General features: G+C 65.5%; 42 protein-coding genes and 1 pseudogene. 28 read left to right on the plus strand and 15 right to left on the minus strand.

Features of this window, described 5'->3' with window-relative positions:
• Window positions 1–167: 167 nt before the first annotated feature.
• The 10 genes from VGR99_RS27285 to VGR99_RS27330 all read left to right on the plus strand — a co-directional run bounded on the left by VGR99_RS27285 (window position 168) and on the right by VGR99_RS27330 (window position 8,959).
• Window positions 168–953, plus strand: coding sequence for an alpha/beta hydrolase (locus tag VGR99_RS27285; RefSeq protein WP_326902931.1), 786 nt, complete (start codon window positions 168–170; stop codon window positions 951–953).
• A 97-nt stretch (window positions 954–1,050) separates the two neighbouring features.
• Window positions 1,051–1,917, plus strand: coding sequence for an MBL fold metallo-hydrolase (locus VGR99_RS27290; protein WP_326902932.1), 867 nt, complete (start codon window positions 1,051–1,053; stop codon window positions 1,915–1,917).
• A complete protein-coding gene (gene mdcA, locus VGR99_RS27295) occupies window positions 1,914–3,560 on the plus strand; it encodes a malonate decarboxylase subunit alpha (RefSeq protein WP_326902933.1) in 1,647 nt (548 codons plus the stop codon). Before VGR99_RS27290 ends, mdcA begins: the two co-directional genes overlap by 4 nt.
• A gap of 9 nt (window positions 3,561–3,569) precedes the next feature.
• Window positions 3,570–3,887 carry a malonate decarboxylase acyl carrier protein gene (mdcC, locus tag VGR99_RS27300; RefSeq protein ID WP_326902934.1) on the plus strand — a complete coding sequence of 106 codons (318 nt, stop codon included), beginning with the start codon at window positions 3,570–3,572 and terminating at the stop codon, window positions 3,885–3,887.
• Window positions 3,884–4,822: a biotin-independent malonate decarboxylase subunit beta gene (locus VGR99_RS27305; RefSeq protein ID WP_326902936.1), complete on the plus strand. Its 939-nt coding sequence runs from the start codon at window positions 3,884–3,886 to the stop codon at window positions 4,820–4,822. Before mdcC ends, VGR99_RS27305 begins: the two co-directional genes overlap by 4 nt.
• Window positions 4,809–5,531 carry a biotin-independent malonate decarboxylase subunit gamma gene (gene mdcE, locus VGR99_RS27310; protein ID WP_326902937.1) on the plus strand — a complete coding sequence of 241 codons (723 nt, stop codon included), beginning with the start codon at window positions 4,809–4,811 and terminating at the stop codon, window positions 5,529–5,531. The genes VGR99_RS27305 and mdcE overlap by 14 nt, the downstream gene beginning before the upstream one ends.
• Entirely contained in the window at window positions 5,506–6,186 is a 681-nt protein-coding gene (gene mdcG / locus VGR99_RS27315) for a malonate decarboxylase holo-[acyl-carrier-protein] synthase (RefSeq protein ID WP_326902939.1), read from the plus strand. Before mdcE ends, mdcG begins: the two co-directional genes overlap by 26 nt.
• Window positions 6,183–7,064: a triphosphoribosyl-dephospho-CoA synthase MdcB gene (gene mdcB, locus VGR99_RS27320; protein ID WP_326902940.1), complete on the plus strand. Its 882-nt coding sequence runs from the start codon at window positions 6,183–6,185 to the stop codon at window positions 7,062–7,064. The genes mdcG and mdcB overlap by 4 nt, the downstream gene beginning before the upstream one ends.
• Complete coding sequence (locus tag VGR99_RS27325; RefSeq protein WP_326902941.1) at window positions 7,061–8,011, plus strand: AEC family transporter; 951 nt, start codon at window positions 7,061–7,063, stop codon at window positions 8,009–8,011. The genes mdcB and VGR99_RS27325 overlap by 4 nt, the downstream gene beginning before the upstream one ends.
• A 9-nt stretch (window positions 8,012–8,020) precedes the next feature.
• A complete protein-coding gene (locus VGR99_RS27330; RefSeq protein ID WP_326902942.1) occupies window positions 8,021–8,959 on the plus strand; it encodes an acyltransferase domain-containing protein in 939 nt (312 codons plus the stop codon).
• 234 nt (window positions 8,960–9,193) lie between these two features.
• Here the strand turns inward: VGR99_RS27330 and VGR99_RS27335 are convergent, their stop codons facing one another.
• The 7 genes and pseudogenes from VGR99_RS27335 to VGR99_RS27365 form a co-directional block, all read right to left on the minus strand.
• Window positions 9,194–10,204, minus strand: a complete 1,011-nt coding sequence (locus tag VGR99_RS27335) for an AraC family transcriptional regulator (RefSeq protein ID WP_326902944.1) — start codon at window positions 10,202–10,204, stop codon at window positions 9,194–9,196.
• 238 nt (window positions 10,205–10,442) lie between these two features.
• A pseudogene (locus tag VGR99_RS27340) lies at window positions 10,443–11,717 on the minus strand (biotin/lipoyl-binding protein).
• An 11-nt stretch (window positions 11,718–11,728) separates the two neighbouring features.
• Window positions 11,729–11,932: a DUF1656 domain-containing protein gene (locus tag VGR99_RS27345; protein WP_326902945.1), complete on the minus strand. Its 204-nt coding sequence runs from the start codon at window positions 11,930–11,932 to the stop codon at window positions 11,729–11,731.
• On the minus strand, window positions 11,929–13,806 hold the full coding sequence (locus VGR99_RS27350) for an FUSC family protein (protein ID WP_326902947.1): 1,878 nt from the start codon (window positions 13,804–13,806) through the stop codon (window positions 11,929–11,931). The genes VGR99_RS27345 and VGR99_RS27350 overlap by 4 nt, the downstream gene beginning before the upstream one ends.
• Before the next feature lie 153 nt (window positions 13,807–13,959).
• Window positions 13,960–14,337 carry a response regulator transcription factor gene (locus VGR99_RS27355; protein ID WP_326902948.1) on the minus strand — a complete coding sequence of 126 codons (378 nt, stop codon included), beginning with the start codon at window positions 14,335–14,337 and terminating at the stop codon, window positions 13,960–13,962.
• 100 nt (window positions 14,338–14,437) lie between these two features.
• Window positions 14,438–15,109 carry a response regulator transcription factor gene (locus VGR99_RS27360; RefSeq protein WP_326902949.1) on the minus strand — a complete coding sequence of 224 codons (672 nt, stop codon included), beginning with the start codon at window positions 15,107–15,109 and terminating at the stop codon, window positions 14,438–14,440.
• On the minus strand, window positions 15,106–17,016 hold the full coding sequence (locus VGR99_RS27365; protein WP_414645185.1) for a PAS domain-containing sensor histidine kinase: 1,911 nt from the start codon (window positions 17,014–17,016) through the stop codon (window positions 15,106–15,108). The genes VGR99_RS27360 and VGR99_RS27365 overlap by 4 nt, the downstream gene beginning before the upstream one ends.
• A 452-nt stretch (window positions 17,017–17,468) precedes the next feature.
• Between VGR99_RS27365 and VGR99_RS27370 the strand changes: the two genes are divergently transcribed.
• Window positions 17,469–18,329, plus strand: a complete 861-nt coding sequence (locus VGR99_RS27370; RefSeq protein WP_326902952.1) for an AraC family transcriptional regulator — start codon at window positions 17,469–17,471, stop codon at window positions 18,327–18,329.
• Window positions 18,326–18,535 carry a hypothetical protein gene (locus VGR99_RS27375; protein ID WP_326902953.1) on the plus strand — a complete coding sequence of 70 codons (210 nt, stop codon included), beginning with the start codon at window positions 18,326–18,328 and terminating at the stop codon, window positions 18,533–18,535. Before VGR99_RS27370 ends, VGR99_RS27375 begins: the two co-directional genes overlap by 4 nt.
• Before the next feature lie 4 nt (window positions 18,536–18,539).
• Here the strand turns inward: VGR99_RS27375 and VGR99_RS27380 are convergent, their stop codons facing one another.
• On the minus strand, window positions 18,540–20,327 hold the full coding sequence (locus tag VGR99_RS27380; RefSeq protein WP_326902954.1) for a peptide ABC transporter substrate-binding protein: 1,788 nt from the start codon (window positions 20,325–20,327) through the stop codon (window positions 18,540–18,542).
• A gap of 180 nt (window positions 20,328–20,507) precedes the next feature.
• Between VGR99_RS27380 and VGR99_RS27385 the strand changes: the two genes are divergently transcribed.
• The gene (locus VGR99_RS27385) at window positions 20,508–20,735 is read left to right on the plus strand and encodes a hypothetical protein (RefSeq protein WP_326902955.1); all 228 of its coding nucleotides are present in this window, start codon (window positions 20,508–20,510) and stop codon (window positions 20,733–20,735) included.
• Window positions 20,736–21,095: 360 nt separating this feature from the next.
• Window positions 21,096–22,163, plus strand: a complete 1,068-nt coding sequence (locus VGR99_RS27390; RefSeq protein ID WP_326902956.1) for an alpha/beta hydrolase — start codon at window positions 21,096–21,098, stop codon at window positions 22,161–22,163.
• Between the two features lie 16 nt (window positions 22,164–22,179).
• On the opposite strand, the gene VGR99_RS27395 is transcribed toward VGR99_RS27390, so the two are convergent.
• Window positions 22,180–22,659 carry a MarR family winged helix-turn-helix transcriptional regulator gene (locus tag VGR99_RS27395; RefSeq protein ID WP_326902957.1) on the minus strand — a complete coding sequence of 160 codons (480 nt, stop codon included), beginning with the start codon at window positions 22,657–22,659 and terminating at the stop codon, window positions 22,180–22,182.
• A gap of 514 nt (window positions 22,660–23,173) precedes the next feature.
• On the opposite strand from VGR99_RS27395, the gene VGR99_RS27400 reads away from it, so the two are divergent.
• Window positions 23,174–24,766, plus strand: a complete 1,593-nt coding sequence (locus VGR99_RS27400) for a porin (protein ID WP_326902959.1) — start codon at window positions 23,174–23,176, stop codon at window positions 24,764–24,766.
• A gap of 133 nt (window positions 24,767–24,899) precedes the next feature.
• On the opposite strand, the gene VGR99_RS27405 is transcribed toward VGR99_RS27400, so the two are convergent.
• A complete protein-coding gene (locus VGR99_RS27405; protein ID WP_326902960.1) occupies window positions 24,900–25,784 on the minus strand; it encodes a hypothetical protein in 885 nt (294 codons plus the stop codon).
• 184 nt (window positions 25,785–25,968) lie between these two features.
• Here VGR99_RS27405 and VGR99_RS27410 point away from each other — a divergent pair, with 184 nt between their 5' ends.
• Window positions 25,969–27,156 carry a CoA transferase gene (locus tag VGR99_RS27410; protein ID WP_326902962.1) on the plus strand — a complete coding sequence of 396 codons (1,188 nt, stop codon included), beginning with the start codon at window positions 25,969–25,971 and terminating at the stop codon, window positions 27,154–27,156.
• A 227-nt stretch (window positions 27,157–27,383) separates the two neighbouring features.
• Here VGR99_RS27410 and VGR99_RS27415 read toward each other — a convergent pair whose 3' ends face one another.
• Window positions 27,384–27,962: a TetR family transcriptional regulator gene (locus VGR99_RS27415; RefSeq protein WP_326902963.1), complete on the minus strand. Its 579-nt coding sequence runs from the start codon at window positions 27,960–27,962 to the stop codon at window positions 27,384–27,386.
• Between the two features lie 142 nt (window positions 27,963–28,104).
• Here VGR99_RS27415 and VGR99_RS27420 point away from each other — a divergent pair, with 142 nt between their 5' ends.
• Entirely contained in the window at window positions 28,105–29,550 is a 1,446-nt protein-coding gene (locus tag VGR99_RS27420) for an MATE family efflux transporter (protein ID WP_326902964.1), read from the plus strand.
• A gap of 6 nt (window positions 29,551–29,556) precedes the next feature.
• Here VGR99_RS27420 and VGR99_RS27425 read toward each other — a convergent pair whose 3' ends face one another.
• On the minus strand, window positions 29,557–29,943 hold the full coding sequence (locus tag VGR99_RS27425) for a hypothetical protein (protein WP_326902966.1): 387 nt from the start codon (window positions 29,941–29,943) through the stop codon (window positions 29,557–29,559).
• Between VGR99_RS27425 and VGR99_RS27430 the strand changes: the two genes are divergently transcribed.
• From VGR99_RS27430 to VGR99_RS27475, 10 genes are all read left to right on the plus strand, one after another.
• Window positions 29,942–30,118, plus strand: coding sequence for a hypothetical protein (locus tag VGR99_RS27430; protein WP_326902968.1), 177 nt, complete (start codon window positions 29,942–29,944; stop codon window positions 30,116–30,118). The two genes, VGR99_RS27425 and VGR99_RS27430, sit on opposite strands and share 2 nt — an antisense overlap.
• Window positions 30,119–30,180: 62 nt before the next feature.
• The gene (locus VGR99_RS27435) at window positions 30,181–30,963 is read left to right on the plus strand and encodes a MetQ/NlpA family ABC transporter substrate-binding protein (protein WP_326902969.1); all 783 of its coding nucleotides are present in this window, start codon (window positions 30,181–30,183) and stop codon (window positions 30,961–30,963) included.
• A gap of 122 nt (window positions 30,964–31,085) precedes the next feature.
• Complete coding sequence (locus VGR99_RS27440) at window positions 31,086–32,120, plus strand: putative FMN-dependent luciferase-like monooxygenase (RefSeq protein WP_326902970.1); 1,035 nt, start codon at window positions 31,086–31,088, stop codon at window positions 32,118–32,120.
• 28 nt (window positions 32,121–32,148) lie between these two features.
• Window positions 32,149–32,748 (plus strand): CMD domain protein, encoded by a 600-nt coding sequence (locus VGR99_RS27445; protein ID WP_414645189.1) that lies wholly within the window; start codon window positions 32,149–32,151, stop codon window positions 32,746–32,748.
• 14 nt (window positions 32,749–32,762) lie between these two features.
• The gene (locus VGR99_RS27450) at window positions 32,763–33,341 is read left to right on the plus strand and encodes an alkylhydroperoxidase domain protein (protein ID WP_326902973.1); all 579 of its coding nucleotides are present in this window, start codon (window positions 32,763–32,765) and stop codon (window positions 33,339–33,341) included.
• Window positions 33,342–33,399: 58 nt separating this feature from the next.
• Entirely contained in the window at window positions 33,400–34,557 is a 1,158-nt protein-coding gene (locus tag VGR99_RS27455) for an ABC transporter substrate-binding protein (protein WP_326902974.1), read from the plus strand.
• 140 nt (window positions 34,558–34,697) lie between these two features.
• Window positions 34,698–36,521, plus strand: a complete 1,824-nt coding sequence (locus VGR99_RS27460) for an ABC transporter permease (protein WP_326902975.1) — start codon at window positions 34,698–34,700, stop codon at window positions 36,519–36,521.
• Window positions 36,521–37,366 (plus strand): ABC transporter ATP-binding protein, encoded by an 846-nt coding sequence (locus tag VGR99_RS27465; RefSeq protein ID WP_326902976.1) that lies wholly within the window; start codon window positions 36,521–36,523, stop codon window positions 37,364–37,366. The genes VGR99_RS27460 and VGR99_RS27465 overlap by 1 nt, the downstream gene beginning before the upstream one ends.
• Window positions 37,363–38,103, plus strand: a complete 741-nt coding sequence (locus tag VGR99_RS27470; protein ID WP_326902977.1) for an ABC transporter ATP-binding protein — start codon at window positions 37,363–37,365, stop codon at window positions 38,101–38,103. Before VGR99_RS27465 ends, VGR99_RS27470 begins: the two co-directional genes overlap by 4 nt.
• A gap of 104 nt (window positions 38,104–38,207) precedes the next feature.
• Window positions 38,208–39,278: a HoxN/HupN/NixA family nickel/cobalt transporter gene (locus VGR99_RS27475; protein ID WP_326902979.1), complete on the plus strand. Its 1,071-nt coding sequence runs from the start codon at window positions 38,208–38,210 to the stop codon at window positions 39,276–39,278.
• A 10-nt stretch (window positions 39,279–39,288) separates the two neighbouring features.
• Here the strand turns inward: VGR99_RS27475 and VGR99_RS27480 are convergent, their stop codons facing one another.
• Together VGR99_RS27480 and VGR99_RS27485 are read right to left on the minus strand one after the other, a co-directional pair.
• Complete coding sequence (locus VGR99_RS27480; protein ID WP_326902980.1) at window positions 39,289–40,803, minus strand: ATP-binding protein; 1,515 nt, start codon at window positions 40,801–40,803, stop codon at window positions 39,289–39,291.
• 104 nt (window positions 40,804–40,907) lie between these two features.
• On the minus strand, window positions 40,908–41,726 hold the full coding sequence (locus VGR99_RS27485) for a YkgJ family cysteine cluster protein (RefSeq protein WP_326902981.1): 819 nt from the start codon (window positions 41,724–41,726) through the stop codon (window positions 40,908–40,910).
• 530 nt (window positions 41,727–42,256) lie between these two features.
• Between VGR99_RS27485 and VGR99_RS27490 the strand changes: the two genes are divergently transcribed.
• Entirely contained in the window at window positions 42,257–42,586 is a 330-nt protein-coding gene (locus VGR99_RS27490) for a hypothetical protein (protein ID WP_326902982.1), read from the plus strand.
• Window positions 42,587–42,714: 128 nt separating this feature from the next.
• Here VGR99_RS27490 and VGR99_RS27495 read toward each other — a convergent pair whose 3' ends face one another.
• On the minus strand, window positions 42,715–43,779 hold the full coding sequence (locus VGR99_RS27495; protein WP_326902984.1) for a hypothetical protein: 1,065 nt from the start codon (window positions 43,777–43,779) through the stop codon (window positions 42,715–42,717).
• Between the last annotated feature and the right edge of the window lie 420 nt (window positions 43,780–44,199).

Consider the following 44,199-nt stretch of genomic DNA (forward strand, 5'->3'; position numbering starts at 1 on the left):
TGTTTGAATGCATCTCTCAACTACGTCGCGTCCGGACGCAGCGTGCGTAGCGATTATCGCAGGTCACGTGTCCCGGCGTGCGAAGTGGCAAGGACAGTTGTTTGCCGAAATACGCGAGCAAGCCGAAAAACTACTGTCGCGTCATTCCAACCCGGAGTGATCCCGACATGAAACCCCTGAATGCTGGCCTCGCCTTTGCCGCCGCTCTCTCGTTGCTCTCGACCGTCGCCCCGGCGCGTGCCGAACCCCTGAAGAACATCGTCCTGGTGCACGGCGCCTGGGTGGATGCATCCGGCTGGAAGCCGGTCTACGAGATCCTCACCAAGGAAGGTTTCCGCGTCACCATGGTGCAGGAGCCCGAGACGTCGTTCGCCGACGACGTCACGGCGGCGAAGCGCATTCTCGATCTCCAGGAAGGCCCGACGCTTCTCGTCGGCCACAGCTATGGCGGATCGATCATCACCGAGGCCGGTGTTCATCCGAACGTCGTCGGTCTCGTCTACGTCGCCGCGCACGCCCCCGATGTCGGCGAGGATGAATCGGCGCTCGGCAAGAAGACGCCGAGCGTGCTCGGCAAGACCGAAGGCGTCATCAAGGTGACGCCCGACAAGTTCACCTATCTCGATCCCGTGCAATTCCCAAAACTGTTCGCGCCAGACCTGTCGCGTGAGCGTGCCGAATTCGTTGCGCGCTCGCAGGTCCTGGCTGCGACGCAGGTGTTCAGCACGCCGCTGACGGCGGCCGCGTGGAAGACCAAGCCGAGCTGGGGCATCGTCGCCGGCAGCGACCAGATCATCAATCCGGATCTCGAGCGCTGGTATTACGAGCGCGCCAAGAGCCAGACCACGGTGATCCCGGGCGCCAGCCACTCGGTCTACGAATCGCATCCGAAGGAAGTCGCGGCCATCATCACCCGCGCCGCACGCAGCATCGATCAGCCGGCCACCCGCTGACGAGACGTTTTGCCGGTCCTGACGCACGGCCGGCGGAAGGAAGGACGGCGGGAGCGACAGCACTCCCGCCGCCTGACTGTGAGATCAGGAGGATTTCATGAGCGCGATCGAGACGAGCAGCACCGTTCTGAACTGGAGCGTGACGACGGTGAAGCGAGCCGGCCTGAGCCGAGACTTGCCCTCCGGCAATCCGGACCTGATGTGGGTCGCCAACTCTTCGACGCTGATCTACGGCGAGCGGGACGCGATCCTGGTCGACACGTTCCTCACCGCCGGGCAATCGAAGACGTTGCTGGACTGGGTCGTCTCGCGCGGGCGAAATCTGACCACGATCTATGTCACGCACGGCCACGGGGATCATTTCTTCGGTCTGGAGCCGCTGCTCGACCGCTTTCCGCAGGCGAAAGCCGTTGCCGTTCCTGAAGTCGTCGAGGAGATGAAGGCGCAGGTCTCGCCGGCATCGCTGGACGGTTTCTGGCGCAAGCGCTTTCCGGGCGAGATCGCCGAACGCCTGCGTGTGGCCGAGACGCTGGAGGGCAAGCTCACGCTCGAGGGACACAGGCTCGACGTTATCGACATGGGACGAACCGATACCGCGCGCTCGACCGCGCTTCACGTTCCATCGCTCGACCTGATCGTCGCCGGCGATACCGTTTACAACGGCATTCATCCCTATCTCGCCGAAACCGATACGCTGAGCCGGCTGGAATGGATCGCGGCCCTCGATCGGCTGGATGCGCTGAAACCGCGCTTCGTCGTGGCCGGTCACAAGAAGCCCGAGAACGACGACGACCCGCGCAACATCGCGGACACGCGGCAATATCTGTTCGATTTCAACCGCCTCGACGCAGCGACGACATCGGCGCGCGAACTCTACGAGGCGATGCTGGAGCTCTATCCCGATCGCGCCAATCCGGGATCGCTCTGGAGCGGAGCCAACGCCGCAAAGGGTCGAAGGTCATGACGAACTGGCAGAACAACCGCGCCGCGCGTGATGCCCGCATCGTGGCCGGAGCCGGTCTTGCCCGCGGCAGGGTGGTCGAAGCGCAGGACGCCACGGCCCTGCTGGAAGCCGTGATCCGGCCGGGCGACCGGGTCTGTCTCGAAGGCGACAACCAGAAGCAGGCCGATCTCCTGAGCCGCGCGCTGCTGGCGGTCGATCTGGCCAAAGTCAACGATCTGCACATGGTGCAGTCGGGTGTGGTTCTGCCCGAACATCTCGACCTGTTCGACCGTGGCGTCGCGAAGCGGCTCGACTATGCCTATTCCGGGCCGCAATCGGCACGCATCGCGCGCATGCTGTTCGGCGGCAAGATCGAGCTGGGCGCGGTCCATACCTATCTCGAGCTGTTCGCCCGCTACTTCATCGATCTCACCCCGCATGTCGCGCTGATTGCCGCGGTCAGCGCCGATCGCGAAGGGAATCTCTATACAGGCCCGAACACCGAGGACGCTCCGACCGTGGTCGAGGCGACGGCGTTCAAGGACGGTGTCGTGATCGCCCAGGTCAACGAGATCGTCGAGACCGTGCCGCGGGTCGACATCCCCGCCGACCGCGTCCATTTCATCGTCAAATCCGACAAGCCGTTCTTCGTCGAGCCGCTGTTCACGCGCGATCCCGCCGCGATCACGGAAGGCCAGATCCTGACGGCGATGCTCGCGATCAAGGGTGTTTATGCGCCCTATGGCGTGCAGCGGCTCAATCACGGCATCGGCTTCAGCACCGCCGCGATCGAGCTTCTGCTGCCAACATTCGGCGAGCGACTTGGGCTGAAGGGCAGGATCGCGACGCACTTCGCGCTGAACCCGCATCCCGCGCTGATTCCCGCGATCGAGTCCGGCTGGGTCCGGCAGATCCACTCGTTCGGCTCGGAGGTCGGTATGGATGACTACATCCGCGCCAGATCCGACGTCTACTTCACCGGTCCCGACGGTTCGCTGCGCTCCAACCGCGCCTTCTGTCAGACGGCCGGGCTCTATGCCTGCGACATGTTCATCGGCTCCACGCTGCAGATCGACCTGCAGGGGAATTCGTCGACCGTCACCGCCTCGCGCATTGCCGGCTTCGGCGGCGCGCCGAACATGGGGGCGGATGCCCGCGGCCGGCGTCATCCGAGCGAGCCCTGGCTGAAGGCCGGGGCGGAAGCTGATCCTGACGGCGCGGCACTGATGCGCCGCGGCCGCAAGCTGGTCGTGCAGATCGGCGAGACCTTCGGCGACAAGAACGTTCCGCTGTTCGTCGAGAAGCTCGATGCGATTGAGCTCGCGGAAAAGCTGAAGCTCGATCTCGCGCCGGTCATGATCTATGGCGACGACGTCACGCATATCGTCACCGAGGAGGGCGTGGCCAATCTCCTGCGGTGCCGCACCGCACAGGAGCGCGAGCAGGCGATCCGCGGCGTCGCCGGCTACACCGATGTCGGCCGTCGGCGCGACCACGGCATGGTCGCGCGGCTGCGCGAGCGCGGCGTGATCCGCCGGCCGGAAGACCTCGGCATCAACCCGCTGGATGCGGATCGTAGCCTCTTGGCGGCGCGCTCGATCAAGGACCTCGTGCGCTGGTCGGGCGGCCTGTACGCACCTCCGTCGAAATTCAGGAACTGGTGAGGACGCGCCATGGAAGATCTCGGCTTTCGACATCAGGTTCGCGCCCGCGCTGGCGGGGCCAGGCGCAGCGCGATCGTCGGCGTGGTCGCCTCGGGCAATCTGGAAGTGCTGGTGGAGCGTGTGCTGCCGGATGCGGAATGCGCGGTCGACATCAAGACCGCGGCCGTCGGTTTCGGCGAGGTCTGGAGTGCCGTGATCGGCGATTTCGTCGAACGCTATTCACCCGGCGGGCTGAAGTTCTCGATCAATGACGGAGGTGCGCGTCCGGATACGGTCTCGCTGCGGCTGGCGCAGGCGGTGCGATTGATCGCGGAGGAGGGCCAATGACCGCGCCGCTCAAGGACATCACCCCGGCCGAACGGGCCCGCAGCACGAGCTTCTACGAGGCGTCGGCCCGCATGCGGCTGGAGCTGCTGCTCGATGCCGGCAGCCTCATTGAGTTCATCGGGCCGGAGCAGCGCGAGGTCAGTCCGCACTTGAAGATATTCGACCTTCCCGAGCAGTTCGATGACGGCATCGTCGTCGGTCACGGCCGTCTCGACGGCTCGCCCGTGTTCGTTGCCGCGCAGGAGGGCCGCTTCATGGGCGGGGCCTTCGGCGAGGTGCACGGCGCCAAGCTGACGGGGCTGCTCCGCGCCGCGCGCGAGGTCGGCACCATCCCCGTCCTGATCCTGTTCGATACCGGCGGCGTCCGGTTGCAGGAGGCCAATGCCGGCGAGCTCGCCATCGCCGAGATCATGCGCGCCGTGATGGAGGCGCGCGCCGCCGGCGTGAAGGTCATCGGCCTGATCGGCGGCAGGTCCGGATGCTATGGCGGCGGCGGCCTGATCGCCGGCTGCTGCTCCGCGCTCGCCGTCTCGGAGCAGGGGCGCATCGCGGTGTCCGGCCCCGAAGTCATCGAGACCAACCGCGGCGTCGAGGAGTTCGACTCGCGCGACCGCGCACTGGTCTGGCGCACCATGGGCGGCAAGCATCGCCGCCTGCTCGGCGCCGCCGATGTCTTCGCCGACGACAATGTGCAGGATTTTCGCGAAGCCGCGCTCGCGCTGCTCGGCCTGGTCGGACCTTTTGGTCTGGACAGGCTGAAGGCCGAACAGGAGCGGCTTGCCGACCGGCTGCGCCGCTTCGGCGCGTGCGCAGATGCCGTCGACATCTGGACCGCCGAAGGCATCGCCGACGCTCAAACCGTTCCAGAGCTGCCGGCCGATCAGTTCATTGCCCTTGCCAACCGGATCGGGAGGACCAGCCGTGACGCTCGATGACATCATCGCCTCGCTCTTTCCCGACGGTCATGAGGTGAGAAAGGACAAGGGCGTCATTCTCGGTTCCGCGACGCTGCGATCCGGCGAGCGCATCCTCGTCCTTGGCGTCGCCGATCGCACCGCGCTCGGCGTCGACGAGGCGATCAGGCTGTCCGGCCATTTGCTGGGGTCGATCGGCCGGGACTCCGGGCCGATCCTTGTGCTCGTCGACAGCGACAGCCAGCGCATGAGCAAGCGCGACGAGCTGCTCGGGCTGAACGAGTTTCTCGCGCATCTGGCGAAAGTGTTGATCCACGCGGACATCAATGGCCGCCCGACCATCGGCCTCCTGTACGGCCATTCGGCGGCCGGCGCCCTGCTGGCGACGGGCCTCGCCACGCGCGTGCTGGTCGGACTGCCCGGGGCCGATCCCGCGGTGATGGACCTGCCGTCGATGGCGAAGGTCACCAAGCTGTCGATGCAGGCGCTCGAGGAGAAGGCGAAATCGACGCCGGTGTTCGCGCCGGGCCTGTCCAATCTCGCGCAGATGGGCGCGGTTCACATGACATGGAGCAATGCCGTCTCGCTGGCCGACCAGTTGGAGGCGTTGCTTGCCGACATGCCGGCCGTGCAGGACCGGCGGGATGCGCTCGGCAAGGAGCGTGGCGGCCGGTTGAAGGCCAACGAGATCGCGGAGCGCGTTCGTGACCTGGCCCTGCAAGCACGCTGAGCGTCCACCAGGTCGCCACGACCTCGTCTTCGTCAGCCCGGCAGGCTGGCGTGCGATGCTGGATGCGCGCGGCGATCTCGCAACCGAGTCCCTTCTGGCGCGCTGGCCCAAAATGCGATGGCCGACGATCCGGCGGCGCACTATGCCAGGCGAGGCAAACGGTCTCGCTTTGGGCCTGCCCTTGCCGCCCTCGGCCGGCAAGAAACGGATCTCCTTCCTGGTTGATATCGACCACGTCGCCTCTGTTGCGAGGCCGCCGTCGCTGCGGCAAGCGCGGGCCTACGCACCGCGCAACTGGTGGCCGACGCTCGACCGGCTCGATGCGCTGGCGCTGCGCCACTCGGTGGACGCGCGCGTGTTCGGCAGCCTGGCCTGGCAATCGCTGACCGGGCTCGACTACGTGACAACAAGCTCCGACCTCGATGTCCTGTTCGAGTTTCAAAGCGAGACCGACATCGATCGTTTCGTCGCCGATGTCGCCGCGATCGAGGCCGATGCGCCGATGCGGCTCGATGGCGAGCTGATGGACAGCGACGGGGCTGCGGTGAACTGGCGCGAATTTCACGGCGGCGCGAGCGAGCTTCTGGTCAAGCGCATCGAGAGCGTGGTTCTGCTCGGCAGGTATCAATTCATGGCGGGAGCGATGGGATCATGATCGCCGCGGCCGCAAGAGGCCTGGAACGGTCGCCACTGCGCCAGGCGCAGGTGACGCCCGATGTCTCTGCCATCGGCGCTGTTGCCGCCAACTGTCTCGTCAGGGAGCTCGAAACCTGGCCGAAGCCGGGATTGGTGAGCCATGTCGACAATGGCAGTCACCACGACATGGATGCAGGCACGTTTCGCCGCAGTGCTGCGGCCATCATGCCCCATCTGCAACGCCTGGCCGATGCGGGCGCGCTTGGCTGCGGCATGGGACGGCTGCGGATCATTGGCCTTGAGGCGGAACGCGCGATGTTTGCCGCGACCGCGGGCATCAACACGCATCGTGGCGCGATCTTCGGGCTTGGCCTGCTGTGTGCGGCGGCCGGCGCGAGAGCCGGCGGCCTGGTCGATCCGCGGCTGTCGCTCGGCGATGTCGTCGCGCGCCTGTGGGGCGACAGCATCCTCGATGGTCCGGTGCTGCTGCACAGCCATGGCAGCGCGGCCCGACGCCGTTTTCGCGCTGGTGGTGCGCGCATCGAAGCCGCGACGGGATTTCCTAGCGTCTACGGAATCGGCTTGCCGGCCTTGCACCGAGCGAGGGCTGTCGTGCCGGAAGATATGGAATCCGCCCGGGTCGAGGCGTGCTTTTCCCTGATCGCCTCCGTTGAAGACACCAACCTCCTGCATCGCGGTGGGCTCGACGGCCTCCGCTTTGCCCATGACACCGCACGTGGCTTCATCGCCTCAGGCGGGGTCGGCGCGCCTGGCTGGCGCGCGCGGGCGCAATCGATCCACGAAGGTTTCGTCGCCCGTCGTCTCAGCCCGGGCGGATCAGCCGACCTGCTGGCCATGACGCTGTTCGTCGACGCGCATGAGAGACTGAACTCATGACGTCCAACGTCATCCTGATGGCATTGGTGCCGGTCTTCTTCGTCCTGCTGCTCGGGTTCGTTGCAGGCAAGGCTCGCGCCGTCGACAACCGTCACGTCGAAGGTCTCAACGCGCTCGTGATGAATTTCGCCCTGCCGGCCTCGCTGTTCGCCGCGACCGCATCGGCCCCGCGCGACCGGATCACCGACCAGAATCCGGTCTTCCTGGTGTTCGGCCTGACGATGTTGATCGTCTATCTCGCCTGGTACTGGTTCGAGCGGACCTTCTTTGTGGTGACGAGGTCCGATGCAGCGGTGCAGGCGCTGACGGTCGGCTTCCCGAATCTGGCCGGCGTCGGGCTGCCGATCCTGTCGACCGTGCTGGGGCCGGCAGGCGTCGTCCCGGTTGCGGTTGCGCTCGCTACCGGCTCGATCCTCGTCAGCCCGCTGACCCTCGTCATCGTGGAGATGAGCATCCGCAAGACCAGCGGCGCCGACGCGTCGGCGCATCCGGTCTTGACGGCCGTCCGGCGTGCGCTGGTCAAGCCGGTCGTGTGGGCGCCCGCGCTCGGCGTCGTGCTCGCGTTATCAGGTCTCGATCTCGGCGCACTCGTCCATGCCTGTCTCACCCTGATCGGGAACGCGGCTGCAGGCGTTGCGCTGTTCCTGACCGGTCTCGTTCTGTCGGCCCAGACGCTGCGTATCGATTGGCGGGTCGTCGCCGCAACGGGCGCTGCGGATATCCTGCGGCCGCTGCTGGCCGTCGCGATCTCTTACGGCTTTCATCTCGCGCCGGATGCCGCGAAGACGGCGATTCTGCTCGCGTCATTGCCCTCGGGCTTCTTCGGCATCCTGTTTGCGGTCAACTACCGGCTGGATTCCGCAACGATCGGCTCCATGGTCATCGCCAGCACCGGATTCAGCGTCGTGACGCTGGCGATAGCGATCGCCACACTCTTTCCCCACTAGGACGTAGCCATGACGCTCGCGATCCTGTGCTCGGGACAAGGCAGGCAGCATCGGGACATGTTCGCTCTCACCGGCGATGCGCCGGAAGCCGCTCCCCTGTTTGCGCGCGCAGCGGCATTGCTCGGCAGCAGGGACCCGCGCGAATTCGTGCGCAGCGAACCCGATGAAGTCTTGCATCGCAATCATGCCGGCCAGGTTCTCTGCACCCTGCAGGCGCTTGCTGCGGCGGCGGTGCTCGCAGATGCCATTCCGCGCGACGTCATCATTGCCGGCTACAGCGTCGGCGAGGTCGCCGCCTGGGGCGTTGGCGGCCTGTTCGACGCGGCCGTTACGCTCGATCTCGTGGCGCGCCGTGCGGAGGCCATGGATGGAGCCACGCATCCCGGCGACGGGCTGGTTTTCGTCCGCGGTCTTTCGCGAGATGAGGTCGACCGCCTTTGCCAGCGCCATAGCGCGGCGGTCGCCATCGTCAATCCCGGCGATGCCTTCGTCATCGGCGGCGGCCGTGAGGCGCTGGACGGGATCGCCGCCGACGCGCGGGCGATGCACGCCGCAAGGATCGTCGCGTTGCCGGTTGAGGTCGCCTCGCACACCCAGCGGCTCGCCGAAGCATCCGCAGTATTTCGTGAAGTCTTACGCCGCGTGCCGGTGCTGTTCCCGCCCAAGGCCAGCGCGCGCATCCTGAGCGGAATCGATGCCGCTCCCGTCGTCGCGCGCGAAAGCGGTCTCGACAAGCTTGCCGCGCAGATCTCGCACACCGTGCAATGGGCGGATTGCCTGCAGGCCTGTGTCGAAGCCGGCGCGACGGCATTTCTCGAGCTCGGGCCAGGGCACGCGCTGAGCCGCATGGTTGCGGGCATCGACACCGGACTGCCGGCGCGTGCACTGGATGATTTCAGGAGCCTGCAGGGCGTGCGCGCCTGGATCGCGCGTCACCTCGACGTCTAGTGCCGGCCAGTTCCGGACCGGCGACGCTATCGATGAAGCTAAATTGTCGAAAAGGAGGGGCCGTCCTTTGGAGGAGGACGGCCCCTGAAATGCTCGGATGCCCAGGGAGGAGGAGGCTCGAGCGGTGACTTGGGGGCAATGACTTGGGGGTCTCAGTCACCTAACACGCACAGCATCGCCGATCCCGCAGCAGAAGTATTTCACGATCCCCGGCTGTTTCTCATTTCGCATGATTCACATGAAGTCCGCGGGCAGCACGCGCGACATCGTCTTCGACGTCGAAGCCGGATCGGAGAGCCTGGACGAAACCGACGCGTTCCGGCTGGTGCATCGCCAGCGCGCGGGCGTCTCGCCCGTGATCCGTTTGAACACGGTCGAGAAATGCGCCTGCGTGCAGAAGCCGACGGTCAGCGCCACCTCGGCCAGCGTCGTGTCGGTGTTCGACAGCAGCGATTTCGCACGCTCGATGCGCTGATGCAGCAGATACTCCCGCGGCCGGTATCCCGTCGCGGCGCGGAACTGGGCCGCGAAGTGCATCCGCGACAGTCCCGCGACCTTGGCGAGTTGGGACAGGCTGATGCAGTGGTCGAAGTGCAGCCCGACATATTCCTCGACGCGCCGCAGTCGCCATTTCGGCAGCGCATTGACCTTCGCGTGCGGCAGCTCGCGCCTGGCGAGGTGCATGGCCAGCGTCTGGCCGATGCAGCGCGCGAATTCCCGGTCGGCCGAATGGCCACGCTCGGTCAGCGCCTTCGCGAGTTGCTCGGCGAAGGGGTCGCGGAGCAGGATGAGGTCGTTGAGGCCCTCGGTCGAGGCGGTTCCTGCGCCGGGCCGGAGCGGTTGAAAATAGCTGCCGGCCGAGACATGGAAGTGCAGGAAATCGCACGGTGCGTTGAACTGCGCGCTGAGTTGCTGCGACGGTGCGCCGATATACAGCGTGCCCGCCGGCATGACGCCGTCGAAGACGGTGTGACGGCCTCTGGTCAGCTTGACGCGGGTGGTCTTCAGGGCGATGGCGAAGAAGTAGCGGTCGGGAGGCGTCGTCGCCTCTTCGTGCCTGATGCCTGTTTGCAAACTGGTCCATCGCGAGATCGTGATGTCCTCGGACGTAGAGCTCGTCCGTCCGTCGGGCTGGCGCCACTTGCGTTCGTGGGGAAATGCCCGGGTCTCCCGCGGGGAGAGAGGGTTGCGACGGGTGGGTTGATACGTCAACCGAGCGCCGGCCGCTTGCATATCGGTGAGCATGGTTTGTCCCGTCTTGTTGATTCCGCTGCCGTCGTGACGGCTGCCGAATGCAATGGTCCATGCTCGAACGATAGGTGGGGTCTCGTCGCAAGGCTCGTTAAGGATGCTTAAGCGGTATTAGATTTTGCAAATGCGAGGGGTGCGACCGGGTGTCGCAAAAAGTTTAATTGAACCAAAGGGATCAAGCACATGTGCGGGAGGTGTGATGTTAGCGCGATGAGGAGGCGCAACGCCTGCTTCAGGGCAGGCGTGGCGAGGCGTTGATGCCGGGCGTGATGCCGGGCGCGATGGTCTCTGCCGGCGGAACCGCGGACTCGCGCGTATAGGGAACCGCTTCCACCTCAGGACGCTGCTGCGATGTCGCTTGCAGACAGTTCGGACGCGGCGGCTGTCCTGCGCCGAACAGGTCGGTGACGGGATCGACGAAATTTTCGCGGAATTGGCCGAACCAGGTCTGGCGATGGTCCGCGGAAGGCTGACGGATCGTCACCGTCGCCGTCATGCCGGAGACCAGCGGAACATCCGGCGGCACGGTATCGATGGCGATGCGCACCGGCACGCGCTGCGCAAGCCGCACCCAGGTGTAGATTGGATCGACATTGGGCAGGCCCTGCGTGCCCGTGGCGGCGTTCGACACGCTGACACCGCGTGTCACGGTCTTTACATGTCCCAGGATCGGCTTGGCATAACCGACCAGCTGCGCTTCGGCGCGATCGCCGACGCAGACGCGCGCCATCTTGGTCTCCTCGAAATAGCCGTCGATCCAGAAGCTGCCGGAATCGATCACCGAGATGTTGCTGATTCCGGTGACGGCATAGTCGCCCGCGCGCAGCAGGAGGTTGGTGACGTAGCCGTCGACGGGACTCGTCACGCTGGTCCGTTTCAGGTTCAGCTCGGCCTGGGCAAGCTGGTGTGTCGCGGCCTCGTAGGCGGCTTTCGCCTGCGCCGCGTTGCCCGCGAAGATCTGCTGCTCTTCGGGGGTCGTCGCAAGATCGGACAGGTGCTGCCGCCGGTTGAATTCAGCCTGCTTGACCTCCAGATCCGCGGCCCGCTGCTGGACGAGCGCCTTGTCGACGCTGACGGCCACCTCGAAGTCGAAAGGGTCGATGACGTAGAGCACGTCGCCCTTGTGGACGAACTAGTTGTCGGCCACCCGCAGCTCCACGATCTTGCCCGCCACCTGCGGCGCGACGTTGGCGACCTGGACGCGCACGCTGCCGTTCCGCGTCCATGGCGCGGTGACGTAGTGCTGCCATGTCGCAACCGAGATCACGACGGCGACCAGTGCGATGCCGAGGGTCGCAAGATGCTTGCCGGCACTGAGCATGAAACGGCCGAAAGCCTTGCGCAGCGGCGCGGAGGGAGTCGTCCCTGCCGGAGGTCTGACGCCGTCCGCCGCGCGGTCGCTGGTGTCGCGTGCCACGGTTTCCGGCGTGTCCACGGCATCGACCGGCGTTTCGGTCGGCGGTTCATCGTGAAGCTGGGTCGCGTCCCGGGGCAGGGTGGCTTCCATGACTCGTCTCCCTAGAAGAACAGTGCGAGCATGCCGAACATCGCCACGTAGAGGCAGAGCTCGGCCAGCGACGGGCTGCTGAAGATTCTTGTAAATCCGACGTAGCGCAGCAGCGGGCGGAGCATCAGGAACGCGAGCAGTGCGATGGCCGCATAGGAGACGATGGGTGCGATGAGAACGCCGCCGATGACGAGCTCACGATAGGTGTTCGTCATGGCTGTTTCCCTTGGCTGAAGCCGGTTGACGATCGTGATGGTGCGAACGCCACGCTTGCCGCCATCAGCGCGGCAATGGCCGCACTGGCAGACAGGTTGTTTTGTGCTGCCGCCTGGCGCAGCGCCGCTGCCGCGACACGGATCGCGCTGCCGTTTCGCCCGGCGAGCGCGTCGCGCGCGGCTTGCGCCGCTGTTGCGAGCGACCCCTGTTCCAACAGATCCAGTTCGGCGCAGCAGCGCCGCAGGGCTTGGGCCTGGTCGAAATCGCGCATCACTTCGCCGGCGATCTGATCGTCGATTGCGGAGGGACCGTTCGCAGTCAAAATCTGTTCGATCCGCGCCGCATCGCGAAAGGCGGCTTCCTCCGGCGCGAGGCCTCGGGTGCGCCTGCCGCCGAGGCGGCTCAGCTCGCGCCGGACCTCTCCCAGCAGCAGCCGAACCCGCCGCTCGCCCGACAAGGGAGGCAGCAGCATCTGGGCGGCGAAGACGAGGACCGACGCGAGGCAGGCAAACAGGCTCGTGACGAGAAACACCTCGGGATCGTAGCTCTGCGGATTGGTCGGCGTGAGCACCGCCAGCGTGAACACCAGCACGAGGCGGCCGAGAGACGACAACATCGGGTTCGGCAGCGAGATCAGCAGCGCAAGACCAATGACGACAGGCGCAAGACCGATCGCCAGCAGCTGGAATTCGGACACGCCGTTGAAGACGAGGTATTTCAGGATGCCGGCCAGCACGCAGGCGATCGGCGTCGCCATCACCGCGACCATCGTGAAACTGCGTGGCGCCGGCGACATCGTGCTAAGGCCGATGATGACCGCGACGAGCGAGAGGCAGAGCTCGGTGGTCGGCCATCCCGTCAGCACGAACAGGATTGCAATCAGCGTGAACGAGATTGCAGCCCGCACGCCGGTGTCAGCCGCGATGCGACGCGAGCGATAGAGCGGCGCGCGCCATGCTCGATATCGCGGCCTTCCTTCACGCAGTGCATCGAGGCAATCGCGCACCCGTGTGTCCTCTTGGCTGATTTCGGTCTGGAGCCAGGATCGCGAGATCGCCGTCAGCCCGGTTGCATCCGGGGCGGACGCGGCGGGGAGAGCTGCGAGCATGCGGCTGAGAGAGAACAAGTTGACGAGATCGACCAGCGCGGAACGCGCGGCGGCGGCCCTCGCCGTGCCGATGCTCGATTCCGTCGTGAGGCTGGCGATCTCCGGACGCACCGCCGCGATATCATGCAGCAGGCTTGCAGCAGCGGCAGCAGATGCGGCCTCGCCGCGCCCGGCACCTTGCGCGAGCTCGGCGACCCGGCGGTGCAGCGCCTCGATGCGGCCTGCGAGAACCGGATGATAGTTCGGCGTACCCAGCACTTCGTTCACCAGCGCCACCGCAAGGACCCCGATGCCGATGGCCGCGCCACGCGCGACGCCGGTGGTGAACACCTGGAGCGGCGTGTCGATCTGCTGGACCGCGATCAGGGCGACCGTGATGCAGCCGATCGCCGCCGCGTAGGCGCGATTGCCATCCAGCATGCCGGCCGCAAAGGCGCAAAGCCCGACCCAGATGCCCAGCACCGCAAGCAGGAGGCCGTCAGTCTGGGAAAACATGCCGGCGATCGCGATCGAGGCAATCACGCCAATCACGGTCGCGAGCAGCCGGTAGCCGGCCTTCTCCATCCCCTGACCGCGTGTCGGGAGCGCGAGCACGGCGACGGTCAAGGCCGCCGATGACGGGGATTCGAGCTCGAGCCAGAAGCTCACATACAGCGCGAGCAACATCGCCAGCCATGTCCGCAGCGCGAATGTCCAGGCGCTCGCCGGAAAACCGGCGAAGACGAGCGGACGCGGTGCGGCAGCACTGGTGGGGTTCCCTGGCATCGTGCCTCTTCCGTTTCCGGCAGGGCGTGCGGTCCTGTCGATCTCGCGAAATCGGCGCTGAATATGAGGTTTGCCGGGCCTGCCGGTATTTCCGGTCCGCTCACCGCGTTTCCGGATTGCACGCTGGCTTCGGGACGAGGGACGCTGAGTGGACTACGGCGCGTGGCCGGCCAGCGCCTCTTCGAGGCGGCGGATGATCTCGTCACCGCTGGAGGGCTTGCCGAGATAGCAATGCGCGCCGGCGGCCATCACGCGCTGGCGCACGATTTCGCTCGGAAAGGCCGTCATGAAGATGATCGGGAAATGGCGGCCGGCGGCAATCAGCCGTGCCTGCAATTCGTCGCCGGTGATGACGGGCATCTGGACGTCGGCGATCATGCATGCCGGATCGTCTCCCGGCGCCCGCCGCAGAAAATCCACGCCGGATTCATAGGCCCGGGCCTCGTAGCCGATCGAGCGGACGAGGCTCGCAAGCGACGCGCGAACGCCTTCGTCGTCGTCCACGATCGCAATCACCGGGGTTTTGGCCATTGGCACACAATCCTGGCCGCGGTGTTCCGCAAGGAGAGCATCTCCCTTTGCGCGGCCGATGCCGTCTTATGCACCCGGGGCAGCCCCTCCGGAATTATACTCAGGTTTGGTCCGTAGTCCTTCGGGTTTGGGATACCCCGAGCGCCTCGGCCTTGCGGACGAGGTCGGCCAGCGACCGGACCCCCATCTTCCGCATGACATTCCCGCGGTGGATCTTGACCGTGATCTCGCTGAGGCCGATCAGGGCGGCGACCTGCTTGTTCATCAAACCGGCGGTCACGTGTCCCATCACCTCGCGCTCGCGCGCCGTCAGGGTCTCGTACTGGGCGCGGATATCGCCCCTGGTCGCGGCCTCGGCGCGGTGCTGCGCGTCGCGCTCCAGCGCCGCCGTCACGGCGTCGAGCATGTCCTGGTCGCGAAACGGTTTGGCGAGGAAATCGACCGCCCCGGCCTTCATGGCTCGCACCGACATTGGAATGTCGCCGTGGCCGGTCATGAAGATGATCGGATAGCTGATGCCCTGCCGGACGAGCTGGCCCTGCAGATCGAGCCCGCTCACGCCGGGAAGGCGGACGTCCAGTACGATACAGCCGGGGCCGTCGGGCAGCGCGGCGCCGAGCAGTTCGGCCGGCGAGGCGAACAGGCGCGTCTCGAGGCCGACGGACCGGAACAGGCTGTCGAGCGAGGCGCGGATGCCCGCGTCGTCGTCGACGATCATGACGACCGAGTTGGGGGATTGGGCTGGCGGTCGCGCTTGGTCTGGTCGTGTCATGGTTGGGCGTGTTCTTGGCTGTATGGCAGTGTCAGGCGGAATGTCGCGCCTGCACCGGGCGTGCTCTCGGCCGACAACTGTCCGCCATGAGCTTCCACCGTGGTTCGGCAGATCGCAAGTCCCATGCCCATCCCGCCGCCCTTCGTCGTGAAGAACGGATCGAACAGGCGCGGCATGTCTTCGGGCCGGATGCCGGGGCCGCTGTCCTGCACCGTAATGGCAAGATGCTCGCCGTCGACGGCACCGGCGCGCAGCTTGACGGTGCGGGAACCGGGCTGACCCGCCATGGCCTGGCCGGCATTGACCAGCAGATTGACAAGTACCTGCTGAAGCTGGATCCGGTCGCCACGGATTGGCTTCAGGCCATGCTCGACCTCGAAGGTGAGGACGACGTCGTCATTGGCAAGCTCGCGCGCGACCAGAAGGGCCGCTTCCTCGATGATCTCGGCGATGTCGAGATTCTCCTGCTGGGCAGGCGCCTTCTTCAGGAAGGTCCGGATGCGCGCGACGATCTCGCTGGCACGGCGGCCTTGCGCGACGACCTGGACGATCGTGGCTCCGACCTCGTCCAGATCGGGCACCTCGCGCCGCAGCCATCGCAGGCCGGCTTCGCCGCTGGTGACGATCGCCGCCAGCGGCTGATTGACCTCGTGGGCAATGGAAGCGGTGAGCTCGCCGAGTGTGGCGACGCGCGTGGCATGGGCGAGCTCCGCTTGCGCCGCCAGCAAGGCATCCTGCGCCTGCTTGCGCTCGGTGATGTCGACGACGAAAGCGAGCACGTTGCGATCGCCGTCGGGTCCGGCGGGAAAGGTGATCGTGAACAGCACGGGAACCTTCTGTCCGTCGAGCCCGACGAGCTCGGTCTCGCCTTCATGGAATGGCTCGCCTTCCGCGAACGCGATCAATGCGCCGAGGAAACTCCGGTCGCTCTCGCTGAGCAGCCGCTCCACATTCTCGATGAAGATCGGGGCGCCGCGAGCTCCCGCCATCGCCTGCAGGGCCGGATTGACGTCGGTGATTTTGGCGAGCCGCCGGGCCTGCCGGACGAAGTCCGGATGTTGGGCCAGATAGTCGCGCAAGTCCGCTCCTGCGGTGTCCAGCGATTGCAGCGCGGCGCGGAGATCGCTCCAGTCCTCTTCGACGACGCCGATCCGGCTCGCATCGAACATCCGGCGGTATCGCTGCTCGCTCTGCACCAGCGCGTTGTGTGCGGCGACGCGGTCGGTGACATCAGTATGCGTTTCGAGGACCCCGACGGGTTTGCCGAGCCGGTCGTGCTGCAGGGCCCATCGGGCATCGACGGTGAGCACGGCGCCGTCCTTCGTCCGCTGCTGCACGCGGCCTTCCCACCGGCCGGTGTCGAGCAGGCCGGCCTCGATGGTTTCGCGCCGATCGGGATATGTGGTTCGCAGAAGACTGTCGGCGAGCTGACCGAGTGCCTCGTCGGCCGACCAGCCATAGGCCTGCTCGGCGGTCTTGTTCCAGAAGGTGATCACGCCGCCGCGATCCCTGGTGAAGATCATGTCATGCGAGAGGTTGAGCAGGCGCGCCTGCGCCGCGAGGCGCTTCGTTGCGCCGTGATTTTGCAGGGCCAGCAGGGTCGTGATCCCGATCGCGGCGAGGCTCACGAGCACGCGAAGGGCGGGCGAGGCGATGCTCACCAGATCGTGCGATAGCAGATAGGCGGTGATCGTCAGCACGACGCAGCCAACCGCGGCGACGATGGTGTCGTCGCGCCGGTTGGTCTTTGCCGCGAGCAGGATCGCCACGACATAGAGAACCGCGACCGCGCCTTCGAGCGGCGTCAGCACGTCAACCAGGAAAACCGCGAAGGCGAGGGCGGCGGACCAGAACCGCAAGCCGGCGCGGCTCATGGTTGAACCTGTGGTCCGATCATGAGGCGTCATCGTCGCTGGCAGTCGTTCTTCTCATACCGGGAGCGTTGATGCCGCGATTTGATCGCGTCCACAACATCCCACGGCGTGATTTTCGTGCTCTCATGGAAGACCTGTCGCCATGCATGATCCGGCGCGAGCGCCGGTGTGCGGAATACGGCGAAAAATCGGGAAGAATCGCGTGATTCCGCCGGTGGATGACGCGCGGCAAGCGCGTCAACTTACCGCATGCGTGCCATGCCGCGAGCAGCGCCGGTTCCGCGATGCCGGCGAGACGCGGCACCGCTGCGCTCTCGGGCGGACACGCCCGCGATCATACCTAGGTATGACGCGGTTAACCCGAGAACCTAACGATGCACCCGCGCGTAGAATGGATCGCGCGGACCGCCGAACTACTCTGCCCATGACATTCGGACAAGCCAGCCAGGCGATGCCGGATCGAAAACGGACAAGGAGGTTCGACGATGTCGCTGCAGATGTCACGCTCACAGACGGTTAGGGACCATGACGTACGCGCGATCGATATCTCGACGATCGATCGCCAACGGCTCGGCCTGTCGAAGCTCCCCGAGCGATTCGATGCGGACGGAACGATGCTGTCCTTCGTCCATCTGGACGTGGCTCTGGCGGTCGAGACGCAAGCGGCCGACGCCGAACGATCTGCCGCCCGCGGGACTGTACGCGGGCCCGGCTTCAGGCTCTCCGCGAAACTCCTTGCGGAGCCGCATGCCGAGGGCGAGCGGATCTCCGCGACGGAAGGCTCCACCGATCCGGTGATGCGGCGCCTGTCGGATGCGCTCGCGGCGACCGAAGCCGCGCACGATGCCCATTCCGCCATCATGGCCGATGCGCTGCGGCTTGCGATCCTCACCCGGACGTTCAGCCGGCAGGCCACTCCGGCCGGAATCGACCCGGCCGACGGCGCTCAAGCGGAAGATGCCGGCCGCACCGTACGGTCGCTGCAGAACTGGCGCCTCAAGCGTGTCCTGCAATTTGTCGACAAGAACCTGACCGCAAAGATCTCGCTGCAGGACATGGCCGCCGTCGCCGGCCTCAGCAGGATGCATTTCGCGGCGCAGTTCCGCGCAGCCACCGGCGTTCGGCCGCACGAATATCTGCTGAGGCGTCGCATCGAGCGCGCCCAGGAGCTGCTCAAGCAGGCCGAAGTCACGCTCGTCGACATCGCCCTGACGGTCGGCTTCCAGACCCAGGCGCATTTCACCACGGTGTTCAAGCGCTTTGTCGGCGATACGCCGTATCAATGGCGCAGCGCCTATCTCGCGCAGTTCATGCCGCTGCCGCGCGCAGGTGTGGGGTCGTCATGAGCAATATCGGCATTCAAGCCCTGCTGCTGCCGCTCGCGAGCCTGCATCTGATGCTGACGCACCACGAACTCATGGAGACGATCGACCTCGCTCGCGCGCTCGGCAGCTCGTATCGCGTCGCGGCGTCGGATCTGGGAAGCGGCCTTCTCTATGGACGCTTCGCTTTCAACTTCTGCCGAAGCGCAATGGCGTGGGCTGCGCGGTGATCGATCAGCTTCGATACCAGCTTCCCAGATTCCAGGTCGTGACGTCCCATCCCGAGATGTCCGCCATGAGGTTGTTGACGGAGCCGCCGACGATGTTGCGCGACAGCAGCGGCACCAGGATGTTGGCCTCGCAGAAGATCTCGTTGACCTTGATCAGCAGCGCGGCGCGCTTGACCGGATCGAGCTCTTTCTGCGCGGCCTTGTAGGCCTTGTCGGCCTCGGGATCGGACCAGCGCGAGACGTTGCGGCCGAGCCATTTGTTGTCCTTGTTGGCGATCTCCCAGGACACGCACTGGTTCAGGAAGCGCTCCGGATCGGGCTGCGGCTGCGTCGCGTTGTACATCTCCATGTCGGCATAGAGCTTCGAGTAGGTGTCGGGATTGCCGACGTCCGACGAGAAGAACACCGACGCGGTGACCGACTTGAGCTCGATATCGATGCCGGCCTTCTGGCAGGCCTGCTTGATGATGGCCTGGGTCTTCTGACGCGGCGCGTTGATCGAGGTCTGGAAGACGTATTTGAGCTTCTTGCCGTCCTTCTCGCGGATGCCGTCCGCGCCCATCTTCCAGCCGGCCTCGTCGAGGATCTTGTTCGCCTTGTCGATGTCGAACGCGTAGGCCAGCTTGCCCGACTTGAACTGGCTGGGCTGGTTGACGAAGCTCGCCGTTGCGACGGCGGCGCGGCCGTAGATGAATTTCTGGATCGCGTCGCGATCGACCAGCAGGTTGAACGCCCGGCGCACCGCCGGATCGGACAGCGTCGGGTGTTTGGTCTTGACGCTGGACCTCTCGCCGTCGACCTCGCTCCACGGATCCGTCGTGTTGAGGATGATGAATTCGAGGCCGCCGGAGAGCGTGAATTCCACCTTGCCTTTGCCGCCGGCTTCCATGCGCTTGAGGACCTCGTCCTCCACCAGCAGATTCCAGGCATAGTCGTATTCGCCGGTCTGCAGCACGGCGCGCGCCGCGGAGACCGCATCGCCGCCGCCCTTGACCTCGAGCGTGTCGAAATGCGGCTGGTTCTTGACGTGGTAATCGGGGTTGCGTTCGGCCCTGATCAGATCGCCCGGCTTGAACTCGATGAACTTGTAGGGGCCGGTGCCGACCGGCTTGAGATTGCCCGGTGCGTCGCGCGACTTCGCGCCGCTGTAGTCGCCGAAATGATGCTTGGGCAGGATCTGGCCGACCGAGCCGACGAACGGGTCGGCCCAGAACGGGGTCGGGGCCTTGAAGACCACCTTGACGGTGTGGTCGTCGATCTTCTCGACCGTGATGTTCTGATAGGAGCCCGTGGTGTAGGCCGCGGTGGCGAGATCGGCGGCGTATTGCCAGGTGAACACGACGTCGTCGGCGGCGAAGGGCTTGCCGTCATGCCACCTCACGCCCTGCTTCAGCTTCCAGATCACGCTGGTGCCATCGGGCGAGAGGCCGCCATTCGCCTTGGTCGGGACCTCGGCGGCGAGGCAGGGGACGAGGTTGCCTTCCTTGTCCCAGCCGGCGAGCGGCTCGAAGAAGATGCGCGAGGCGACCTGATCCTTGGTGCCGAGCGCGAAATGCGGATTGAGCAGCGTGGGGGCCTGCCAGACCAGGATCTTGAGCGGGCCGCCGCCGCCGGCCTTGGTCGGCTTGTAGGCAAGCGTCGAATCCGCCATCGCAACGTCATTCCAGAGCAGGATCTGGCTCGCGACCGGTGCTGCGATTCCGACCGCAGCCATGGTCTGGATGAACGAGCGCCGCGACAGCGTGCCTTGCTTCACCTCCGCGACGGCCTTGCGGATCTCGTTCTCGTTCATCGGATGACCTCCACATTCGCGAAGAGATAAAGTCGCCACCTTCATGCAAGCCGCATGCACTTTAATAAGCTCAGCATGTCGGGCGTCGTGGAGTCAAAGCTGAGGGTGTCGAGTCGCGTGCGGATGGGCGCCGATGAATAGTTCTCTGCCGCATTTCGCCGACGATTGTGGAGAAGGCCGTTGCAACCGGCGAAATCCGTCGACCGACGGAGCGACAATCTGCCGCATGTCGCCGCATTTGGGGATGCATCGGATGTTACCATGACACCGTACGAAACGATCGATCCGGATATGCCTGCGCATTCATCAGATGAGACCCACAATTTAGTCGCCCAGTGCAACAAAAAACTACAAAGCAAACGCGATAAAAATGGCAGAGTGCAGTGCGAAAAAGGGCAATGGAGCTGAGACGTGACGATCGAGTTGAGCCGGCGCAGGTTGTGTCCTGCGACCGGCTTGTTTGAACGACGGGTTATCTCGTCGACTGCCTTCGGCGCACGAACTACGGAGCGACCATCAGGTTGGCTCTGGTCACGTCAAACACTGGATCGAATGCAGAAAGTGAAGAGCTGCCGCGGCGCGATTTCCGAATCGCGGCCAAGGCAACCGCCGCGGCGCGCAACGCCGGCAGGCGAAAGCGCAACGTCGCTCGCCTGCAATCGCACCATGCTCGCATGCAGGCTGTCGTGACAGCGATCCCATCACGTCCGGACAGACGTCCGGGCAATTGCTGACGGCGCGCTCGGAATCAAAATGGAAAGTGATTGCTTGTCTAACGACTCGTGCGAAGGCACCGGGGAACGCCTGGCGCGCCTGCGGGGCCGCGCGTCCCGGTTCTTCGAAAGCCTGTCGGTGGCAGAGCTTGCACGCCCGGCGCACAGGCATCAGTGGGTTACGGACTGGTTGAGGGTCGCAGCCGACTACGGCAGATCCGCTCGGGCCGCGCGCGCCGAGGGGGCGGCCCGGACCATGCTGGAAGCGTGGGTGTGCTCGCTGACGGCGCTCGAGGTCGCCAGAAACTTGTCGTGTCCGGGCGATCCCGTGGCCGGCGATCTCGCAGGCAAGATCGGCGACAGCCTGAGGGATTTTGAGGATGACGCCGGCCCGGTGATCGAGCGCGTGAAGCTCGATGGCTTTGATCACGCGGCGCTGACGGGCTTCTTCCTGCCGGCGCTCCGTCATGGGCGTCCCGCACCTGTGGTCATCTGCGTCGCCGACGACCACACCGCGATGGACTCGATGATGAGCAGGATATTGTCGGCCTCGTGCGGCCGGACCATGTCGATCCTGCTCGTCGATGCCGGCACTTCGCCCCTCGGTCGCAGTTTCAAGCCGGAGCATCTTCTTCAGTGCTGGCTGCAATATCTGGAGGCTCGCCCGGACGTCGATTCGCGGCGGATCGCGGTCTATGGCGAAGGCGCGGGCGCCAGTCATGCGTCCCGCCTCGCCCTCTTGGATCGCAGGATTGCCGCTGCCGTGTGCGATGGCGGGATTGCGACGCCGGTGATGCGCCGCGCCTCGTTGCGCTGGATGATCGGCGCCGAGCAGGCCGCCGGCGACGGGATGGCGACGGAGCCGTTGCTGCCGTCGCGTCGAATCCCTTGCCCGCTGCTGGTGGTCGTGGGCAGCCGGTCGATGGTTTGGGAAGAGGATGCCCTCGAGCTGAATTCCGGCTATCGGCGGGCCGGAGCCGATTGCGCGACTGTCGTGCCGAATCGCATCCCGCATCCTCTGGGCGAGGTCGAGGATTTCGTCGCGGTCGACGATTTCATCTTCCAATGGCTCGACAGCAAGCTTGGCGAGGCCCGTCAGCTCGCGCCCGTGACCTATCTCTAACCGCGAATCGGTGCGGTCACGAGGCGTCGATTGCCAGCAATCGGGCCGCCAGCCGTGCGTTCCTGGCGATCGTGGCGAGCGCCGCGTTCAGGTCGGTCAGTGTATTCTCGTCGAGCTCGTTGAACATGGTCGAGTTCAGGGCGAGCTTTCTCTTGGAGAGCTTTTCGATCTCCGTCGTCGCCTTCGTCGTGAGCGACATCAGGACGAAGCGCGCATCGTCCGCTCCGGGACGCCGCGACAGGAAGCCGCTCTTTTCGAGTGTCTTGGTCTGGTTGGTGACGAAGGCCGGGTGAACGCGCAGCTTGTTCGCAATGTCGATTCCCGCGACGCCAGGCCCCTGGTCCAGCTCGGTGATGGCCATCAGGATCAACCACTGCGGCTCGGTAATGCCGAGCAGTCCGGCCCAGCTGGTATGGATGTCCTCCAGCTGAGAGTGGATCTCCACCACGTTCCAGATGAAATCCGTAATCGCCCTGTCGAGTTTTCTCTCGATCATCTGGCTTCCCCCCTTTGTCTTATGACTATTCTTTTACTGGCATATTGGGGGCTAGTCTCGCCTCACGCGCATCGACGTTAGTGCTAGACGCCAAATCCTGGAAACCGATCGGCGAATAAGTGCTTGCAAAAAACAATTAATTAAATTACGTCTTGCCGCACTCAATCATGCTGCTCTTGACCCGTGTCGATGGACAGCGATGTGAGACCTCCAAGAAAGCCCTCGGGATGCCCCCTGAGGGCTTTTTCTTTTTTATTTTCAATTGCTTATTTCGGCTTCGCTGCCTGCCTGTTGCTCTGCGGCAACATCGTCCCCGGAACTTGCGATTCATCAAATCAATAAATTGAGGCAGTTGTTTTTATAAACTATATGTGAAGCCACGACGGAGGGGGGGCACCTCGCTGTCGTTTCGGTTCGGACCTTCGGTGCGGACCTGAATTGAGCGGAAATTGATGAGGGTAAAGCGGCCTCCACCGAGGAGGCGAGCCCCCTGAACCGACCTGGAGGTTTACTGATGAAGTTGACTAAGACACTCTTTCTCGGCACGGCTGCCGGCCTGATGGCCGCGTCCAGCGCGTTCGCAGCCGATCTTCCCGTGAAGGCCAAGGCGGTCGAATACGTGAAGATCTGCTCGCTGTACGGCGCCGGCTTCTACTACATCCCGGGCACCGACACCTGCATCAAGCTCGGCGGCTACCTGCGCGCTGACTTGAACCTCGGTACCAACTCGGACTTCAATCCGAACCAGAGCGGTACCGCCGGTGCTCGCAACCGCATGATGAACTACTACACCATGCGCGCTCGTGAAGACCTGAACATCGACACCCGCACCGCGACCGAATACGGCGTGGTCCGCACCTATTTCGATGCGGTCTTCACCTGGACGACCGGCAACTACACCCCGACCGGCTCGGGCACGGGCGGCACCCAGTACAGCGGTACGCTCGGCCTCAACGCTGCGGGCACCGCCCTCGTCGGTTCGAACGGCTCCGGCTCGGTGAACAGCACCGACGGCAACACCTCGGGCGGTGCGCTCGGCGTGTACTACGCTTTCATCCAGTTCGCCGGCTTCACGATGGGTAAGGCCGTGTCGCAGTTCGACGCGCCCTGGACCAACTATCCCGGCAACATCACCGACAACCTCGTCGGCGGCAGCGGCACGGTCACTGGTGTCAACCAGTTCACCTACACCGCCGACTTCGGTCAGGGCGTGACGGCATCGTTCTCGGCTGAAGATGCGACCCAGTACTATCAGGCCGGCAACATCAACCTGGCCGGCGCGACCGCGGGCGGCATGATCGGCGGTTCGTACGGCACCAACGCCATTGGCGGCTCGCGTTCGCCGAACCTCGTCGGTACGGTCCGTGTCGACCAGGCCTGGGGCCTGTTCCAGGCGTCGGTTGCCGCGCATGACAACCACGTCGGCTATTACGGCGCGACCGAGACCACCGGCCACCCCGACGACAAGTGGGGCTGGGCTGTGCAGCTCGCTCTGTCGATCAAGAACATCCCGACCGGCGCGGGTGACACGATCAACATCCAGGGCGTCTACACCGACGGTGCGACCCGCTACAACTTCCAGAACCTGTCGGGCAGCACCTACGCGCTGTACGGCAACTCGGGCATTGCTGGCGCTTACGGCAGCATCGGCTTCGCCTCGGCTCCGGACACCGTCTTCACTTCCGCCGGTGGCGGCACCTCGCAAGAGACCGTCAAGACCTGGGGCTTCCGTGGCGCTTACACCCACAACTGGGATCCCTACTGGAACTCGGCGCTCTACGGCGCTTACGCCCAGGCCCAGTTCGGCACCCTCGCCAAGACCGCGCTTTGCGGCGCGGGCGGCACCGGTGGCGTGTTCGGCGGTCTGGCTGGCGTGACCGGCTGTAACCCCGACTTCGCGATCGGCCAGCTCGGTATCGTCACCCGCTGGACCCCGGTCAAGAACCTGACGTTCTCGGCCGACCTGTCCTGGACCCACCTCGACCAGAAGTACTCCGGTACGGTTGGTCTCGTCCCGAACGTCACGACTGCCAAGCCGGCCGCTGTGTATGAGCTGAAGGATCAGGACTCGATCGCGATGATCCTCCGCGCTCAGCGCAACTGGTAAGATCGGTCTAACGATCTGACTTAAGCCCCGGCGGGAAACCGCCGGGGCTTTTTCTTTGTGCCTCTTTTGGTTTTTGTTCTGGCGATCCGTTGGCGCGAAAGTCGTCCGAATCAGAAGAACAGCGCCGCCACTATCAGTCGTAGGTGTCCGGCCCCATCGCCCATGACGTCTGGTCGTGGCCGAACGCGTAATTGCGGTTGGTGACGACAGGGTTGCGATTGACCATCGGCCGCATGAACATCGGGTGGGTGGCGCTGCGCACCTCGTGCTCGACGGTGAACAACGCCTTGCCGCTGTCGAGATCGACGATGTCGCAGAATCGGTATTGATACTGATTGTCCTCGCGCGAGATCAGGTTGCGCGCGAGCAGCTTGCGGTAGGGGCCGGAGAAGTCGGTGATGTACATCTGCACGTGGTGCCCGTCATAGTCGCCCGGCGGCCGGTCGGTCTCGCGAAACAGCAGGTGCTGGTCGCGGCCGGTCTTCACCGCCGCAACGGCGCCGCCGTCATTCCGCAACGCCGCGGGCATGCCCATGACCTCCGGATAGAAGGCGCAGATCGCGGGCGCCGTTCCGACCGGCACGTCGAACTCGACATAGGGAATGCCGAGCGTGATGCGGCCGAATCGCGCCGCGTCCGGCTCATGGATGCGCATGCGGTTGCCCCACGGACAGGTCGCCTCGACATGGTCATTGCGCTCGGCGAACGCGAACGCCGTGCCTTCGAGTTTCTTCGCGACCGACGCCAGCCGTTGCAGCAGCGCCTCGCGTCCCTCGATGACGAGGCCGGTATGGCCGCGCAGCACCTGCGGCCTGCCGCTCGGCAGGTGAAACTGGCTCCGTCCGGCGTTGATCCACATGTTGGTGTCGGACACCATCAGATAGGGATCGCGGGTGAGCCCAAGTCCCGTGACGTAGAACAGGGTCGCCAGGCGCTGATCCGGCACCTGGATGTTGACGTGCTCGAAATGGATGGCGTTGCCGAGATCTTCTGCGGATCGATCGAATTGTTGCGGCATGGGTGCGCTTCTCGCTTGGGCGGACGGAGCGGTCATACTAGGCCTGAATTTCCGCACGCCGAAACGGGGCGCCGATCACATCGCGGTGGCGGGGCATCGCGTCCGTCGCCGCCTTGCCGTGCCAGCCAGTCCCTGTAATCTGGCGAAAATCCAACAATAAGATCAAAGAACAAGGAAGGGATCGATGGGAGGAGTTTTGGCGGGCGTACGCGTCCTCGATTTCGGACGCTATATCGCCGGGCCCTATTGCGCGACCTTGCTGGCCGAATTCGGCGCCGAGGTCATCCGGGTGGAAAAGCGCGACGGCAGCGAGGACCGTTTCGTGGCGCCGGTCGGCGAGGGCGGTGAAGGCGCGCTGTTCCTCCAGGTCAATCGCAACAAGAAGTGCATCACGCTCGATCCGATGAAGCCGGAAGGGCAGGAGGTGATGCGCCGTTTGATTGCGACCGCGGACGTCGTCGTCGCCAATCTGCCGCCGCAGACCCTGCGCGCGATGAAGCTCGACTATGAGTCACTGAAGGCGATCAAGCCCGACATCATCCTGACGACGGCGACCGCGTTCGGCGGGCCGGGACCCTGGTCCGATCGCGTCGGCTTCGACGGTGTCGGGCAGGTGATGTCGGGCTCGGTCTACATGACCGGCGCCGGCGATCCGCCCTACCGCGCTGCGGTGAACTGGGTCGATTTCGGAACGGCGCTGCACTGCGCGTTCGGGACGCTCGCCGCGCTGATGGAGCGTGCGAAATCCGGGCGCGGGCAGATCGTCGAGGGCGCGCTATTGGCGACCGCGCTGTCCTTCACCAATGCGACGCTGATCGAACAGGCGGTCATCAACGTCAACCGCGTTCCGACCGGCAATCTCGGCCAGACCGCCGCGCCGGCCGACATCTACCGCACCAAGGACGGCTGGGTGCTGTGCCAGGTCACCGGCCATCCCCTGTTCAAGCGCTGGGCGCGGCTGATGGATGAGGAAGACCAGTGGCTGAACGATCCGCGCTTTGCCGACGACATCAGCCGCGGCAACAACGGTGCGGTCATCAGCGAGCGGATGGCGCGCTGGTGCGCCGAGCGCACCACGCAGGAGGCGGTCGACACCCTCGGCAAGGCGATGATCCCGACCGGGCCCGTGCTGAGCCCGCAGCAGGCGCTGGATCATCCGCACATTCGCGCCGCCGGCTTCCTGCAGGACGTCGACTATCCGGGTCTGCCGAAGCAGGCGCCGGTCGCGCGGGCCGCGGTGCGGCTGTCGGAAACACCGGGTGAAATCGCCAGCCGTCCGCCGACGCTCGGCGAGCATACCGATCGAGTCCTCGCCGAGCTCGGCTATGACGCGGATGCGATCGCAGCACTTCGGCAAAGCGGCATCATCTAGCTGAAGGGCGGCAGAACTGGATCGCCGCTGAAATGTTCAGACGGCGATCCAGTGCGAGCTAAACGAACTTGGGGAAGTTGTAAGGCCGCGAGCAAACGCTAACCCGGCCGGCGCAAACGCATCAAGTTTCGTAGTGTTGCTCCGGCCGGAGATTCATTGCAGCCGCCGGGAAATGGCCACACTTGGACGGCCCGCGGATTTCCGGGCCGCCAAACGTTTAGAATGCTTCATTGCCCCTTCGCAAGCGCCAGCGCGGCCTCGACCGCGTTCTCAAGAATCTCCTCCGACAATTGCCTGTCGCTCACGGCACGCGACAATTGCAGCGCGCCGACCATGGCCGAATAGGCCTTGATCGCACGCCGCCGACGCTCCGCAGCCGAACCGTCCGGTATCTGTGCCGCGATCAGCGCGATGATGTCGGACATCTTTCCGGTGAAGGCTTCGCGCGTCGCCTTCGGGTGCCGCGCGATCTCGGAGACCAGCGCCGCGGTCGGGCAGCCGGTCGCCGCGCGGTCGCGATGCCTCGGCGAGAGGTAGTCGCGGATCACCGTCTCGAGCGCAACGCCGCTTGCAAGATTGTCCTTGTGCCGCTGCTCGCGCCGCTCCAGCGCATCGAGCACCACCGCGCGCACCAGATCCTCCTTGGATTTGAAGTGCGTGTAGAAGGCGCCGTTGGTCAGGCCCGCCTCCGACATGATGCCGGCCAGGCCGATCGCGGCGATACCGCTCTCGCGAAACTGCGCCGATGCGACGTCGAGAATGTGCCGCCGTGTCGTGTCCCTGTGACCCTTGTCGTAACGCGCCAATCCCGCCTCCTGCGACCTGGCTTCGGCTCCGGCCACAAAATCGTGAGGCGGAGCCCTATTGCATTACGATTATAATAATACATTATGACCATAATGCAATGGGCGGCCCACCGGCGGTCCGGGGGATAAACAGGATCGCACCATGTCTGTCGAGGATGTCGCCGCGCCGCCCTTGTCCGCTGCGCAGTTCGCAGTCCACACCGCGGCGCCGCTTCGCCAGGCGCAACCGGCCGCCCCGAGCGCGGCCGAGCAGAGGCGCACGGCGCTGCTCGCCGCACCGATCCTGCCGACATTGCTCCGTCTTGCGGCACCGACGGTCACCGTCCTGGTGGCGCAGACCGCGGTCAACATTGCGGAGGCCTATTATGTCGGCTTCCTCGGCACCGACGCGCTGGCGGGCGCCGCGCTGGTGTTTCCGATCTTCATGCTGATGACCATGATGTCGAATGGCGGGTTCGGCTCCGGCGTTGCCTCCTCGGTCGCGCGCGCCGTCGGCGCCGGCCGCCGCGACGATGCGGAGGCGGCGCTGCTCCATGCGGTGGTGCTCGCGATCATCGCCGGCGGCGTGTTCACCCTCGGCGTGATCTTCGGAGGCCCGCATCTCTATCGTGCCCTCGGCGGCACCGACGGTGCGCTCGCTGCGGCCACCACCTATTCCAACTATCTGTTCGCCGGCGCCATTCCGGTGTGGATCGTCAATCTGCAGGCGGCGGCGCTGCGCGGCTCCGGCAATGTCAGGGTGCCCGCGCTGGTGACGCTGGTTGGTGCGATCGTGACCATCCCGGTCTCGCCGGCGCTGATCTTCGGCTTCGGGCCGATCCCGCGACTCGGCATCGGCGGCGCCGGTGTCGCCTTCGGCCTCTATTACGGCGCGGCGATGCTGTTCCTGCTGCGCTACATGGCCTCGGGCGCGACCGGCCTGAGGCTTCACCTCGTACCGTTGCGTGCAAAAATCTTCGGCGACATGCTGAAGGTCGGCATCCCCACCGCACTCAATGCGGTGCTGACCAATCTCACCGTCATCCTCGTCACCGGCGCGGTCGGCCTGTTCGGCACCTCCGCGCTCGCCGGCTACGGCATTGCTTCGCGGCTCGACTACATCATGATCCCGCTGCTGTTCGGCATCAGCACCGCGACGCTGACCATGGTCGGCGTCAACATGGGCGCCGGGCAAATAGCGCGGGCGCGGAAAATCGGCTGGATCAGCGGCATCGTCGGCCTGGTCATGACCGGGACGATCGGCCTCCTCGTCGCGATCTTTCCGACGGCCTGGATCAATCTCTTCAGCCACGACGCCGAGGTGGTGAACGAGGGCATGACCTATTTGCGCATCGTTGCGCCCGCCTATGCCGCACTCGGCTTCGGCTTCGTCAGTTCCTTCGCAGTGCAGGGCACCGGCCGCGCCATGGGCCCACTCGCATCATCTTTCGCGCGCATTCTGATCGCGGCCGGCGGCGGCTGGATCGCGGTCGCGAGCTTCGGCGCCGGCATGGCGGGTCTCGCCGTCATGGTCACACTGTCGCTCGCCGCTTACGCCGCGATCTGCGTGCTGATCATGTTGTCGCCGTTGACCTGGCGCGCCGAGTAACCGGCATCAACGGATGCTGGCGACGCCGACCCCCAGCACCGACAGCATCAGCAGATTGGTCAGGAGCTGCAGCGCGATCTTCGGCTGCGCCAGCCATCCCGAGACCTTCTCGGAGAAGGACAGCGCGGGATCGGCGAACAGCGGCTCGTGGTAGTGGCGGAAGAAGCGCGGAAACTTCGGCCCCAGCCACGGCGTGAGCAGGGCGTGGAAGGTCGAGGCCATTGCAATGAAGATCGCGGCGCCATAGCGCTGGTCGGCGAATTCGGAGGCGTTGATCAGGATCATCATCAGCGCGACGCCGGAATAGAACGGTACGCCCTGGAGCAGCGCATAGAGCGCCAGGCATTCGAGGCGGTTCCGGCCGGTAAGCTTCGGGGCGGCGAGGGCAGTCATGGCTGAATTCCTTGCTGGTCTGGCCGCCAATCTGGCACTTCAGGCGACACTTTGCCGTGATGCCGATCACGCTTGCGCAAGGCGCCGCATGGCCCGCGAATTCGTTTCCCATTTTGTGCCGAATGGAGAACGTGCGTCCGTCATCGGCAGCCAATATGGATTTCCATTTCATTGATTTCGCCTCACGGAGAAGCGAATACGGTTCCAGTCGTTGCCGCCCGCGTTGAGGAGACCAAGATGTCGTTTCGCCTGCCCCTGATCCTGTCGACCGTGCTCGCCGTCTGGTCGGCTGCTGCGAGCGCCGAGACCATCAAGATCGGCGTGACGCCGGGGCCGCATGCGCAGATCCTCGAGGCGGTGAAGCCGATCGCCGCCAAGCAGGGCCTCGACATCCAGCTCATAGAATTCTCCGACTACGTGGTGCCGAACGCCGCGCTCGACGCCGGCGAGATCCAGGCCAATTCGTTCCAGAACCAGCCTTACCTCGACAACCAGAAGGCCGACCGCGGCTACAAGATCGAGGCCGTCGGCCTGACCGTGAACTTCCCGATCGGCGTCTACTCGAAGAAGCACAAGGCCATTGCCGACATCCCCGAGGGCGGCAAGGTCTCGATCCCGAACGATCCGACCAATGGCGGCCGCGTGCTGCTGCTGCTGCGCGACAAAGGCGTGATCAAGCTGAAGGAGGGCACCGGCTTCAAGCCGACCGTGCTCGACATCACCGAGAATCCGAAGAAGCTGAAATTCGTCGAGGTCGATGCCGCGCAGGCACCGCGCGCGCTCGACGACGTCGACGCAGCGGCGATCAACACCAATTATGCAACCCAGGCGGGGCTCGATCCGGTCAAGGATCCGATCCTGCGCGAGGACCCGAAGGGGCCCTATGTCAACCTGATCGCGGTGCGCACCGCCGACAAGGACAAGCCCTGGGTCAAGGTGCTCGTGGACAGCTACCACACGCCCGAGGTCAAGGAGTTCGTCCTGACCAAGTTCAAGGGCGCGGTGCTGCCGAGCTGGTAGGCAGTCTGCCCAGCACCAGCGCAGGGCGATCCGGCGGGCAGCCTTGCGCAATGCCCGCTTGTCTGGAGCTGCGGCAACCGACATCATCGGGGGCGTGGCCATCCTCGCCCGACAGGGATCGTATGAAACGCTTTGCAAACCTGAAACGCCTGGGCTTCTTCACGCGGCTTCTCGACGAGGCGCCGCCGGCTGACCGCTACCGCTTCGCGGCCGAGCAGATCGTGCGCGCCGAGCAGGCCGGGCTCGACTCCGCCTGGATCGCGCAGCATCATTTTCACGAGCGCGAGGGTGGTCTGCCGTCGCCCTTCGCCTTCCTCGGCTACGTCGCAGCCCAGACCTCGCGCATTCGTCTCGGCACCGGCATCGTCACCCTGCCGCTGGAGAGTGCGGTGAGAGTCGCCGAGGACGCGGCTGTCCTCGATCTTCTTTGCAACGGCCGCTTCGAGCTCGGTGTCGGCACCGGCGGCAATCCGTCGGCCTTTGCCGCCTTCGGCCTCGACGGCACCCAGCGCAACGAGATCTTTGCGCGCAATCTGGAGGTCGTCCGCAAGGCGCTGACCGGCAAGCCGCTCGACGGCGGCGACACGCTGTATCCACAGCGCCCGGAGCTGGACAAGCGCATCTGGCAGGCGACGTTCTCGGTCGCGGGCGGGGCCCGCGCCGGCAAGGCGGGCGACGGCCTGCTGCTCTCGCGCACCCAGCCGCGGGCCAAGGAGGCGCCTCACGCCACGCTCGCCGAGATCCAGAACCCGATCATCGATGCCTATCTCGAAGCGCTGCCGCGCGGATGCGAGCCGCGCATCATGGCCTCGCGCAGCGTGTTCGTCGCCGACGACCATCGCGAGGCGCTGCGCCTTGCCGACATTGGCCTGCGCCGCGCGCTGCCGCAATTCATGAAGGGCGGCCACCTGCCCCCGGGCGAGACGCTGGAGGAGATGATCAAGGCCTTCGACACCCATGTCGGCGGGGCCGACGAGGTCATCGCCTCGCTCCGCACCGATGCCACGCTGGAGCGGATCACCGATCTCGTCTTCCAGGTGCATTCGGTCGATGCGCCGCATCCTCACGTCCTGCGCTCGATCGAGCTGGTCGCGGAGAAGGTCGCGCCGGCGCTGGGCTGGACCCGGACGGCGCCCGCCGTGGCGCTCGCAGGCTAGCCGGAATGAATGTGCACGAGGCTGAATGATGGCAACAGAAGATATCATCGACACGCTCGCCGGCATCGAACCGGGCTCGGCTCTTGACGCCATTCGCGCGCGGCGCCTGCAAGCGCGCGAGAATGCGCAGAAAAGCTATCTCTCCTTGTTCGAGCCGATCGACGCCAGCGACTTCTCGCTTCCGGAGCGAGCCGCGGTCGCGGCGTTCGTGACCGGGCTGCATGGCGAGTCCCCCGTTGCGACCTTCTATCGGGACAAGCTCGCGGCGAGTGCGGGTGGCGCGGCTCTGCTCGAAGCGATCGACGCCGAGATCGCGCGGGGCAGGACCTCGGGTCCGTATGGCTCATTCCCGGCCGGCCCGCTGTCGGTCGAGAACACGGCCGGGCTGATCTATCGCGTGAGTGCGGCGAGCAAGTCCGTCCTCGGTGCCAAGCTCGTCGCAGCCCTTGAGCATGCGCATCTGCTGGTGTTCCGGCCGCGCGATGCGGCGTCCACCGACATGAAGGCGCTGCTGGCCGCCGGCTGGTCGAACACCGGCATCGTCACCTTCTCCCAACTCGTCGCGTTCCTGTCGTTTCAGGTGCGCGTCGTCAGCGGCTTGCGCACGCTCGCCGCCGCGAACGCATGAGAGGAGGCCGCATCATGAGCGCCACCGTCAATCCGCCCGTCGTCTTCACCCAGGATGAGCTCGGCTGGGTCTCCTGGATCGATCCGCTGCCCGAGGCCGAGCTGACCGAGCGGCATTTCAATGGCCTCGTCGATCGCGCCCGCGCCAAGTCGGAATATTTCCGCCTGCTGGTACGCGATCCCGAGGTGCTGGAAGCCCGCACCAAGACCGACAAGGACATCTTCTACAACGTCGCCGACGGCCTGCCGCGCGCCGAGCGTGAGCTCGCGGCCGCCGCGACCTCGCGCTACAACGGCTGCATCTATTGCGCTTCGGTGCATGCGCGCTTCGCCAGCACCTATTCCAAGCGGCGCGACGACGTGCAGAAGCTGCTCGACGAAGGCATCAAGGCCGATCTCGGCGAGCGCTGGAATGCCGTGGTCAAGGCCTCGGTGGCGCTGGCCGCAACGCCGATCGCGTTCGGTCCTGAGCACATCGCCGAGCTGCGCCGCACTGGCCTCGATGATGCCGAGATCGTCGACGTCATCAACGGCGCCTCGTTCTTCAACTGGGCGAACCGGCTGATGCTGTCGCTCGGTGAGCCCTCGAAATAGGCAGTCTCACCGGCACAAGAATTGCTGCTTGTATCAACTGAAGTGGATGGAGCCGTGCATGAGCAACATCGATCGTCGTACCCTGGTCAAGGGCTCGCTCGCCGCCATGATGGCGGGTGCAGCGTTCTCGCGCAGTGCCCTTGCGCAATCCTCCGAGCCGGTCCTGCTCGGCGTCAGCGGTCCCCTGACCGGGCCGAACGCGCAATACGGCACGCAGTGGAAGCAGGGCTTTGACCTCGCGCTCGACGAAATCCAGGCGGCCGGCGGCATCAACGGCCGCAAGCTCGCCTATCAATTCGAGGACAGCCAGAGCGACCCGCGCCAGTCGGTGGCGATCGCGCAGAAATTCGTCTCCAATCCCAGCATCGTGCTGGAGCTCGGCGACTTCTCCAGCCCGGCCTCGATGGCGGCCTCGCCGATCTATCAGCGCGCGGGCCTCGTGCAGTTCGGCTTCACCAATTCGCATCCTGATTTCACCAAGGGCGGCGACTTCATGTGGAGCACCTCGGTCAGCCAGGCCGACGAGCAGCCGCTGCTGGCGTCCTATGCCGTGAGGCGCCTCGGCCTGAAGAAGCTCGCGGTGCTGCACCTCAACACCGATTGGGGCCGCACCAGCCGCGATTATTTCGTCAACGCCGCCAAGGAATACGGCGCGGAGATCGCGGTCACCGAGGGCTATATCGCCGAGGAGCGCGACTTCCGCTCGACGCTGGTGCGCGTGCGCGACGCCAGTCCGGATGGCCTGATCCTGATCTCCTATTATTCCGACGGCGCGCTGATCGCGCGCCAGGCGCGCCAGGTCGGACTCAAGCAGGTGATCTGCGCGGCGAGCTCGGTCTACTCGCCGAAATTCCTGGAGCTGGGCGGCGAGGCCGTCGAGGACGTCCATGTCGGCACGCGGTATTTCCCGGAAGATCCGCGGCCCGAGGTGCAGAAATTCATCGCCGGCTTCAAGAAGAAGTACAACGGGCTCGAGCCCGACGCCTTCAACGCCTACGCCTATGACGCCATGAACATGGCGGCGGCGGTGGTGAGGATCGGCGGCACCGATCGCAAGTCGATCCGCGATGCCTTCACCAAGGTCAAGGACGTCCCGAGCGTGATCTTCGGCGCCGCGACGTTCGACGTCGCCACCCGCCGCGTCAAGGGCGCCATGAACGCGGAGCTGGTCGTGCGCAAGGGCCAGTTCGCGCTCTGGGACGGCAAGCCGACCTGACCTCTCGGCCGGAGCCACAGCATGATCCGGAAAAGTGCGAAGCGGTTTTCCGGAAAGATCATGCGTAAAAACAAACTAAAGCGCGATAATCCTATCGCGCTTTATGGCTCCGGCCCTTCTCCCTTCATTAGGAACCCTTCGTGTCTTCCTGGCTCGACTACACGATCAACGGGCTGATCGTCGGCAATGTCTACGCCCTCGTTGCGGTCGGGCTCGCGCTGATCTTCGGCGTCAGCCGGCTGATCAACTTCGCGCAGGGCTCGATCTACCTGGTCGGCGCCTATATCGGCTGGGTCGCGGTGGTGCAGCTGCATACGCCGCTGCCGCTGACCATCATCGTGGTTGCGGCTGCCGCTGCGATCGTCGGGCTGATCATCGAGCGGTTCGGCCTGCGGCCGCTGCAGAACTCGGTGCGCATCGCGCCGTTGCTCGCCACCATCGGCATCAGCTTCGTGCTCGACCAGCTGGTGATGCTGACCTTCTCGCCCAATCCGCGCGCGCTGCCGAGCCAGTTGCCGGACGTGCGCTTCCAGGTCGGCGGCGGCACTATCGGCCCGCTCGATCTGCTGATTGCCGGCGTCGGTCTCACCAGCGCGCTGTTGCTGTTCGTGTTCCTGCGCTACTCCAAGCTCGGCTGGGCGGTGCGTGCGGCCTCGCAGGATCGCGACGCCGCGATGCAGATGGGCGTCGACGTCAACCGCGTCAATCAGGCGGTGTTCGGCATTGCCGCCGCGCTCGGCGGCGTCTCCGGCATGCTGGTCGGCATGTACTACAACCAGATCGACACCGCGATGAGCCTGCAGGCGACGCTGAAGGGCGTCGTCGCCGAAGTCGTCGGCGGTGCCGGCAACGTGCCCGGTGCTGTCATCGGCAGCCTCTTGCTTGGACTGGTCGAGAGCTACGGCGTCGCCGTGTTCGGCACCAGCTATCGCAATTTGTTCGCGTTCCTGCTGCTGGTCGTCGTGCTGGTGCTGCGGCCCAACGGCCTGTTCGCCAGCGCGCGGCAGGCGCCGCCCGAGCCGCTGACCGGCACCTTCATCGCGCCGAGCCGCCCCGTGCGCATTCCGCGCTGGGCGTTGCTGGCTGCGGCCGCGATCTTCGCGGTCCTGCCGTTCTTCCCGGTGTCCTTCTATGTGCTGCAGACCCTGATCAACGCCTGGCTGCTCGGCATGCTCGCGCTGAGCCTGACACTGGTGGCGGGCACGATGGGGCAGGTCTCGCTCGGGCACGCCGCACTGCTCGCGATCGGTGCCTACACGTCGGCGCTGTTGTCGCTGACGCTCAACGTCCCGGTCGGCCTCGCCATCATCGCCGGCGGCCTGATGAGCGCCGCGCTCGGCACGCTGCTGATCTCGCCGTCGTTCCGTCTGCGCGGGCATTACGTCTCGATCGCCACGCTCGCGATTGGCGAGATCGTGTCGCTGGTGATCCTGAACTGGGAGAGCGTCACGCGCGGTCCCATCGGCATCTCAGGCATCCCGCCGCTGTCGCTGTTCGGCTACGATCTCATCAGTCCGAATGCAATCTACTGGTTCAGCTTTGTCGTGATGGTGGTGCTCGCGCTGCTGCAGGGCCGGCTGCTCGGCTCGCATCTCGGCCGCAGCTTTCGCGCCATCCGCGACGACGACATCGCCGCCCGCGCCTATGGCCTCAGCCTCAACCGCTACAAATCGCTCGCCTTCATCTTCGGCGGTTTTGCCGCCGGCGTCAGCGGCGGTATCGCCGCGCATCTTTATTCCTACATCAACCACGAGACCTTCAACACGCAGCAATCCATTCTGGCGCTGACGGTCGTCATTCTCGGCGGCCTCGGCAATGTCGTCGGCGCCATCCTCGGAGCGGTCGCGCTGGTGGGCTTGCCGGAGGTGTTCCGGATCGCGGCGGAGTATCGCATCCTGATCTACGGCATCGTGCTGCTGCTGCTGGTGCGGTTCAGGCCGCAGGGCCTGTTGGGGACGATGTGATGGCGGAGCAGGCTCCCATGCTGTCCCTGCGCGGACTGACGCGCCGCTTCGGCGGCCTCACCGCCGTGGACGCCATCGATCTCGACCTCGCCAAGGGCGAGTTGATCAGTATCATCGGCCCGAACGGCGCCGGCAAGACCACGCTGTTCAACCTCGTGACCGGGCTCGACCGTCCCGATGCCGGCCTTGTCCAGTTCGAAGGCCAGGACATTACGGGCCTGTCGCCGGAGCGGCTCGCAGGCCAGGGCATCGCGCGCACCTTCCAGCTCGGCCGTGTCTTCGGCAATCTCGGCGTTATGGACAACGTGTTGATCGGCGCCCATACGCGCTTACGCGCCGTGAAGCCGGCGGTGCCGGTGATCGGCCCGCTGCTGGAGCTGGGCCTGGCACTGTTGCGCCCTTCGAGCGTCAAGGCAGAGGAAGAGCGGTTGCGCGAGGAGGTGAAGGCCATCCTCGCCCGCTTCGGCGAGCGGCTGCTGCCGCGCATCGACCAGCCCGCCTATTCTCTCTCTTACGCCAACCGCCGCCGCGTCGAGATCGCGCGTGCGCTCGCGCTCAAGCCGCGCTTGTTGCTGCTCGACGAGCCGACCGCCGGTATGAACCCGACCGAAACCGCGGAGATGCAGGCGCTCGTCGCCGAACTCAAGGCCGAAGGGCTGACCATCCTTCTGATCGAGCACAAGCTGGAGATGGTGATGCGTCTGTCCGACCGCGTCATCGTCATGGACGAGGGCAAGAAGATCGCGGAAGGCCCGGGCGAAACGGTGCGCACCGATCCCAAGGTGATCGAGGCCTATCTCGGCCATGGCCTGACGGGGACGGCGGAGCAGGAGAGCGCGGCATGACGGCGAGCGCACCCGAAGCACTGCTGGCGTTGTCGAACGTCAACACCTTCTACGGCCAGGCTCAGGTCCATTTTGACCTGTCGATCACGGTCGCGCGCGGCCACATCGTCTGCCTGCTCGGCGGCAATGCCAGCGGCAAGTCGACGACGATGAAGATCATTCTGGGCCTGGTGAAACCGCGCTCGGGCGACGTGACCTTCGACGGCGCTTCGCTGATCGGTCTCTCCACGCCGCAGATCGTCCGCCGCGGCATCGCCTCGGTGCCGGAGGCGCGGCGGCTGTTCGCGGACATGAGCGTGCGGGAAAACATCCTGATGGGCGCCTTCGTGCGCAACGACCGCGACGCGGTGGCGCAGGACCTCGACAAGATGCTCACGCTATTCCCGAAGCTCGGCCAGCGGCTGTCGCAGCGTGCTGGCTCGCTCTCCGGTGGCGAGCAGCAGATGGTCGCAATGGCGCGCGCGCTGATGAGCCGTCCCAGGATGATCGTGATGGACGAGCCGACCATGGGCCTGTCGCCGCTCTATGTCGACCGCGTGCTGGAGCTGATCCGCACCATCAACCAGGAGGGCGTGTCCGTCTTCATGGTCGAGCAGAACGCCAGCCTCGCGCTCGAGATCGCCCACGAGGCCTATGTGCTCCAGACCGGCAAGATCGTGCTGTCAGGCCCGGCCCGCGAGCTGAAAGACGACCCCCGCGTGCGGGATGCCTATCTCGGCGGTTCCGAGGCGGCGTAGGACGCGGGCGCCACGCAAAGCCGCCTTGCCGAATTGCACTGGTCAGTATGACCATCTTATGAAAAGGTCATACCGCTGTCGCGATGGGGCGTGCAGCGGACGGAATGGTTGTCGTGACGAGATGGTCTTTGCGGGCGGTCGAGCCCGGTGTGGTGCTGCTGTTTGGCGGGCTCATTGCCGCCAACATCGCCGCATGGGCCTGGGCCTTCGCGGCGTTCGGCGACCGTCCGACGGTGATGGCGACCGCGCTGCTGGCCTGGGTGTTCGGCCTCCGCCACGCCGTCGATGCCGACCACATCGCCGCCATCGACAACACCGTACGCAAGCTGATGCACGCGGGCGATGCGCCGCACAGCGCCGGCCTTTATTTCGCGCTCGGCCATTCCACAATCGTCGTCGTCGCGACCACGCTGCTCGCGTTCGGCGTGGTCAGCCTTGGCGGCGACAGCCTGCTCAAGGAGATCGGCAGCCTGATCGGCACCTCGGTGTCGGCATTGTTCCTGCTCGCGATCGCGGCCATCAACCTCGCCATTTTCGTTGGCCTCTGGCGGACGTTTCGTGCCGCGCGCGAACAGGGCGTTCACGATGCCGAAGGCCTCGACAAGCTGCTCGCCCATCGCGGTGTCCTCGCGCGCTTGCTCGGCCCGATGTTTCGCCTGGTGACGAAGCCCTGGCACATGTATCCGCTCGGCTTCCTGTTCGGCCTCGGCTTCGACACCGCGACCGAGATCGGCCTGCTCAGCATCTCCGCCAGCGAAGCCGCGCGCGGCGCTTCGCTTGTCGACGTCCTGGTCTTCCCCGCGCTGTTCGCGTCCGGCATGGCGCTGGTCGACACCGCCGATTCCACGCTGATGGTCAGCGCCTATCGCTGGGCCTTCGTCGATCCCCTGCGAAAGCTCTGGTATAACCTGACGATCACTGGCGCCTCCGTCGCGGTGGCGCTGCTGATCGGCGGCATCGAGGCGCTTGGCCTGATTGCCGAGCGGCTTGGACTGACCGGCGGCGTGTGGACGCTGGTGGACGGCCTCAACGAGTCGCTCGCCCATGTCGGCATCGCCGTGATCGCGCTGTTCGTGATCGCCTGGCTGGTCTCGATCGCGCTCTATCATCGCATGTTCGCGGACGATCGGCGTGCACCGGACATGCACGCGGCCGAACTGGCGCGACGGGCCTAAGCCCCCGGGATCAGAGCGAGGCCGCGCTCGCGACCTGCTCGGCCGGCAGGTCGTCGCCATTGGGATCGCCCGGCGCCGTGGCCCAGGCCAGCTCCACCAGCGTCACGAACCGGCGGCCGCCGCCGTCGAGCTGGACCACGATCAGGCCTTGCTCCTCCATATAGCCGAGCAGCCGCTGCGCGCGGCGCAGCGAATGCGAGCCGTAGGCGCGCGCGATCGCGGCATCGCCGGGGCAGGGCCAGCCTTCCTTGGCCGCGCGGGCGATCATCATGAACACGCCCTGCATGTCGTCGGGCAGGATCGAGGCGCGCAGCGACACCTCCTGCCAGGCGTCGTCATCGGCCAGATCCGTGCGGACGCCGGCGCGCGCATGCGTCAGCATGCGGCGGAAGTCGTTGAGGTCGGGCACTGCCGCGCCGAGCCCCTCGATGCGGCAGCGGACCACGAATTCCTGATAGAGCACGCCGATGGCGCGGAAACCGGCATCGGGCTCGGCCAGCACGGCGCGCAAGGTGCGATCGACGCGCTCGCGCCGTTCCGCAAGCTCCTCCGCGCTGACCGGCACCTCGACCGCCTCGGGGCGGATCTCCGGTGTGGCGGCAGCCTTCGCGGCGCGGAGCTGTTCGAGCAGGTCAGGCGCGGGCCGGCGCTGCGGCCGGCTGGCATCGGGCGGCGGCGCGGCGAGGATGACGGCGCGTGCATCCTCCAGCGTCGCCTCAGGCAGCGGCATCAGCCGCGGCGTCGAATTGCGCGGCGAGGTGTCGGTCGGGCCGATGTTGAGGCGCAGCGGACGCCGCGACAGCGCAGGTCCCAGCGCCATGAACTGGCCGCGCTCGAGATCGCGAAAGGCTTCGGCCTGCCGCCGCTCCATGCCGAGCAGATCGGCGGCGCGCGCCATGTCGATGTCGAGGAAGGTGCGGCCCATCAGGAAGTTCGAGGCTTCCGCCGCGACGTTCTTGGCGAGCTTTGCCAGGCGCTGGGTCGCTATGATGCCGGCGAGCCCGCGCTTGCGGCCGCGGCACATCAGATTGGTCATGGCGCCGAGCGATAGTTTCCGCGCCTCGTCCGAGACTTCGCCGGCAACCGCCGGCGCGAACAGCTGCGCCTCGTCCACGACCACCAGCATCGGGTACCAATGGTCGCGATCGACGTCGAACATCCCGCCGAGAAACGCCGCGGCGCGCCGCATCTGGTTCTCGGCATCGAGCCCTTCGAGATTGAGCACCGTGGAGACGCGATGCAGCCGCGCGCGCTCGCCGGCGACCTGCAGGCCGCGCTCGGTGTGATCCTCGGCCTCGATCACCAGATGGCCGAACCGCTCGGCCAAGGTGACGAAATCGCCTTCGGGGTCGATGATGGCCTGCTGCACCCAGGGCGCGCTCTGTTCCAGCAGCCGCCTGAGGAGATGCGACTTGCCGGACCCCGAATTGCCCTGCACCAGGAGACGGGTCGCGAGGAGTTCCTCGAGGTCCATGGCGGCCGCGGCGCCTGCCGTGGTCAGCCCCATCTCGATCGCAACCGTCATGCCCCGACTCAAGTCCCCGTCATTCGCGGACAGGGGCTTACCAATCCGAACGGGGTGCGTCGAGCGTTGCGGCACGAATCATGCCGTGTTGCCCACGGCGGAGTTCAGGCGTGACCGGACAGCCGTAGAAGTGCGGGCCGATAGGGCGCCTGCGGATCGTCGTCCTCATTCTCGGGGATCGCGCAGGAGCCGAATTCCCGGCTGATCCGCTCGATCTCGGCGATGCGCGCCTGCAGCCTCTGCAAATGCTCCGCCGAATTCGCCCGCCAGAACCGGAACGTGTCGGCGGCCAGCGGCAGGAATGCCGTGCCGAACAATGTCGGCTCGGGAACGATGGTACGTCCGAGCAGCATGAACCGGTCGGGGCCGGAGACGACGAGGGTCGCGTAGCCGCGATTGCCGATTCGCCTGATCCCGTTCAACGACCATTCGGCGAGCTTGCTGAAATACGGTTCCTCGCGCCAGCGATCGGGACAGTGGTCATCGACCGTCACGTTCACCGCATCCTGGCTGAAATGAACGATGATGCCCGACTTTGCGGGGAACCAGTCGTCGTCGAGATGGCCCTGCAGCCAGGCGCAGACGAACGACCGGCACATCTGCGGACGGCGCTCGTAGATCGCGCACCCGGTCCCGGTCTGCCAGTGCTTGCAGAGCTGGTTGGTCGGCTTGTCGACGGCTGCGACTTCGAGAATGTCACAGCAGGCATTGCACGATCCGCATTGCCGGGGCAGCGGCGCAGCCTTCGGCAGGCCGGTCGCGCGAAAGCCCTGGCCGTCGCGGATCAGCAGCTTCTGCTTCTCGAGTGCGTTCAACGCACGTTCGATCTTGAGGCGTGACAGTCGGGTGGCGTCGATCACTCCCTTGATCGTCGTCGCGCCGGCCTCGACCGCACGCACAACGCTGAGCATCGCCTGATCCATTTTCTTGTTCTTGTTGTTGGCATTCGCTCCCGAATGCCGGGATTGCATGATGGCTTACCCGGAAAGCTATCTCTCTCATTTTTGCCAGACAACGAGCGGAGCCCGGCATGCACGCATGCGGGCTTGCGGAAAATGCAGGATCGCGCGCCCGGATCCGCGATGCTCGTTCGGCGTCGGCAACCGGGAGCTTCGCCTGGGACGGCAGATTCGCCGTCAAACAAGGTCGTTTCAGCGCCGCGCAGCCTGGAAAGGCGATGAGTGACCCGCTTTACTCACGCAGTCATGAGATGCGCGACGCCTGCGCTCTCCGTGCGCGGGAACGACACGATTGCGTGAAGGCGACGTGATGACCGACGGTTGTGCGTGAGCTACAGCGGGAACGCGCTGATGCGAGGTGATGAACGTAGCCCGGACAGGATTCGCGCTCAGGTAGCTTTCATCAGAATTTCAGTCGAAAATTGCCGATGTCTTTACGGCGATGCGCTAGTTGTCGCCGACCGCCGCCGGCAAGGCGCCAGGAGACGCGGATCATGATGAGCATGCTCGCCAGTCCTGCCAAGATCACGGTCATGGTGTTCGGCGTCGTCGCCCTGATGACGCTCGGCATGGGCATCTACTGGCTCTTCAACAAACGGGCGCGGTTGAGAGACATCGCCGAGCTGAGAGCCAGGCTCCACGAGCTCGCGCCCTCGGACCCCGAATATGGCGCGGCGAGAGCGCTCTACACGTCGATGGTGCTGGATGCCGAACGTTGGGGCTTCTTTGCCGGCGCCTCCGGATCGGGCGGTCATGGCGCCGGCACGGATCACGGCGGCGGCGATCATGCCGGCGATTCCGGCGGCGGCGGACACTCTCATTGATGCCGGCAAGCGTAGCCGCATGACGCAGATGGCCTGCCCTCGGTCCCGTCGTGAGCGGCATCCCGGTCAAAACAAGAATCGAGAGTCCCGTTCCGATTCCATCGGAACGGGAAGGGCTACGGGAAGCGCTACTGCGCGCCCGAGCCGCCCTGCACGATCTTCTCGTTGAGCTTCTGGTCGACGGTGTCGACCGTGCGATCGATCTCGCCGTTCGGCGTGCCGAGCTGATGCGAGATCAGCTTCACCAGCAGGTCGACGCGCTCGATGAAGGGCGCGCCGCTCGCCACCGCGCGCGCGGCCGACGACGGCTTGAGCAGGCTTTCGGCGGCCTTGGCATATTTCTCGAACGGCACCTGGTCCTGCGGATCGGCGCCGAGCCGGCGGGCGATGGCGTCGACATGGTCGTAGATCGTCTGCGAGCGCTTGAGATCGCCGTGCACGGCGTCGCGGATCGATTGCGGCTCGTTCGGAGTGATGCAGCGGTAATTGCCGGTGAGCAGCATCGACCATTTCGCCAGCGGCACGAACAGGGAATCGAACACTTTCAGCTTCACCGGCACGTCCTTGCCGTCGAGCGTCACCGCGTCGATGTCGGCCTCAAGCTCGCGCAGCACCTTGTTGTGCTTTTCGTCGGCGAAGGCCGAGGCCTTGAAATTCGTGGGCAGGCCGACATGCAGCACGTTCGCGGCCTCTTCCGGCGGACGGAAGGCCTGCGGATCGGGCGAGCACAGCGTCACCAGGCCAGGCTCGAACCGCTCCCACACCTGCGCATTGGTGTAGGCCTCCTCGAGGTCCATGTCGGCGAGCGCCGGGATCCGCTTCAGATATGGCAGCGGCGGCATGTTCATGATCGACAGGCACGGCAGCTTCGCCGCGGCGATCTTCACCATCAGCATGCGGACGGTGTGATTGGTGTATTGCGGCTCCTGCATCGCAAGGCCGACCAGATCGTAGCGGGAGAGGTCGACATTCTGCGGCGTCACGGCGTCGAGCTTGCCGGGGAGGTCGCGCGAGAAGATCGCCCGGTGTCCCGCCTCGTCGCGTAATTTGATGCGGACCTCGGTACCGTCGCGATTGATCAGCTCGGCCGTCTTGGCGCGGCAGACCAGGGTCACGTTGTGCCCCGCCATCAGCAGCTTGGTGCCCAGCAGGGAGCCGTAGGAAGCCCCAAGAATCAATACGTTACGCGCCATGTTTCGTCCCCTGGAATGTCATGTGATTTTTTGCGCCCCGGCCGTGGCCCGAGGGCGGGTTGGCGGCATGTAAAGCGAACTGCCCGGCAATGGCAACTGGGATAATGCATACAAGGGAATGCGGGTATTTTTCGTAGCCCGGGTGAGCGTAGCGATACCCGGGACCGCCGTCGCTTGTGGCAAGACCCCGGATGTCGCTTCGCTCATCCGGGCTACGAGATATTGCCCGACGGGCAAAACACTCCGCACGTTGTCAATCCGATCTGACAAAAATATTCCGCTTTACCGAAATTCGGATTTGTCGTATGTATCGCCCATCCCGGCTCATCCTTGAGGGGCGATCATGTTGTCGTCACGATGCGCGAGCCGGGTTGCGGTGGACGCGGCAGCGTCGGGCGCGAGAGTTGAGGGCAGGGCGGA

The sequence above is a fragment of the Bradyrhizobium sp. genome (genome assembly GCF_035935975.1).
Lineage (GTDB): Bacteria > Pseudomonadota > Alphaproteobacteria > Rhizobiales > Xanthobacteraceae > Bradyrhizobium.

Bases quoted from the DNA above. Each gene is read 5' to 3' on its own strand.
- VGR99_RS27335 (WP_326902944.1), bottom strand. From the start codon at position 10,204: ATGCTCACCGATATGCAAGCGGCCGGCGCTCGGTTGACGTATCAACCC.
- VGR99_RS27450 (WP_326902973.1), top strand. From the start codon at position 32,763: ATGAGCGCCACCGTCAATCCGCCCGTCGTCTTCACCCAGGATGAGCTC.
- VGR99_RS27355 (WP_326902948.1), bottom strand. From the start codon at position 14,337: ATGGCCAAAACCCCGGTGATTGCGATCGTGGACGACGACGAAGGCGTT.
- VGR99_RS27440 (WP_326902970.1), top strand. From the start codon at position 31,086: ATGAAACGCTTTGCAAACCTGAAACGCCTGGGCTTCTTCACGCGGCTT.
- VGR99_RS27285 (WP_326902931.1), top strand. From the start codon at position 168: ATGAAACCCCTGAATGCTGGCCTCGCCTTTGCCGCCGCTCTCTCGTTG.
- mdcC (WP_326902934.1), top strand. From the start codon at position 3,570: ATGGAAGATCTCGGCTTTCGACATCAGGTTCGCGCCCGCGCTGGCGGG.
- VGR99_RS27325 (WP_326902941.1), top strand. From the start codon at position 7,061: ATGACGTCCAACGTCATCCTGATGGCATTGGTGCCGGTCTTCTTCGTC.
- VGR99_RS27395 (WP_326902957.1), bottom strand. From the start codon at position 22,659: ATGATCGAGAGAAAACTCGACAGGGCGATTACGGATTTCATCTGGAAC.
- VGR99_RS27330 (WP_326902942.1), top strand. From the start codon at position 8,021: ATGACGCTCGCGATCCTGTGCTCGGGACAAGGCAGGCAGCATCGGGAC.
- mdcB (WP_326902940.1), top strand. From the start codon at position 6,183: ATGATCGCCGCGGCCGCAAGAGGCCTGGAACGGTCGCCACTGCGCCAG.
- VGR99_RS27405 (WP_326902960.1), bottom strand. From the start codon at position 25,784: ATGCCGCAACAATTCGATCGATCCGCAGAAGATCTCGGCAACGCCATC.
- VGR99_RS27425 (WP_326902966.1), bottom strand. From the start codon at position 29,943: ATGACTGCCCTCGCCGCCCCGAAGCTTACCGGCCGGAACCGCCTCGAA.
- VGR99_RS27380 (WP_326902954.1), bottom strand. From the start codon at position 20,327: ATGAACGAGAACGAGATCCGCAAGGCCGTCGCGGAGGTGAAGCAAGGC.
- VGR99_RS27410 (WP_326902962.1), top strand. From the start codon at position 25,969: ATGGGAGGAGTTTTGGCGGGCGTACGCGTCCTCGATTTCGGACGCTAT.
- VGR99_RS27345 (WP_326902945.1), bottom strand. From the start codon at position 11,932: ATGACGAACACCTATCGTGAGCTCGTCATCGGCGGCGTTCTCATCGCA.
- VGR99_RS27375 (WP_326902953.1), top strand. From the start codon at position 18,326: ATGAGCAATATCGGCATTCAAGCCCTGCTGCTGCCGCTCGCGAGCCTG.
- VGR99_RS27445 (WP_414645189.1), top strand. From the start codon at position 32,149: ATGGCAACAGAAGATATCATCGACACGCTCGCCGGCATCGAACCGGGC.
- VGR99_RS27435 (WP_326902969.1), top strand. From the start codon at position 30,181: ATGTCGTTTCGCCTGCCCCTGATCCTGTCGACCGTGCTCGCCGTCTGG.
- VGR99_RS27475 (WP_326902979.1), top strand. From the start codon at position 38,208: ATGGTTGTCGTGACGAGATGGTCTTTGCGGGCGGTCGAGCCCGGTGTG.
- VGR99_RS27365 (WP_414645185.1), bottom strand. From the start codon at position 17,016: ATGACGCCTCATGATCGGACCACAGGTTCAACCATGAGCCGCGCCGGC.
- VGR99_RS27470 (WP_326902977.1), top strand. From the start codon at position 37,363: ATGACGGCGAGCGCACCCGAAGCACTGCTGGCGTTGTCGAACGTCAAC.
- VGR99_RS27495 (WP_326902984.1), bottom strand. From the start codon at position 43,779: ATGGCGCGTAACGTATTGATTCTTGGGGCTTCCTACGGCTCCCTGCTG.
- VGR99_RS27370 (WP_326902952.1), top strand. From the start codon at position 17,469: ATGTCGCTGCAGATGTCACGCTCACAGACGGTTAGGGACCATGACGTA.
- VGR99_RS27485 (WP_326902981.1), bottom strand. From the start codon at position 41,726: ATGGATCAGGCGATGCTCAGCGTTGTGCGTGCGGTCGAGGCCGGCGCG.
- VGR99_RS27360 (WP_326902949.1), bottom strand. From the start codon at position 15,109: ATGACACGACCAGACCAAGCGCGACCGCCAGCCCAATCCCCCAACTCG.
- VGR99_RS27465 (WP_326902976.1), top strand. From the start codon at position 36,521: ATGGCGGAGCAGGCTCCCATGCTGTCCCTGCGCGGACTGACGCGCCGC.
- VGR99_RS27455 (WP_326902974.1), top strand. From the start codon at position 33,400: ATGAGCAACATCGATCGTCGTACCCTGGTCAAGGGCTCGCTCGCCGCC.
- VGR99_RS27350 (WP_326902947.1), bottom strand. From the start codon at position 13,806: ATGCCAGGGAACCCCACCAGTGCTGCCGCACCGCGTCCGCTCGTCTTC.
- VGR99_RS27430 (WP_326902968.1), top strand. From the start codon at position 29,942: ATGGCTGAATTCCTTGCTGGTCTGGCCGCCAATCTGGCACTTCAGGCG.
- VGR99_RS27290 (WP_326902932.1), top strand. From the start codon at position 1,051: ATGAGCGCGATCGAGACGAGCAGCACCGTTCTGAACTGGAGCGTGACG.
- VGR99_RS27305 (WP_326902936.1), top strand. From the start codon at position 3,884: ATGACCGCGCCGCTCAAGGACATCACCCCGGCCGAACGGGCCCGCAGC.
- VGR99_RS27420 (WP_326902964.1), top strand. From the start codon at position 28,105: ATGTCTGTCGAGGATGTCGCCGCGCCGCCCTTGTCCGCTGCGCAGTTC.
- VGR99_RS27490 (WP_326902982.1), top strand. From the start codon at position 42,257: ATGATGAGCATGCTCGCCAGTCCTGCCAAGATCACGGTCATGGTGTTC.
- mdcA (WP_326902933.1), top strand. From the start codon at position 1,914: ATGACGAACTGGCAGAACAACCGCGCCGCGCGTGATGCCCGCATCGTG.
- VGR99_RS27480 (WP_326902980.1), bottom strand. From the start codon at position 40,803: ATGACGGTTGCGATCGAGATGGGGCTGACCACGGCAGGCGCCGCGGCC.
- VGR99_RS27400 (WP_326902959.1), top strand. From the start codon at position 23,174: ATGAAGTTGACTAAGACACTCTTTCTCGGCACGGCTGCCGGCCTGATG.